This window comes from Amycolatopsis japonica (genome assembly GCF_000732925.1).
GTDB lineage: Bacteria > Actinomycetota > Actinomycetes > Mycobacteriales > Pseudonocardiaceae > Amycolatopsis > Amycolatopsis japonica.
This window is the reverse complement of sequence record NZ_CP008953.1, coordinates 7,413,211-7,467,957: the sequence shown is the minus strand read 5'-3', so window position 1 is coordinate 7,467,957 and position 54,747 is coordinate 7,413,211. Positions and strand designations below refer to the sequence as shown.

Below are 54,747 nucleotides of genomic sequence, written 5' to 3'. Positions count from 1 at the left end.
GTAGAGGCCGTGGCCGACGGTTTCGCCCTTGCGGGCCGGGCGGTCGTAGTCCTCTTCCGCGCTGAACACGATGATCCGGACTTCGCCGCGCCGCAGTTCCGAATGCAGGATCAACCCCTTGTCGTCGGCATACTCCGTGGTGGTCTCGAAGCCGAAGGCGCGTTCGAGCCAGCGAAGCGCCTTCGGGGCATCGCTGTATGCGAGGTAGGAGTGAAGGGAAGCCGGGCGTTGCTGGGTTTCGGTCATGGGCACAGCCTCGCAAGCGATGAGGACACCTACAGTCCTCGATTCGTCACCAAAGAAGGCGAAGGCCGAGCACGGTGATGAGCGCGCTGGACGCCAGCGTGGTCGCCAGCCGTCCACGACGTCCGGTCAGTGCCTTGCCGAGCACGGCGCCGCCGCCCGCGAGGAACAACTGCCAGCTGGCCGAGGCCGCGAACGCCGCGAGCACGAAGACGACGTGTTCCGCCCCGCTCGCCGCGGCCATGTCCTTGCTGCCGAGTACGAGCGCCGCGAAGTAGACCACTGTCATCGGGTTCAGCAGGGTGATTCCGAGGAGGCTCACGTAGACCTTGACCGGCCCGATCGCGACCGGTTCGGTCAGCTCGGCCTTCGCTGAGTCACGGTAGTTCCGGACCCCGGTGAATCCGATGTGGACGGCCAGCCCGAGCAGGACCACGACCGAAATCCAGCGCAGTGGCACCGCGATCGGCTCGATGACCGGAATCAGCTTGCCCCCGCCGAGGACCGCCACCAGGGCGTAAAGCCCGTCCGCGGTGGCGACCCCGAGCGCGGCGTACGCGCCGATCCTGAGCCCCGACCTGGCCGTCAACACCACGAGATAGGTCCCGACCGCGCCCACCGGGATGGCGATGCCATACCCGGCGAGCAGACCGGCGACGAACGCGGCGCTCACGGTCGGACTGGTGTCGGCCTCCACCCGGACCCGGCCTGCTGCTGCTTCCGCACCCGTCGGACGACGGTGGACGGCGGCAGGAAGGTGAGGGTCGATGTCATGGGTGAAGGATGCGAGCGGGGTGTCGCTCGCGCAACACAATTACCGCGCGGTTCGCGATAGGGCTCGTGAGTGGCGTTTCAGGTTCGTGGGCGGGTTCGGTGGTGGGGTGAAGGCTCCCTTCGCCGCGTCCGATGCGGCGAAGGGCCCCTTCGCCCCTGCCAAGCACGCGAGATCCGCCTTTAATCACGCGAGATCCGTGTCTGAGCACGCGAATGCGGTGCCGCATCCCCCAGTCGTGCCCGAAATGCGCCAACTTTGCCTTACACCTCGATAACCGTCCTGCCACTCACGAGAGGGACGGCTGCAGAACGGCGTCCAGATCGGCCAGCAGCCGCGCCTTCGGCCGGGCGCCGACGGTCGTCCACACAGGACTCCCGTCGCGGAAGAGGATCAAAGTCGGCAGGGACATGACCTGATAATTCCTTGCCGTGAGCGGGTTTTCGTCGGAATTGAGCTTGCGGATGATCAGCGATCCGGCACGTTCTTCGGCGATCTGTTCGAGCACCGGCGCGATCATGTGGCAAGGCGGGCACCATTGCGCCCAGAAGTCCACCAGGACGGGCTTGTCCTGGTCCAGGACGAGCGCTGGGAAGGTTTCGTCGGTGACGACGGAAAGGGACACTCAGGCCTCCTCGGTTCGCGGCACGACGACGCACGGTCCCGGCGGCGTTTTCAGCGCGCCGGCGAGTTTGGTCAGGAGGCTGTCCCGCACGTCGTTGAGCCTGGCCAGACAGGCGTCCACCTCGGCGAGTTTGCGTTGGTAGACCTCGATCGAATCGGCGCACGAATCGCCGGTCTCGTGCCCGGCGCGCAGGCACTCGACGAACGGCCTGGTGTCCTCCAGACTGAGCCCCACCGCTTGCAGGGTCAGGATCTCGTTCACCAGACGGAAATCGTCCTCGTCGTACTCCCGGTACCCGTTCGACGCGCGCCGTGCGTCGAGAAGCCCTTGTGACTCATAGAAACGCAGCGCGCGGGTGGTGGTTCCGGTACGCGCGGCGAGTTCGCCGATCCGCATGGTCCCGAGCGTAAACCTTGCCCTTGGCGTCAAGGCAAACGTTCATTCGTCGAGATCGACCCGGATCGTGAGGAGGTTCGTGCCGATCGCGCGTACGGCGGCGCTGTTGAGCCTGGGGAGCGCCCTGAGCCGCGCGCGGGGGTCGTCGCCGGGGAGCAGATGCGCCGTGCCGGTGTGCCAGCGGCCACGGAGCCGGACGCGGACCCGCGGATCGGCCTGGATGTTGCGGACGTACTGCGATTTCTCGCCGAACTCCGAGACGATCCAGAACTCACGGCCCACCCGGCGGCCCCCGATCGGCGTCCGCCGGGCCTCGCCGGATTTGCGGCCGGTGGTCTCGAGGATCGGCTGGTTCGGCAGCCGGACGAGGATCGGGTTGCCGACGTGGCGCTGGAACGTCGTGGCCACCCGGTGCTTGATCTCGTGATAGCGGGACATGGCTCCAGGGTGCCCTACGCTCGGGTCATGGTGAACGAGTCGGACGTGGACCTGGGGGACGGGGCCACACTGCACACGTACGACACGGGCGGGGACGGTCCGGTGGTCTTCTGGCACCACGGGACCCCGAACATCGGCGCACCGCCCGCCCCGCTGTTCCCGGCCGCCGAGCGGCTCGGACTGAGATGGGTCTCCTACGACCGGCCCGGTTACGGCGGTTCGTCGCCGCGGCCCGGCCGGGATGTCGCGTCGGCGGCGTCGGACGTCGAGAAGATCGCCGACGCCCTGGGCATCGAGCGGTTCGCCGTCTTCGGGCATTCCGGTGGTGGGCCGCACGCGTTCGCCTGCGCTGCTCTGCTGCCCGATCGGGTGTCGGCGATGGTCTGTGCCGCGAGCCTGGCCCCGTACGGCGCCGCCGGTCTGGACTGGTTCGCCGGGATGGGCGCGGCGGGCGTCGGATCCCTGACGGCCGCCGTTGCGGGGCGGGACGAAAAAGAGCGGTACGAGGCGACGGCCGAATACGACGCGGAGATGTTCACCCCGGCGGACCATGCCGCCTTGTCGGGTGACTGGAAGTGGATCCTCGACGTCGTCGGCCCCGCGGTCGAGGGTGGACCCGCCGCGCTGATCGACGATGACCTCGCGTACGTCGCGCCGTGGGGTTTCCAGCCGTCCGATCTCCGGGCGCCGGCCCTGTTCCTGCACGGCGGCGAGGACCGGATCGTGCCGCTCGCGCACGGCGAATGGCTGGCCCGGCAGTGCGCCACGGCCGAGTCGCGCGTGTTCCTCGAGGACGGGCACGTCTCTGTCCTGCGCCACGGGGAAGACGCGCTCGAGTGGTTGGCCGCTCATTCGTGAGCTGCGAGATCGTCCTCGTCCGGCATGCCGAGTCCGTTCCGCCTTCGCCGGGGAAGCCCGACGACCGGGAGCGGCCGCTGACCGCGGCGGGCGTGGCGGCCGCGGAACTGCTCGCGCACGAACTCGCCGGGATGAACCCGACGGCGGTCGTGTCGAGCCCGTACCGGCGAGCCGTCGCGACGGTCGCACCCGCGGCCAGGGCGGCGGGGCTCGAAGTCACGACGCGCTGGGAGCTGCGCGAGTGGGACTCGGGCCTGGAGCCGACACCGGATTACGCCGCTCACTACGAGCGCAGCTGGGCCGATCCGGATTTCGCGCGTCCGGGTGGCGAGAGCCTGCGGCAGCTGACCGCACGGGCGATGGCCGCGGTCGATCGGCTCGCGGAGGAGTATGACGGTGGCGTCGTGCTGGTGGGCAGTCACGGAACCTTCGTGTCCCGCCTGCTGGCCGGAATCGGGCCGGGAATCGACTGGCCGTTCTCCCGGGACATGCCGATGCCCGCAGTTCATCGGCTGCGTGAAACTGGAGGCGTCATGGGTGGCGTGTCACGGAACCTGAACTACGACCTGCCGTGGCCGGTCCCGGAGTTCGTGGGGCTTTCGGTCGCTCAGGCTCTCGCCCTGGCCGCGGAAGCCGAGATCGTGCTGTACGAGGCAGACGCGACGACGCCGTTGACGGGGCGCTCGGAGGGGCGAGTCGTGCGTCAGTCGTCGCCGGGTTCGCGGCGTCATCGGCCTACCCGGGTGACGGTCTGGATCACGCCGTGAGGCCGTGTCGCGAAAGCCACTTTCGCGACATCAGACGTCGCGAAAGTGGCTTTCGCGACACCGGCTCCGGCTGGATCCGTCGGATGGCCGAAAGTTCAGCTGCCAAAAGCGGCGCGAAGCGCCCTCTCGTACTGCCGGCGCGAGAACGTCAGAACGCCCATCGCGTCGTAGTTCCAGTCCCGGTACGTGTTGCGGAGATCCGACCACGTCACCGAGTCTTCGTCGGCCGCGATCTTCGCCACCAGCGCCCAGCACTCCTCGATACCGCACGCGCACCCCAGCAACAGGTACTCGTCGTCTTCCGCGCCATGCGGAACGCGATCCGGCGCTTCGCCGAGCAGGTGCCCGGCGGAAAGGCGCGTCGAATTCGCGTAATCCCCGGCGAGCAAGGGTGCGGGCTCCGTCGGGAATTCCTCGCTGCGCTCCTTCTGTTCCGCGAGCGCGTCGGGAAGTTCGGCCTCGCGCACCAGGTCCAGGAAAGAAACGCCGTCGATCAGGAACTGGAGCCACGTTTCTCGCTCGTCCGGTCGCCTTGGTTCCGTGGAGAACCTGCGGAACTCGATCTCACGCATGACCACACGGTAGGCATCGGCGACGGGCGCCGTCGCCGGTTGGCAGGTTGAGGTCAGGCCGCGGGCCGTCCGGCACCCGTGTAATCGTCGCCCTTCGAGTGATACGTGTGGATCTGGATCGCCTGGCCCTGGGTGGGCGCGTTGATCATCAGCCCGTTCCCGAGGTACAGCCCCACGTGGTGGATCCGCGTCGACGGGTTCCCGTAGAAGACGAGGTCGCCGAGCTTCGGCTCGCCGGGCACCTGCGGCAGCGCGCGGAACTGGCTGTCGGCGGTCCGCGGGAGCGCGACACCGGCTTCGTCGTAGGACGCCTTGGTCAGCCCGGAGCAGTCGAAGCCCGCCGCGCCCGCTTCGGGGCCGTTGCCGCCCCACACGTACGGGAGGCCCAGCTGACCGAGGGCGAAACGGGTCGCCTTCACGGCGGGGCTGGCGGAGCGCGCCGGGTCGAGGGACAGGGTCGCGTACAGCTGCGCGTTGCCCAGGACGCGCTGGCGGAACAGTTCGGCCTCGTTGCCCTTGCCGCCCTGATAACCGGCGATGGCCTTCCACCAGCCGTTGCCGCCGCCGAGGTCGGCTCCGGAAGCGCACAGGGCGCGGCCCGCGGCGACCGAAGCGGAGTCCGGGTCGGCGAGCGCGGGTTTCGCGATGCCGGGGATCGACGCGCCGTGCTTCTTCCACTGCTGCGCCGACAGGCCGAGGGGGTTGTCCCCGCCGCGTCCGTGGTTCGAGCTCGCCGCGCCGATCCCGGCCAGGGTGACCCAGGACAGGTGGCAGTTCGGCTGCTCGCCGCGCAGCGCCAGTTCGCCGTTCGCGTAGCCCATGAGCGATTTCGCCGGGATGTCCAGCGGCCCGGCCAGCTTCCCCGCCCACTCTTCGAGCGGCCGGGCGCCCTTCGGCGTCTCCTGCGCCTTGACCGGCGCGCTGACCTCCAGGACCGACGGACCCGCGCCGCCGCCGACGGTGGCCGGGTCCTGCTTCGCGGCGGGAACGGGCACGGGCTGACGTCCGTCGACCGGGGCGGGATCGTTCCCGCCCGCGAGCAGCCAGCCCGCCGTCGCGAGCCCCGCGACCAGCGGGAGCGCGACCAGGCCGCGCATCGCCACGCCGTGCGCCCACGACTTCTTCGGGCTGGGTTCGGACGCGCTCGGGGCGGGCTCGGGCTCGGTCACGCCGTCCAGATTATTGGAGACCACCTCTGCGTAACGAGCGAACGCCTTGCACGTTAGGGGGACTCTCATATTCTGGACGAATGAGTGAGACGGGAGCGCTCGACGCCGGGCGTCTGAGTGCCGCGCTGTCCGGCCGGTACGCCGCGATCCAGGTCGTGGCGAGCACCGGGTCCACCAACGCCGACCTGCGAGAAGCCGCCGCGAAGGGGGCTGAAGACCGCACTGTGCTGATCGCCGAGGAGCAGACGGCCGGGGTCGGCCGCCGCGCCCGGCACTGGTCTTCGCCGAAGGGATCGGGCCTCTACGTCAGTGTGCTGCTGCGCCCGGGCGGCGTCCCGTTCGCCAATTTGGGTTCACTTTCCGTGGTCGCGGGCCTCGCGGTCCGGGAGGTCGCCGAGGGGCTGGGCGTCGACGCCGTCCTGAAGTGGCCGAACGACGTGCTCGCCGGCCCGGACCGTGCCAAATGCGCGGGCATCCTGGCGGAGGCCGTCGCCGGTGACGACACCACCGTGATCCTCGGCGTCGGCGTGAACGTGCTGCCGCTCGGCGAGAGCGTCCCGGCCGGGCCCGGTGGCCTGCCCGCGACCTCGCTGGCCGAGCAGGGGGCGACGGAGACCGACCGCGCCGAGATCGCCGTCCGGCTGCTCACCGCGTTCGACGAGCTCGAACGCCGTTGGCGGCTCGCGGGCGGATCCCTGGCCGAGGCCGGCCTGCTCGGGGATTACCGGCGGTACTGCGCCACGCTGGGCCAGGACGTCGAGGTCCAGCTGCCCGACGGCTCGGCGCTCACCGGCCGCGCCGCCGACATCGATCCCGCCGGCCAGCTCCAGGTCGACGTTCCCGGTGGTGAGCGGTACACGGTGTTCGCCGGAGACGTCGTCCACGTGCGGCCCGCCAAGGCCTGATCCGTGCGTCTCGATTTCCGGCGTCTCCTCTTCCGCCGGGACCGTTCGCCGGTACGGTGAGCTCACCAGCGCCGAACACACTTTGGGAGCGTCCGTCGTGGCCTATCCGGACGATTTGCTCAGCGAGAACGAGCACGTCGTGGTGCACAGTCACCCGCATTTCAAGATGCTGATCTTCCCGTTCCTCGCGCTGATCGTCACGCTCGGCGTGGGGATTTGGCTGGCCGTCATCGCGAAGGACGCGACGGCCCCGTGGGACCTGATCTCCGAGATCGCGATCGCCGCGGTCGGGCTCGGTCTCGTCGTATGGCTGTTCCTGGCGCCGTTCGTCCGGTGGCGCACGACGCATTTCATCGTCACCACGGACCGGTTGATCGCCCGCGAGGGTGTGCTCAAGCGGACCGGCATCGACATCCCGCTGTCGCGGATCAACAGCGTCCAGTTCGAGCACGGGCTGCTGGACCGCGTGTTCGGCTGCGGCACGCTGGTGATCGAGTCCGCTTCGGACGAACCGCTGAAGTTCGACGACATCCCCAAGGTCGAGCGCGTGCACACGGTCATCTACCGCGAAGTCAACGACAACCCGTACGACGACTTCGCGCCGGGACCGCAGCAGACCGAGCCGCTGCCGCCGCAGGGGCATCCGCCGCGCGGAAACCGGCGCCGCTGATGGGCACGCGAGAGCTGGGGCTGCCCGAGAAGGTCCCGTCCGTCTACTCCCTGCCGGAGCGGGTGACGATCTGGGAGGTCGGCCCGCGTGACGGTCTCCAGAACGAGAAGTCGATCGTCCCGGTCGAGGTCAAACTCGAATTCCTGGCCAGGCTCGCCGATTCCGGGCTGACCACGCTCGAGGCGACCAGCTTCGTGAGCCCGAAATGGGTGCCGCAGCTGGCCGACGCCGAGCAGCTCCTGGCCGGGCTCGACCAGCGCGAGGGCGTCCGGTACCCGGTGCTCGTGCCGAACGAGCGCGGGCTGGACAGGGCGCTGGAGGCCGGTGTCTCGCATATCGCGATCTTCGCCAGCGCCACCGAGACCTTCGCCAAGAAGAACCTCAACTCGACGGTCGACGAGCAGTTCGCGATGTTCGAGCCGGTCGTCACCAGGGCGCGGGCCGCGGGGCTCGACGTCCGCGGGTACGTGTCGATGTGCTTCGGCGACCCGTGGGAGGGCGCCGTCCCGGCCGCGCAGGTCGCCGGAGTGGGTAAGCGGCTGCTGGACCTGGGCTGCTCGCAGCTCTCGCTCGGCGACACGATCGGCGTCGCCACCGCGGGTCAGGTCGAGACGCTGATCGGGGAGTTCGCCGGCGTCGACGCCCTGGCCGTCCATTTCCACGACACCTACGGCCAGGCGCTCGCGAACACGTTGGCCGCCCTCCGCTGCGGCGTGTCCACTGTGGACTCTTCGGCCGGCGGTCTCGGCGGCTGCCCGTATGCCGAATCGGCCACCGGGAACCTCGCGACCGAGGATCTCGTGTGGATGCTCGACGGTCTCGGCGTCGAAACCGGTGTCGATCTCGACGCGCTGGTGGCGACGAGCAAGTGGATGGCGGGGAAGCTGGGCAGGCCGAGTCCGTCCCGGGTGGTCAACGCGCTGGCCGGTTGAGGTTCGCCGCGCTTTCGGGTATCCGCCGACGAGAACGCCGTCCGGCGCTAAGGTCGTAGCGCGTCCTGTCCGCTGCCTCCCCCGTTCATCGGTGGGAACCGATTCCTGGGGGAGGTGCGGTGACCGATCCGAGCGAGGCCGGAACGGGCCCGATCCGGCTGCCCGTCGAGTACGACGCCCCGACACCACCGCACGGGGCTCGCGCTCCGTACGCGCCTTCGCCGTGGCCGCCTTCGGTGGCGCCTTTGCGGGTGCCTTTCCCGCCGAAGCCCGCCGCCCCGCCGCCCATGGGGGCGTTACGGACGGAACGCGAGAGCGTGATCGCGCTGTTCCTCGTGCACATGTTCCCCATCGGGCATCTCCCGGTCGCGATGGGCAAACCCGCGCGTCAGTTGCCGCTGCCCGACGGCGGTTCCGGCCCGCAGGACCATCCCGAGGCGGACGTGCTCGACGACCTGGACGCGTTGTCCCACGTCAGCAGCGGTTTCCGTCGTTCGCCGACGACTCCGGCCGCCGTTCCGCCACCGGAGTTGACCAGGGGACACCATCCGTGGGGCGAAATGTCCGAAGAGGACTGGAAAGAGCGCTTCATGACCGGAACGGGCTATCTGTGGCCGTCCGACGGCGATCCGGCGACGCCGACGATGCTCGAGGCCGGTACTCATGTCGACCGTTTCGGGGATCAGCACGGCCGGGTGTTCGCGGAGGACGCGACCCTGTTCCCCATGCGCTCGCTGCCGCCGGACCAGGCCGGTGCCTACCGGCGTTACCGCGTCGTCCGGCCGCTGCCGGTCTGGCGTTCGGTGACCGCCGGATGGTTCGGGCAGCCGGGCGGCGGAGTGCGCTTTCGCACGGTGCTCGGCGCCGATGAACTCGTCACGCTGGGCTTCCTGGCGGACGTCACGGGGGAGGTTCGGTGAACACGGGGACGATCCTGCGGTGGCTGGCCGCGCTGGGCGTGCCGCCCGAAGTGGTTTCGGTCGGCGCCGAGGTGGACAACGCCTGGTGCCTCATGCGCACCGAGGAAGAGGGGGCCGAGCCCGCCTGGGAGGTCTTCTGGCGGGAGCAGGGCAACCGGTACGACTGGGCGCGGTTCACCAGCGAACAGGTCGCCTGCCACTACCTCTTCGGACGTCTCGCCTGGTCGCAGGTCGCGCGCGGTGCCGTCGGGCTGCTGCCCGGCGCGCAGTGAGCGCGTTCAGCGCTTCAGGATCGCCAAGACCTCGTCGTGGAGCAGCCCGTTCGTCGAAAGCGCCGACCCGTTGTCGTAGCGCGCCTCGCCGTTCAGGTCGCTGAAGCGGCCACCGGCCTCGGTGACCAGCACCTGGGCCGCGGCGACGTCCCACGGGTTCACGATGCATTCCGCGGTGACGTCGATCGCGCCCTCGGCGACCAGGCAGTGGTGCCAGAAATCGCCGAAGGCGCGGCTTTCCCAGCACGCGTCGACGAGGTCGATGTACTTCTCGCGTGAGTGGTACTCCACCCACGAGTTCAGGTCCGTTGTGGACAGATACGCGTCTTCGAGCGACGCGACCTTCGACACCGAGATGCGGCGTTCCCCGGCGGAGTCGCTCATCCAGGCGCCGTCGCCGGTCGCGGCCCACCAGCGGCGGCCGAGCAGCGGTGCGCTGATCATGCCCACCACGGGGTCGCCGTCTTCGACCAGCGCGATCAGCGTCGCCCACACCGGGACGCCGCGCAGGAAGTTCTTGGTCCCGTCGATCGGGTCGAGCACCCAGGCGCGTCCGGTCGCGGCGGTGCCACCCCGTTCCTCGCCGAGCACGGCGTCGTCCGGCCGGTCCGTGGCGAGGATCGCGCGGATGGCGTCCTCGACGGCGGTGTCCGCGTCGGTGACCGGCGTCCGGTCGGGTTTGCGTTCCACGGCCAGGTCGAGCGCGCGGAACCGGGCGGTGGTGATGGCGTCGGCGGCGTCGGCCAGCCGAGTGGCGAGTTCAAGATCATTCTCGTAGCCGGGCACGGTCACGATGGTTTCACGCCCGGCAGTCGTAGAGTTGACCAGGTGAGCATGGTGCTACTCGCCGAGGACGACCCGGCCATCGCCGATCCGCTTTCCCGCGCACTCCAGCGGGAGGGGTACGAGGTGCGGGTCGTCGGCGACGGGCCCGCCGCCCTCGACGCGACCGAGAGCGACCGCGTGGACCTCCTGGTGCTCGATCTCGGCCTCCCGGGGATGGACGGCCTGGAGGTGTGCCGCCGCCTGCGCGCCAGCGGCACCGAAGTGCCCGTGCTGATGCTCACCGCGCGCACGGACGAGGTCGACTTCGTCGTCGGGCTCGACGCCGGCGCCGACGATTACGTCGCCAAGCCGTTCCGGCTGGCCGAACTGCTGGCCCGCATCCGGGCGCTGCTCCGCCGCCGGGCGCCCGACGTGCTCGAAGCCGGGGGAGTGCGGATGGACCTCGGTGCCCGGATGGTCACCGTCGACCTGCACGAGGTGCAGCTGGCGAACAAGGAGTTCGAGCTGCTCCGGGTGCTGATGAGCCGCGCCGGGCAGGTGGTCAGCCGCGACGAGATCCTCGCCGAGGTGTGGAACGACCTCGAATCCAAGACCTCGAAGACACTCGACATGCACATGTCGTGGCTCCGGCGGAAGCTCGCCATCGCGGCCGACGAGGCGGCGGGCCGCGCGGGCAAACCCGGCGGGAACGGCGACGGCGAACGGCGGATAGCCACGGTCCGCGGCGTCGGCTTCCGCTTCAACGCGGAATAGCATGCGCCGCCGCATCCTCTTGGCGATCCTGCTCGCCGTCGCGGTCACCGCGGCCGTGCTGGGCATCCCGCTGGGGATCACCGCGTGGCAGCTGGTCGAGAACCTCAACCGCGAGAACCTCGCGTCCTCTGCCCGTGGGATAGCGGCGACGCTGGACAGCGAGATCGCCGTCGGCCAGCCGATCAACCTCGACCTGGTCCGGGTCGCCGTGCCGCAGGGCGGTTTGCTGACCGTCCGCGCGCAAGGGCAGATCGAGAAGCGCTACGGCTCCGACCCCGGCTCGGACGTGGTGTCCGAGCGGGCGCCGATCGCGTTGCACGGCGAGGTCGAGCTGTCCGTGCCCGCCGGGCCGATGCGCACCCGCCAGACGCAGGTGACGCTGCTGGTGCTGCTGCTGGTCGTGCTGTCGGTGGGCACCGGCACGGTGGTCGCGACGGTGACCGCGCGAAGGCTGGCGAAACCGCTGAGACACGTCGCGGATCGCGCGGTCAAACTCGGCGGCGGTGATTTCCGGCCGGATCCGAAGCGCTACGGCGTCGGCGAGCTCGACATGGTCGCCGAAGCGCTCGACGCGTCCGGCTCGGCGCTCGCGCAGCTCGTCCAGCGGGAACGCCAGCTCGTCGGCGACGTCTCCCATCAGCTGCGGAGCCGGTTGACCGCGTTGCAGCTGCGGCTCGAACCGCTGACCGTCCACTCCGATCAGGACGTCGTCGACGAGGCGAAGGCCGCGCAGGAACAGGCGGACCGGCTCGCCGAAGCGCTCGACGAACTGCTGGCCGCCGCGCGGGCGGCGCGCGAGGTCGGCGCGGAACCGGTGAACCTGCCGGAAGTGCTCCCCGAGGTTTCCGAAGAGTGGCGGCAGCTGCTTCGCGCCGAGGGCAGGCATCTGCGGATCCGCGTCACCGACGGGCTGCGGGCGAGGGCGACGCCCGGCCGTTTGCGCGAGGTCGTCGGCGTCCTGCTCGACAACGCGCTGCGCCACGGCGCGGGAACGGTCACGCTCGCCGCCCGGCGCGGCGACGCGGACGGCACCGTCGTCATCGAGGTCGCCGACACCGGCTCCGGGGTGCCCGACGAGCTGGCGCCGCATATCTTCGAACGCGGGTTCTCCGGCGGCGGGTCGACCGGTGTCGGGCTCGCGCTCGCCCGCGCGCTCATCGAGGCCGACGGCGGCAGGCTGGAGCTGTCGAGCAAGCAGCCGGCGGTGTTCAGCCTCTTCCTGAAGGTGCCCCGGCCGGGAGACGTGGCCGAGGTGCGGTGGCCCGCCGAGCGGGTCCCTCGCTAACCGCCGCCCCAAGGACGTCCCGATCGGGCAAGGCCGTGTCAGCGCGGCGACTTACCGTCGGGGGGTGCATGCGACGGCGTTCCGGTACCGCCCACCGGTGAGTCCGGTGGCCGCGGCGACCCTGGAGATCGGCAAGGTGGCGGTCACCGTGCGGTTGTCCTTCGACGGCGCGCTGTACGCGTGCCGACGTCCTCCCGGCGTGGTGGAGCGGATGGAGGCCGAGGCGCTCGACCTGCTCTCCAAAGGCCTGTTCGTGAGCGGGATCGACACGCCGGTCGCGACCGTCACGGGGGCGGCGGGCCATCGGTTCGTCCAGCGGAGCGCCGAATTCGAGCCGCCGGACGGCAGGCTCTACCGCGGCATGTGCGGGGTCGGCGCCAGCCGGAACGGCCTGACCCTGACCGGCATCCTCGGCTACCGGCTCGAAGTCCGCGCGGAGTGGGCGAGACGGGCGGGTGACTGCGGCCCGCCGGGGAGCGCCGCCGAATGGTGTGAGCTCTTCGGCGGCGAGCTGGCGTCCATCGGCGGGGTGGTCCTGCGGCGGGCCTCGGTGCTCAGTCTCGGTACTCCGCCGTGACCGTGACGACGAACGCCGCACGGGCCGGGAGGCCAAGGCTGACCCACAGCCCGGTCGGATCGGTCTCCTCCAGTGTGATCGGCAACGGCTGCTCGTCGACCACGAGGAACTCCGTCCCGATCAGGACGCCCAGCGAGCGGTCGAGCAGCGTGTGTTCGTCGCGGACCTTGTCCGCCCGCGCGGTGACCAAATAGGACAGTCGGCACCGCTTCGCCCGCACGGCGCCGGTTCCCGGGCCGGCGCCGTGCAGGGCGAAGAGGAACAGATCGACGCTCGACACCCGCGTCTCGGTCTGCCAGGTGGGTTTCGGCGGATCGAGCCGGACCACCGTCCCCTCCGGCAGATGGGGTGCGATGAGCCGGCACAACGCCTCGTCGACCTGGCTGATCACGGGGTCAGATCAATCCCTCACGCAGTGCGTAAGCCACCGCGTGCGAGCGGTTCCGGAGCTGGAACCGGTTGGTCACGTCGTGCAGGATGCTCTTCACCGTGCGCTGCGAGTAGCAGAGCTGGTCGGCGATCTCCTGCGTCGAGAACCCCGACGCGACCAGCTTGAGCACCTCGGTCTCCCGGTTGCTCATGCCACCGAGGTGCAGGCCGCGCGGCTGCAGCACCTGACGCTGCAGCCGTGAGACCCGGTGCAGCAGCCTGCCGAGCAGGTCGGGCGGCAGCGCGCCCTCCCCGGCCGCGGCCGCCTTGATCAGCCGGACCAGGACGTCGGCGCCCGCCTCGGAGCGGCGGGCGACGGCGCAGACGCCGTGTTCGATGGCGCTGAGGATCTCGTTGTCGTCGACTTCGCCCGCGATGAGCACGATGCGGGTGAAGCCCTGGTGGTGCAAGGCGGACAGCAGTTGCGTCATCGCCTCGTCGAGGCGATCGGTGACCAGGAGGGCCACCATGGTCGGGTCGGCGGTCTCCCCGTCCACCAGCCAGACGTCGTCACGGGAGCGGAGCGTCATGCAGACGCCGTTGTGCAGGATCGGATCGGTCGCGCGGACGACCACCGGTGTCCGGTTCGGTTCGAACATGTGATTCCCATTCCCCTCGAACGGTGCGAGGGCCCCACCCCTCGCCCTACTCACCCTGCCGGGTGAGGTGTCCCGAGCGCATGGGACTCCGGTCCCGGAATTGCCCGAAAAGCCGCCCTTATCGGGGTCGCTTTTTCAGCGACCCAGCCCCGCTTCACGGGCGCGCACGATCGCTTCGGCGCGATCCGCGACGTGAAGCTTGCTGAAGACGTTCGAAATATGGTTCCGCACGGTCTTCGGGCTGAGACACAGTGTGCTGGCGATGGCGGTGTTGCTGTGCCCGCCCGCGATGAGCGAGAGGACCTCTCGTTCGCGGACGGTGAGTTCCGGGAACACCGTGTCCGTGGTCGGCTGAGTGTGGTTGAAGAAGCCGAGAACCCGCGTCGCGATGTCGGGCCCGAAGATCGCTTCGCGCCTCGCGACGGCGTGCACGGCACGAATGATTTCGTCGGGTTCCGCGTCTTTCAGCAGATATCCGCGGGCTCCGGCCCGCATCGCGGAGAAAACGGATTCGCTTTCGTCGGCCATCGTCAGCATGAGCACGCCGACGCCGGGCCGTTCGGCGACGATGTGCCGGGTCGCCTCGGCACCGCTGATATCGGGTAAATGCAGGTCCATGACCACGACGTCGGGCGCGAGCGCGCTCGCCGCGCTGATCGCGTGCGCGCCGCTCGCGGCCTCGCCGACCACGTCGATCAGCGGTTCGTTGTCGAGCAGTGTGCAGACCCCGAACCGGAACAGCGGATGGTCGTCGACCACGAGCACGCGAAGGCGTTCGTTCATACGGTTCCCCCTGTCTCCCCGACGCGGCACGTTAAGCGAGAGGGCCGGTCACGAACAACGCGAGGTCCGGACAGCGGACCGGCGAGAATTAAACGCCTGATGAGTATCGCGTATCGCGGGGGCCAGCCCAACCCATTAACCCTTTCGGCCCACGTTCGGGTCTCAAGTCCGTGAAGGCCTCCTTGAGGGACTCTGGGTCCCTCAAGGAGGCCTTCACGGACAGCGCCTCAGCCGGGTGGTAGCAAAGGTCCCTTGCTCCCTTTCCGCAGGTCAGGCGAAGGAAGCGGCGTGCTCGCGAGCCCAGTCCGCGAACGTCAGCGGCGCCCGGCCGAGGAGTTCGCGGACGGTGTCGAACACGATCTCCTCCTTCCCGGCGGACTGCCGTTTGAGCTCGAAGATCCCGTCGACCGCCGAAGCGGGCCAGCCGAACCCGAGCATCCGGGCGCGCGAAGCGGCTTCGGGCTCCTCGACGTAGGTCAACCGCCGCCCGAGCGCGTCGCCCAGGATCTCGACCTGCTGCCGCGTCGTGAGCGCTTCGCCGCCGGTGAGCGGATAGGTCTTGCCCGCGTGTCCGTCGCCGGTCAGCACCGTCGCGGCGACCTCGGCGATGTCGCGGACGTGCACCAGCGCGGACGCCGGATCGCCTTCGGGGACGCGGATGACGCCGTCGCCGCGAACGGCGTGCAACCAGGCGAACCGATTGTCCATGAACGTGCCGGGGCGCAGGATCGTCCAGTCCGGCCCGGCCTCGCGCACGGCCCGCTCGGCCTCGGCGTGCACGAGGGAGATCGGGTCTGTCTGTCCGAAGTGGACGCCGGTGGTGGAGAGCTTGACGACGTGCGAGACGCCGGTGGCGGCCTTGAGCACGGCTTGTTCCTGGGCGAGCGGGTCCGAGCCGTGGCCGGAGGTCAGCACGAACACGCGCTCGACGCCGTCGAGCAGCGCCGGTTCGAAGGCGTCGAGGTCACCGACGGCGACTTCGGCACGCGGATCGATCCGGGCACGGGAGGGATCGCGCGTCAGGGCACGGACTCGAGCGCCCCTGTCCAGCAGCGCGGGAACGAGTTCGCGGCCGATTTTGCCGGTGGAACCGAGAACGAGGATCATCGGAAGACTCCTTAGTGGTTGCGCCGCAAGGAAACGCGCGGCAGGAAGAGGGAAGCGACGAGGCCGACGGCGAGGGCGGGGACCATTACCCAGAACACGCCGCCGAGCGCGGACGAGTAGCCGGCGGGACTGTCATCGGTGAAGGCGTTCGTGAACACGGCGCCGAAAACGGTCAGCCCGGCAGTGGTGCCGAGGGAGCGAAGGAAGCCGACGGTCGCCGAAACGGCGCCGAGGTCGGTCCTGGCGACGTTCTGCTGTGCCGCCATGGAAAGCACCTGCATGTTGAGCCCGGCGGCCGCGCCGAACACGACGAGATAGGCGACGACGAGCGGCAACGGCGTTGTTTCGTCCATTGTGGACATCGCGAGCGCGGCGGCGAGGCCGAGGGTCATGCTGAGGATCGGCGCCCAGCGGTAAGCGCCGGTCTTGGCGATGACGCGGCCCGCGACCATCGACGACGCGGCGACCGCGAGCGTCATCGGCAGCAGCAGGAGCCCGGCTTCGGACGGCCCGGCGCCACCCGCGGTCTGCAGGAACAGCGCGAGGTAGTTGACCGAACCGAGGAAGACGAACCCGGCCGCGGCACTGGCCAGCACGCTCAGGCTGAACATCCTGGAGCGGAACAGCCGGAGCGGGACGACCGGTTCGGCCGCGCGGCGCTCGATGAGCAGGAAGGCGACGAGCAGCACCGCGCCGATCGACGCCGACAGCGGAGTCGCCAGGGTCAGGCCGACGATCGCGCCGGACAGGACGACGATGCCCGCGAAGTCGAACGGTGCGGCGGTCCGGCGTCGTTCGAGCCGCAGGAAGCGTGCGACGACACCGAACGCGACCAGGCCGATCGGCACGTTGAGGCCGAAGATCGACCGCCAGCCCGCGAGGTCGGTCAGGACGCCGCCGACGACAGGGCCCGCCAGCGAGGACCCGGCGAAGCAGATCGAGAACCAGGCGAAGTAGCGAGCGCCTTCGCGACCGGGGAACAGTTCGCCGATGATCGCGGCGACCGCGACGAACAGGCCGCCGGAGCCGATGCCCTGCAGGACGCGGGCGGCGATCAGCAGCGGCATCGTCGGCGCGAGGGTGCAGGCGAGGGAGCCGAGGACGAACAGCGCGATCGCGACGAGGACGACGCGCTTGCGGCCGAAGAGATCGCCGAGCTTCCCGTAGACGGGCGCGCTGACGCTGCCGGCCAGCAGGTAGGACGTGGTGACCCAGGCGAACGACGTGGCTCCGCCGAGCTCGCCGACCATGCGGGGCAGGGCGGTCGCGACGACCTGGGCGTCGAGCATCGCCAGGAACACGGCGGCGAAGAGCCCGACGAGGGCAAGGGTGTTTCGGGCGCGCGGAGGCGCGCCGAGAGTGGTGCTCAAGAAAGAGATCCGTTCACTGGAAGAAAGAGGGAACGCGAGGGACGCGGAGCAGTGCTCGAAAGCAGCCCCGGATCCCCGCCAAGACGGGAAAAGGCTCAACCGTCATCCGAACCGGATGCGGTCCTCTTCGCGCTTGGCGATCACCTCGAATTCGTCCCGCTCGACCGTACGAACCCGGTCGGCGTCATCAGTGAAGGAAACGTTGACATGGATGACCCTAGACAATCACATGTCTTTTGACAAGTGTTTCAGTGGAGCGGAACGACGTCGTCGTCCGGCTCGTCGCTGTCCCGGCGGCGTTTGCCCAGCTCATCGGGGAAGACCCACTTCTTGAAACCCCAGAAGCGGAAGAACATCGCCAGCAGCATGCCGATGATCGACCCGCTCGTGAAGTCCGCGAACTCCTGGACGAACCGCGTCACGTGCGGCACTTCGAGATCGAAGATGTAGCGCGACGTGTAGAGCGGGATCAGGTTGACCACCACGGCGATCCCGCTGATCACGAAGAAGAGCGCCGCCTCGTGATGCCGCTCGCGGCCGCCGCGGGTGCGGAAGGACCATTCGCGGTTGAGGATGTACGACACGATCGTCGCGACGATGATCGCGATCGCCTTCGCCGTGGTCGGCTTCGACTCCAGCACGCTGAGTTTCAGCAGGTACCAGACGCCGTTGTCGACCAGGAACGTCGTGCCGCCCACGATCGCGAACTTCAACAGCTCACGGTGCTTGATCAGCACGGATCGGAGCGGCTCGGGCGTCCTGGAAAGGACGGATTCGACCACGGTCACCAGATCAGTCTAATTCGCGTCGCCCGCCGAACGGGTCGGCAGGGGATGGACAGCGCGATATATGACGCTTTGAGTGTTTCGGCGCGCGGGTCGTGAGTGGCGATTCGGGTTAGAACACGAAACGCCACTCACGACCCACGGGACCGGGGGAGCAAGGGACCTTTGCTACCACGTGGTGGTCAGGCGGCCGGATCGTCGGGAATGCCGGAAATCTCCCGTCCGCCGCCCCGCACCAGCCGCGGCCGCGCGCCGGCCTGCGGGAAGACCCACTTCTTGAACGACCACCACCGGAACGCCGTACCGAGCAGGGTCCCGACGAGCACTCCGCTGACGAAGTCGGCGACCTCCTGGGTCAGCAGCGAGACATGCGGCTCCTCCAGCTTGAACACGTATCGCGAAATCAGCTGCGGAAGCGCGTTGAGCCCGAGCGCGATCGCGCTGAGCAGGAAGAAGAGTGCCGCTTCGTGCGCGCGCTCGCGGCCGCCACGGGAGCGAAAGGACCATTCACGGTTCGCGACGTACGAGAAAACGGTCGCCACCAGGACGCCGATGACCAGCGCGGTCACCGGTTTGTCGGTCAGCACGGTGAACTTCAGCCCGTAGGTGATCGTCATCGTGATGACGAAACTCGCGCCCCCGACCAGGACGAACCGCAGCAGCTCGCGATGCTTCCCCAGCATGCGGGCGACGCTACTGGAAAATGCGGTCGACCACTCCGTTGGGCTGGGTGGACGGATTGGACTTTCCAGGCCGCGGCGGCGCGCTCGTGGTCGTGCTCGTCTCCGGCTGGGCCGGCTCTTGCTGCGCGGGCTCCGAAGACGTCACAGCCGGCGAAGGCTTCTTCGTCGGGACAGGCCATCCAGGGCGCCCAGGCTTCGTCGTGTCCGGAGGGCCCGAAGGCTTCGAAGTGACCGAAGGCAGCGAAGGCACCGTAGTCGGCGGAAGCAGCGCGTTGTCGTCACACCCGTGGCGCCAGCAGTCGAAGTAGACCGCGACCGGCTTCGCCTGGGCGGTGCCGAGCGTGGCGTTCACCGTCACCGGCATCCCGTTCGCCGGACGGCCCTTCAGCGTCACCGACAGGTTCGCCCCGCGCCCCGGAGCCAGCGAACCACGTGAAGTGCACGACGTACCTTCACCGGTCGGCGTGCATCGGATGCCGGAGAAGCTCGACCAGTGGAGAATCCGGTGGTCGAGAGTGATCGTCACCGGTTTCGTCGACTCGCCGGTGTTCTTGACGTAGATGTTCACCCGCGGATTGCGGAACCAGGGGAACGAGGACAGCCAGTCGGTGTTGGCACTGAGGGTGAGGTCGTCCACGGGCGCGGGCGGCGCCGGCACCTTGACCTTCACCTCGATCGACACCTTGATCTGCGCGCCCGCCGTCACCGAACCGGTGACCACGCTGCCGTCCTCGGCCGTCCCGTCGGCGCGCAGCCGGAACTTCAGCACCGCCGACTGGCCCGGTTCGAGACCGGTACCGGTCCGGCAGGTCACCGTGCCGGTGCCGCCGGGGCAGCTCACCGTGATCGGGCCGGGTGCCTGCTGCCGGAAGCCGTTGGCGCCCATCGCCCCACCGCCGCCGGCGGCGGGAATGGCCCGCACCCCCTTCGGCAGATTCAGCGAGACGGCCACGGGCTCGGACTTCGTTCCGCCGTCGTTGCGCACGGTGATCGGCAGGTCGGCCGGTTCGCCCGGCCTCAGCTGGACACCGCCGGGCGGGGTCGACGCCGTCATCACCGGAGGCGCCGGGATCACCGGCGTGGGTGCGGGCGGCTCGGCGGGGGTGGGCGTCGGGGCAGGTGCCGGGGCCTGGGCCGGAGGTGGCTCCTGCTGGGCGGGCGGCACGGGCTGCTGCGCCGGCGGGACGGCGGGCGGAGCCGGGGGCGGGGCGGCAGGCGGCGCCGGAGGCGCGACGGCGGGCGGAGGGACCGCGGCGGCGGCCGGGATCTCCTGGGTGCCGCCACCGGCGGCGAGCGCCACCGCGACGGCGGCGACGATGGCCGCACTCGATCCGGCCACACCGGCGAATTGGCGCGGTCCGGCCGCGGCGGCACCGGCGGCGCCGCCCGAAGTCGAACCCGCGGCGGCGGCCGTCGCGGCCGCGGTGACCGCGCCCGCCTTGCCCGCCCCGGTCGTCGCCAGGTATCCGAGAGCCGCGCCACCGAGCACGATCGGCGCGATGATCCCGCGCAGACCGGTGTTGACGTCGGCCAGTTCCGCGGCCAGCGCGCGGCATTTCTCGCATTCGTCCAGGTGGCTCTCCACCTGGGCGCGTTCGCGTTTGGACAACCCGTCGCGGGTCCACGCACCGAGCTTGTCCGCGCTCGCGCGGCAGCGTTCGGCGGAGTTCTCGGCCAGGTGGACCTGCAGATACGCCTGCCGCAGGCCTTCACGCGCCCGGTAGGCGAGCGCGGAGACACCGTTCGCGGTCAACCCCAGCAGCGGCGCGACCTCGGCGGGCGTCTGCCCTTCGATCTCGGTGTGCCACAGCACCGCCTGCCACCGCTCGGGCAGCCGGGCGAACGCCTTCGCGGCGAGCGTGCGCTCGAGCCCGGCGACGGCCGTGTCGGAGAAGGGGACGGTCAGCGCTTCGCCGACGGCACCGCCGACGTCGGACATGTCCTCGTTCAGGTCGACGCGCTTGTCCTTGCGCGTCTTGTCGTAGGCGGTGTGCCGGAGCGCGGTCAGCAGGTACGCGCGGAACGCGGCGTCGGGGCCTTTGCCGCCGCGCAGCGTGTCCAGCACCTTCGCGAAGGCTTCCGAAACGAGGTCGTCGGCTTCGGAACTCGAGCGGGCGAGCTGGCGGGCGAGATTGTGCGCCGCGCCGGCGTGACGCTCGTAAAGGGTTCCGTAAGACGCGATCTTCCCGTCACGCACCTCGGCGATCAGCTCGGCGTCACTCTTACCGGAGAGATCGGCGGGAACGGTGGACACGGGGCTCCTTCATCTGCGGGTTAGGCGGGTCTACTCTTCCTAACGCCCGAACACGCTCAGTGTGACGGAACGGGCGACGCACGTCACCTCGCGGTCCCTTCGATGACCCGGAGGGCGCAACGCCATCACCCAGGATGGGTTACCGAAGAGTTCGGAAAGATCCTTGAAAAACGCCGTCACGCGCGGCGTCGACGGGCGTCCCCACCGTGAAGCGATCGCAAGATCGAAAAGATCGGAACGGAAAGGGGCGGTGGGCAGTGGACGTACCGGCCACCGGTGCGCCGTCCGGGGGATCCGACGGGCAAGCCGCCTGGAACCGGTTCGAACGAGATCGCACGCTCCGCGCACTGCGGGCCCGCTGGCGGACGGCCAGCCTGGCCGCGGGCTGGCGTTTCCCCAGCGACTGGGGCCTGCCCGAGGTCGACGCCGTCTGCGCGGCGGTGATCAAGAACGGCCGGGTCGCTCCCGCGGAAGTGGCGGAGACCGCCCTCGCGGGGCTGGGCCGGGCACGGGCCGCCGCGGGCGCGGGACTGGCCGAGACGCTCGCGGACCTCGCGGCGCTGCACGCCGTGCTCGCCGACCCGGACGCGGTGGACGGTTTCCTCGCTCCGGATGTCGACTCCACGCCCTCCCGGCTACTCCGGGTGACGGCGCTGGCGTGGGCGGACGTCGCGACCGACCAGCTGGTGAACACCGAGGTCACCGAACCCCTCACCGGTCTGCCCACCGCCGCGTACCTGAGGACCCGGCTGAGTGAGCTGTACCGCCAAGCCCGCCGCGACGAGCGGCCGGTCGCGGAGGCGCACACGCTGCTCGTGGTCTCCATGGACTTCAGTTCGGTCGCGGGCTGGCCCCGGCTGACCGGGATGATCCTGGTCGCGGACGCGTTGAAGCAGGTTTTCGACGGCGGGGAGAGCGTCGCCTCGATCGGGCCGTCCGTCGCGGGCGCCCTCGTGCCGAAGGACGTGAGGCTCGCCTCGTCCGGCGTCGCGCTGCGAAGGGCGCTCAACGAGCGGCTTTCGGTGGACGCGCAGTTGCGCGACACCGGCCGTCCGCAGATTTCGGCGGTCCGGCTCCCGGCGACCTACGACCTGGCGTGCGATCTGCTCGGCTCCCTCGCCCGCTCCTGACGCTGGGTTAGCGTAAGAGGTTCTCCAGGTCACGGGCGACCCTGTCGACCAGGCACAACCCGGTTCATGATTTCCTGTTTGCGTGACCCGGACTGTTGACGCCGACGCCAACGGCGACGTTTCGGCGAGCCGACCGCAGCATCGTCTGTCGCTGCGGAAGTCGCTCGCCCGCTTGTCCGTCCGGCCGAGGTCGATCCTGATCCTGTCGGTGATCCCGCTGGTCGCGATCGGTTTCGGCATCTGGGGATGGCAGCACGAATGGGTGCTGGGCGTGGACAGCGCGGTGTACCGCGCCGGTGCCGAGACCTTGCTCAACGGTGACCCGCTGTACGACGCGAACACCCTTCCGGTGGAGCCGTGGTGGGCGCTGTTGCCGTTCACCTACCCGCCGACGGCCGCGCTGCTGTTCATCCCGCTCGCGATGGTCCCGACGCAGGTCGCCTGGGGGCTCCTGACCGCGGTTTCGCTGCTCGCGCTGGCACTGTGCGTCCGGATCGCCATCGGCGCGCTGCCGAAGCCCTCGACCGACGGTCCCCGCTGGTGGGCATCGCCCGCCCGGTCGACGATCGCGTTCTTCCTGGTCTTCCTCGGCCTCGAACCGGTGTGGCGCACGATCTTCCTCGGCCAGATCAACATCATCCTGATGGCGCTGGTGATGCTCGACATCCTGGTCATCGGGGCGCGGGGCAGCCGCTGGGGCGGCGTGCTCGTCGGCGTCGCGGCCGCGGTGAAGCTCACCCCGATCGTCTTCCTGGGTCATCTGTTCATCACCGGCCGCCGGATGGACGCCGTCCGCGGGCTCATCACGTTCGTCGTGATGCAGGGCCTGATGTTCCTGATCATCCCGCACGACGCGGCCCGCTACTGGACCTACACGCTGCCCGACACCGGCCGCATCGGCCCGGTGCACTGGGCGGGCAACCAGTCGCTGAACGCGCTGATGAACCGCTTCACCGAACTCGCGCCCTGGGCGTCGAAGGCGGCGATGGGGATCGGCGCGCTGCTCGCGATCCCGGCGATCTGGTTGGTGCTGCGCTTCCACCGCAAGGGCCAGGCGCTCGCGGCGATGCTGGTGACGGCGTTCTGGATCCTGCTGATCTCGCCGATCTCCTGGACCCATCACTGGGTGTGGGTGGCGCCGCTGGTCGTCCTGCTGGTCTCGCGCCTGCCGAAGACCACGCCCGCCACCGCGTGGAAACGCTGGCTCGGCACCTTCGCGGTGTTCTTCGTCTTCATCAGCTGTGTGCTGCTCATCCTGCCGAACGGCCGCAACGTCGAGCTGCACTGGAAGGTGTGGCAGAACATCCTCGGCAGCGCGTACATCTTCATGCCGTTGGTGCTGGCGGTCGCGCTCGCCGGACGCTGGTGGTACCTGCGGCGGAAGCAGGGCACGGGGGACACCGGAAAGCATGCTGAAGTCACGTCCGGCGGCTGAGGCCCGGCTCGTCGGGATCACGCTGGCGGGTGTGCTCACGCTGGCGATGCTCACGCTGGGCGTCGTCGCGTGGCTCGGCGAATGGCACCTCGGCGCGGACAGCGCCGTCTACCGGGCCGGCGCTCTCACGCTGCTGAAGGGCGAACCGCTCTACACCCGCGAGGCGCTGACGACGCTGCCGCCGTGGGTGCTGCTGCCGTTCACCTACACCCCGGCCGCGGCGCCGCTGTTCCTGCCGCTCGCGATCGTGCCCGCCGGGCTGACCTGGGGCGTCGTCGGCGCTCTGTCGCTGGTCTGCCTCAGCGTCGTGATCTCCGTGGTCGCCCGCGCCTGCGGTGCCCCGCTCACCCGATGGTGGGTGCTGCCGCTGGCCACGGCGGGCGCGCTGGCGCTGGAGCCGGTCTGGAAGACGATCTTCCTCGGGCAGATCAACCTCATCCTGATGGCGTTGATCGTCGTCGACGTCCTGGTGCTTTCGGCGCGCGGTTCGCGCTGGGCCGGGGTGCTGATCGGGATCTCGGCCGCGATCAAGCTGACGCCGCTGATCTTCGTGCCGCATCTGCTCTTCACCGGACGCTGGAAGGACGCGCTGCGGGCGCTGGGCACGTTCGTCGCGCTCGAAGCGGTGATGTTCGCGGTGATCCCCGGTGACGCCGTCCGGTTCTGGACCGAGTCGGCGACGGATCCCAGCCGGGTCGGCTCCGTGCACTGGATCTTCAACCAGTCACTCAACGGGCTGGTGAACCGCGCTTCGGAACTCGCGTCGTGGTCACTGGCGGTGGCCATCGCCGTCGCCGCCGTCCTGGCCGTTCCCGCCGTCTGGCTGGTCGTGCGCCTGCACCGCCGCGGCGACCCGGTCGGCGCGCTGCTGGTGACCGCGTTCTACGGGCTGTTGCTCTCGCCGGTGTCGTGGTCACACCACTGGGTGTGGACGGTGCCGCTGCTCGTCCTGCTCGTCGTCCGCCGATCGTGGGTTCCGGCCGCGGGCGTCGCGGTGCTGTTCGCGAGCGGCGTGATCATGTTCGTGCCCAACGGCGGCGACACCGAGTTCGGCTGGGGGCTGGGCTGGTCGCTGCTCGGCAACGTCTACGTCCTCACCGCTGCGATCGCCATCACAGGCCTGGCCGTGCGGGAGCTGCGACGCGGGTCCGCCCAGGTCGCGGCGGTGGCGGCCAAGTAATCTGCACGACGTTATGGACAAACGAACCGGTCTTCCGATCGTGGGCATGGTGGGCGGCGGACAGCTGGCCAGGATGACCCACCAGGCGGCGATCTCCCTCGGCCAGTCCCTGCGCGTGCTGGCCGCCGGGGAGAACGAATCCGCCGGCCTCGTCGCGGGCGAGGTCGTGCACGGCCACCACACCGATCTCGAAGCGCTGCGCTCGTTCGCCGCCGGGGTCGACGTGCTGACCTTCGACCACGAGCACGTTCCCGGCGAGCACCTGCTGACGCTTGCGATGGAAGGCGTCACCATCCGGCCGGATCCGGCCGCGTTGTCGATGGCGCAGAACAAGCTCGTCATGCGCGAGATGATGGCCGGGCTCGAGATCCCCGGCCCCGCCTTCGCCGAAGTGTCCTCTGTGGACGATGTGCTCACCTTCGGGGACAAGCACTCGTGGCCGGTGGTGCTCAAGGCGGCGCAGGGCGGCTACGACGGCCGCGGTGTCTGGATGCTCGACACCGCGCAGCACGCCCGCGAGACCGTCCCCGAACTGCTCGACGCCGGAACCCCCTTGCTGGTCGAGGAAAAGGTCGTCATGCGGCGCGAACTGTCCGCGCTCGTGGCCCGGTCCCCGTTCGGGCAGGGCGCGGCGTGGCCGGTGGTGGAGACCGTGCAGTCCGGCGGGATCAACACCGAGGTGCTCGCCCCCGCCCCGGGGCTGAGCCTCGAACGCACGCAGGAGGCCCAGGACCTGGCGCTGCGGATCGCCGCGACGCTGAACGTGACCGGCCTGCTCGCCGTCGAGCTGTTCGAGACCGACGAAGGCCTGCTGGTCAACGAACTCGCGATGCGCCCGCACAACTCGGGCCACTGGACCCAGGACGGTTCGAAGACTTCGCAGTTCGAGCAGCACCTGCGGGCCGTGCTCGACTACCCGCTCGGGGTGACCGACCTGATCGCCCCCGCCTGTGTGATGGCGAACGTCCTCGGCGCGCCCGAGGCACCGGAGATGGGCCCGGACGAGCGGCTGCACCATCTGTTCGCGCGCTATCCGGACATCCGCGTTCACTTGTACGGCAAGGGAGAACGCCCCGGCCGCAAACTCGGCCACGTCAACCTCGTCGGCGAACGCATGGAGGAGCTGCGCGACCGCGCGCTGCTCGCCGCGCATTGGCTTTCCCACGCCGTCTGGCTCGACGGCTACGAGATCCACTAGGAGTAACTGAGTATGTCGCCGCAGGTTGGCCTGATCATGGGCAGCGATTCGGACTGGCCGACGATGGAAGCGGCCGGGCAGGCGCTGGCCGAGTTCGGCATCGAATACGAAGTCGGCGTCTACTCGGCGCACCGCACTCCGCAGCGGATGCTCGACTACGCGACTTCGGCCGCTTCGCGCGGTGTGCGCGTGATCATCGCGGGCGCCGGCGGTGCCGCGCACCTGCCGGGCATGGTCGCTTCGGCGACCGTGCTGCCGGTGATCGGGGTGCCGGTGCCGCTGAAGTACCTCGACGGCATGGACTCACTGCTCTCGATCGTGCAGATGCCCGCCGGTGTCCCGGTCGCGACGGTCTCCGTCGGCGGGGCGCGGAACGCGGGCCTGCTCGCGGTGCGCATCCTCGCCGCGTCCGATGAGGAGCTTCAAGCGAAAATGGCGCGATTCCAGGCGGATCTGGAGCAGCTGGTGCTCGACAAGGACTCCGCGCTGCGGAAACGCGTCGAAGGCTGACCCCGCATTTCGTCCTCTGAATGCGGTGGTTCGATGGCGAACTATCGCATTCAGAGGACGAAACGCGTGGGGTTCAGTCGGCGAGCTGTTTCCGCAGTTCCCGTTTGAGCACTTTCCCGGCCGCCGAAACGGGGATCTGGTCGACGAAGTGGATCGCCCGCAGTCGTTTGTACGGCAGGACGCGTGCGCCGACGGCTTCCAGGAGTTGTTCGGCCGTGACGTTCTCGTCGCTGCGCACCACGAACGCGACCGGTAGTTCGCCGACCTCGGTGTCCGGTTTGCCGACGACGGCCGCCGCCGAGACGCCGGGCAGGGTGATCAGCAGCTCTTCGAGTTCGCGCGGGAAGACGTTGTATCCCTTGTACAGCAGCATGTCCTTCTTGCGATCCACAATGGACAGATAGCCGTCCTCGTCGAGGATGCCGATGTCGCCGGTGTGCAGCCAGCCGTCGACGAGCGCGGCCGAGGTCTCCTCGGGGCGGTCGCGATAGCCGATCATCACCTGCGGGCCGCGTAGGCAGACCTCGCCGCTTTCCCCGGCGGGCAAAGGATCTTCGCCGCCTTCGGCCGGGACGATCTTGATCTCGGTGTCGGGGAGCGGCAGGCCGACCGAGCCCACCTTCCGGACCGCGGAGCGGTAGGCCGGCGCGATGACGGCTCCCATGGTGACCTCGGTGAGGCCGTAACCCTCGATGACGAGCACACCGGGGAAGCGTTTCTGCAGGGCGCGGATCATCTCGTGGTTCATCGGCGCCGCGCCGGAACCGATGGTCAGTACCGAAGACAGGTCGGCTGTGTGAAACTCGGGGCAGGCGAGCAACGCGGCGAACAGCGCGGGCGCGCCGCCGATCGTGGTGACCCGCAGCAGTTCGGCGTCGGCCACGTACGCGGCCGGGTCGAAGCGGTCGTGCAGGACGATGGTGCCGCCGTCGAGCAGCGGGACGTTGAGCGCGGCGATGGTGCCCATGGCGTGGAACCACGGCGTCAGGTTGAGGGCGATCCCGGTGCCGATCCGCGACGGCCACTCGTCCGGGCCGCCGAGCTGCTCGACGATCACCTCTCCCGAATCGTCGACGGCGGGGACCGCGCCCAGTCGCCAGCAGGAGCTCTGCAGGCTGTTGACCACGACGTTCCGATGCGGCAGGCGGACACCTTTCGATCGTCCGGTGGTGCCCCCGGTGTACGCCAGATGGGCGAGATCGCGGTAGATGTCGATCTCGACGTCCGGCCGCTCGTCGGAGTGACCGGAATGGAACTCCGTGAACTCGACCTCTCCCTGCCCGAGTGCCTCCGGCGGGTGAACGACGATGGTCAGCCGGACCGACGTCCGATCACGCACCGAAGCGAGCACGCGCGCGAACGGGCCGACGGTGACGGCGGCGACCGCCCCGGCATCGGCCAGTTGGACGGCGAGGTCCTCGGGCGGGAGCAGGGGGTTCGCCGGGCTGAAGGTCGCCCCGGCGAGCAGCGTTCCGTAGTAGGCGACCGGGTACGCCAGGCAGTTCGGCAGGTGGAGCGCGACGACGTCGCCCCGGCCGACGCCCTCGGCGCGCAGGGCGTTCGCGAACCGGCAGGCCGCGCTGTACGTCTCGGCGAAGGTGAGGCTCTGGTCTCCGTGGGCGAAGGCCGTGCGGGAGCCCCAGCGAGCAGCGGCGCCGGCGAGCACCGAGCCGACCGGGACCTCGGGATAATCGAGCGACCGGGGGAACGGGGTGAGCTCCATCACTCGAACGTACGGACTTTGCGGTCAAAGACACAAGCGCTCGCGATGTCGCACCATGTGAACGAGCGCTAACATCGGTCAAACTCCCAAACGCGGTTAGAAGAGGTGACGAAGGTGTCTGACGGCCCGGGTCTGTACCAGCTTGCCGAAGAGCACGAGGAGCTGCGGGCCGCGGTGCGTGCCCTCGCGGAGAAGGAGATCGAGCCGTACGCGGCCGAGGTCGACGAGAACGAGCGCTACCCGATCGAGGCGTACAACGCGCTGGTCAAGTCGGGTTTCAACGCCGTGCACATCGACGAGGCCTACGACGGCCAGGGCGCGGACGCCATCGCCGCCTGCATCGTCATCGAAGAGGTCGCGCGGGTCGACGCGTCGGCGTCGCTCATCCCGGCGGTCAACAAGCTGGGCACGGTGCCGATCATCCTTTCGGCGTCGGAAGACCTCAAGAAGCTCGTGCTGCCTTCCATCGCCTCCGGCGAGGCCTCGGCGTCCTACGCGCTTTCGGAGCGCGAAGCCGGCTCGGACACCGCCTCGATGCGCACCCGCGCGAAGCTCGACGGCGACCACTGGGTGCTGAACGGCACCAAGTGCTGGATCACCAACGCGGGTGAATCGTCCTGGTACACCGTGATGGCGGTGACCGACCCCGAGGCCGAGAAGAAGGCCAACGGCATCTCCGCGTTCGTCGTACACAAGGACGACCCCGGCTTCACCGTCGGCTCGAAGGAGCGGAAGCTCGGCATCAAGGGCTCGCCGACCCGCGAGATCCACTTCGAGAACGCCACCATCCCGGCCGACCGCATCATCGGCGAGCCCGGCACCGGCCTGAAGACCGCGCTGCGCACCCTCGACCACACCCGCCCGACCATCGGCGCGCAGGCGCTGGGCATCGCGCAGGGCGCGCTCGACGCCTCCATCGCGTACGTCAAGGAGCGCAAGCAGTTCGGCAAGTCGATCTCGGAGTTCCAGGGCGTCCAGTTCATGCTGGCCGACATGGGCATCAAGATCGAGGCCGCGCGGAACCTCGTCTACGCCTCCGCCGCGGCGACCGAGCGTGGCGACAAGCGCGGCGGCTACATGGCCGCGGCCGCGAAGGCGTACGCGTCGGACATCGCGATGCAGGTGACCACGGACGCGGTGCAGCTCTTCGGTGGCGCGGGCTACACGCGCGACTTCCCGGTGGAGCGCATGATGCGCGACGCGAAGATTACGCAGATTTACGAAGGCACCAACCAGATCCAGCGCATGGTCATGGCGCGCGCCCTGCTCAAGGGCTGAGCCCTCGAAGTACATGAAGGCCCCCTTCCTTGCGCTAGACGCAAGGAAGGGGGCCTTCATGTACTTGGGAGCGTCAGCCGAATGAGCCGTCGCCGAGTCGGCCGTGCAAGGCGACCCAAAAGACGCAACCGCCGCATTGCTCGCCGAGGTGAGATGGCCCTCGATTGAATCGTTCGCGCCAGCGCGCGTGGCAGGCGCGGTTGAACTTCTCGTCGTCGCCCGACCAGGGCTGGTTCGTGGCGGGCACGGTGTGAGGTTAGAGGCACCCGTTCGCGCGGGCGATCGGTTTGACCCTCGGTGAGATGCTTCACGGAAGTACGGCGATCATGGCCCGCCGGTGTCACTCTCGAAGGATGTTCTGGTTCGCTCCGGTGTCGTGGACACCGCACGACGAGGCCGAGCTGATCGCCGGCTGGCGGTTGTGGCTCGAACTCGGGGATCGCACGTGGCCGTCGGCCGCGTGGGACGGGACGGCGGCCGACGTCGTCAGGCCGCTGCGGGAGCTGGTCGCGGCCTGCGACGAGATCGAGACGGGGTACCGCGGCGCCGTCGACGAGCCGTCCGAGGAGTTCATCCGGATCATCCAGTTCCTCGTGTGGACCGTCAGCACGGTCATCGAGCTGTGGGCCGACGACGAGGTCCCGCTCGACGCCGAGCGGATAGCGTTGCTGCACGCCGATCTGGCCGGGTTCGCCGAGCAGGCGGAGCGGGTGCTCGAGTTGCTGGCCGTCAGTGGCGGCTGGACGGGTCTGGCCGCGGAGCATCGGCGGACGGGTCGCTGAGCGATTCCGGTTTCTCGACCCAGGCGAACCGTGATCCCGCCAGGTGCTCGTCCAACGCGCGGTCCAGCGAGAGCAGGGTCACCGGATTGCCGAACGGATCCTCGCCGGGCGCGATTTCGTAGCCGAGCCGGATGACGGACTCTTCTTTCTCGTCGGACTCGACTTCGTGACGGGTGACACCGTCTTCGATCGACCACGTGCCGCCGAGAGCGCGATGGAACTTCAAGACCAGTTCGCCGGGCGTCGACCAAATGAAACGGGACACCGCGAATTCGGTGCTCCAGCTCGACCAATAGAGCCATCCGGAGCCGTCGTCCCGGAAAGCCAGGTCGACGGACTCGACGCTGCCCGGATGCACCATCTCGTCCGACCAGAGGCCGGCCAGCCGTTCGTCCGTCACGAAGGGGGATTCTGCCGTATGGGAGTTCCTGTCGGGTACCTGTCGATCACGCTCCGGAGGTGCCCTCGGAGGCGCTCGGTGCCCTACCGTGATCCGGGTAAGTTGAATATTCACCGACCAGAAAGCTGATACCCGATGTTCGCTCGTTTCAAGGATGTCGCCCTCCTGCTGGGCCGGATCGGTGTCGGTGTGGTCTTCCTCGCACACGGCCTGCAGAAGTGGGAAAACGGGATCGACGGCACCGCGAAGTTCTTCGAGCAGACCGGAATCCCGCTCCCGACGCTCGCGGCGATCTTCGCGATCGCGGTGGAGATCGTGGGAGCCATCTTGTTCATCGTCGGTTTCCTGACGCCGCTGGTGGGCCTCGGCTTCGTCGTGGTCTCCGTCGGCGCCCTGCTCTCGGTGCACCTCGACAACGGCCTCACCGGTCAGGGCGGTTACGAACTCGTCCTGGTCCTGGCGGTCGCCGGGCTCGCGCTCGGTTTCAACCCCGGCAAACTGTCGCTCGACCACGCGCTCTTCGGACGCAAGCGTGAGGCGAAGCAGCTCCAGGACGCCTGACCTCGTATGTCATGAAAGGGTCGTTCCTGACGAAATATGTCAGGAACGACCCTTTCATGACATTTCAGGAGGGGAGATCCGCGGTAGTCCGCTCCGCTTCGCGTCGAGAAGCGAGTTTGGCCGGATCCGCGTCGGTGACCTGGACCAGATGGGCACCGGCCGCCAGCGGCGTCAGGAAGCCTGCCAGGATCCCTTCCACACCGACCCATTCCACAGTGGACAGAACGCGATCGTCGGCGGACAGCCCCAGCCCGGAAGCGCGAGAGCGCGCCTCGGCGAGCACTTCGTCCACAGTAGACGAGCCCAGTGCGGGAGTGTCGCCGGGCACCGGGAACAGCGGGCTGAACTGGTCACCCGAAAGCCGGGCCTCGGTCAGGTAGTCCATCGCCCCGTCGGGTACGGAGCCGGCGGGCAGCCCGAGACCCATGGGGTGCAGCGAGACGACGGCGGTCGCGGCCGCGTCGGAAGCGCCGCCCGGCGCGACGAACGCCACCCGGGCGCCCGCGGTCTCGGTCACCACCCTGGCGCCGCACCACCACGCGCCCAGCAGCACACCGGCGGTCTGCCAATGCGACGGCAGCACCACGGCGACCTCGTCGCCCGGTTCGACGTCGAATTCGTCGACCAGCCAGTTCGCCGTCTTGGCGGCCCAGTTCACCGTGGTCGCCACGGACAGTTCGACCCGGCTGCCCTGCTTGTCGTCGTAGTGCGTGATCAGCGGTTTCGCGGGCGACCCGAGCACGGGCCGCAGCAGCAGTTCGGTGAGGCTCACGCCCCCAACGCTAGTTCACGCAGGGAACGCTCGACGCGGCGAGCAGCGGAGCCGCCCCAAGTGCCCCACCGCCACCACCCCGGCCCACCAGTCCGGAGACGAACGACCGTACGGCGGCGGGGTCGATCTCGACGATGCTCTGGCCGTCGGCGCTGCGGCCGTTGATGTTCACCACCGGGATCGTCGTGAACGTCAGATCGCCCGACGCGATCCCCTTCGCCTGCTGCGCGAACTCCAGCAGGTCCAGTCCTTCGTCGAGGACGATCGACCGGCGCACGACGTCCATCAGGCCCGCCATCGTCGACGGGCTGGTCAGCGTCCCCGCCGAGAGCACCTGGTTCAGCGCCGACGACAGGAACGTCTGCTGCCGCACGATGCGGTCGAGGTCGCCACGCGGCAGGTTCTTGCGCTGCCGGACGAACGAAAGCGCCTCCCCGCCCGACACGGTCTGCTCGCCGCGCCGGAAGTTCGCGCCGGAGTCCTTGTCCTCGGTCGAGTGGTTCAGGCAGACCTTGACGCCGCCCAACGCCTCGGTCAGCAGATAGAACCCGAGCAGATTGACCTCGGCGTAGTGGTCGATCCGGATCTGCGTCAGGTCCTGAACGGTCTGGACCAGTGCCTTGCGGCCTTCCTGATCGGAATCGCGTTCGAGTTTCGCCTGATCGGATTCACCGCGATGCGCGTTGGTGTAGTTGGCCTTCGCGACGCCGTAAGCCGAATTGATCTTGTTCGGACCGCGGCCGGGGATGTCGGTCCAGGTGTCCCGCGGGATCGAGACGCCGGACGGTTTCCCGCCGTTCTTCGGGATCCGCAGGATGATGATGGTGTCGGTGTTGACGCCCGGCTTCTCCTCGGTGCGCAGTTCCTTGAGCACCCGTAGCGGCAGCGGATTGCCCTGCGCGTCGGTGCGCGCGTCGCTGCCGACCAGGAGGATGTCGGTCGCGCCGTCGTCGGCGGGCGGGGCGGCGGGATCGTCGGGCTTGCTCAGGGCGTTCGTCGTGGGGACGTTGTTCTGCAGCTGGTCCTTGGTGACGTACGCGTAGCCCGTCGTGCCGAGGGCGAGCAAGGACACGAGGCCGACCGCGATCCGGCGGGTGATCCGGCCGGCGCGGCGCAGCGGGCGTTCGGGAACGACGAGCGTGCCCGAGACGGCTTCGTCTTCGTCCTCGGCCGGCGTGGAGGGCTGGGGGAGCGGCGGATTCCGCGGGTGCGGCGTCGGGACGAACTGGGGCTCTTCGTCACTCTCGGTGTCCGATTTGGTGTCCTCTTCGGACTTCGGCTCCTCGTCGTCCAACTGCTCAGAACGCGCGTTGACGCTCTTTTCCTCGTCGCTCATCCCTGATCACCTCCCCTGGCGTTGTCGCTGGTCCGATCGTAAGAGAAGGCTATGCCACCGTGAGGTCGGCCACGCTGAGTACCCGGGATTAATTGACGCAGGGCACATTGCCCGCGACGATCGGCGTCGTGCTGGGCGCCGCGGGAGCGCTGGAGGGCGGCTGAGCGGGCTTCGAGGGGATCGAAGTCTTCGACGGGGCCGTGGTCGCGTTCGCGCCCTTGAAGTCCTTGCCGAGCAGCACCCGCACCTTGCCGGGGGCGACGTCACGGTCCGCCTCGGCCTGCACCGCGGTGCCGAAGACCTGCTTGATCAGGGCCAGCGCGTCGTCGTCGCCCGGCGCGTACCGGATGACCGTCGAGTTGCGGGTGCTGAGCTTGGTGTCGGCAGCGAGTTTGAAACCCTTGCCCTGCAACAGGTTCCGGGTCTCGGTGGCCACCGTGGGCGAACCGGATCCGTCGAAGAGTTCGACGGTCACCGCTTCCGCGCCCGGCAGGGTGGCCGGGGTCTCCGTCGGTGCCGTCTCGCCGTCGGCGGTGAGGCGGGTGACCTCGGCCTGCACCTGCGCCGGGTCCACCCGGAGCACGGCGGCGCCGCCGATATTCGCGTCGCCCTGGGTCGGGATGGTGTGGAACTCGACGTTCCCGCTGGTCAGCCCGCGCATCTGGGCGGCGAACTCGGGCAGGTCCCAGCCTGCCGACAGCACGACCGACTTCTTCACCGCGTCGATCAGGTCGGAGATCTTCGCCGGGTTCATCAGGACGTCGGAGGAGAGCACCTTGTTCGCCAGCCCCGACAGGAAGGCCTGCTGCCGCGCGATCCGGTCGAGGTCGCCGTTCTGCAGGTCGTAGCGCTGCCGGACGAACGCGAGCGCCTGCACGCCCTCGACGGTGGACTTGCCCGCGGGCAGGTCCACGCCGGACTTCTTCTCCTTGACCGCGTTGTTGAGGCAGACCTCGACGCCGCCGATCGCCTTGGTGATCTCGTAGAAGCTCGACAGGTTCACCTCGGCGTACCGGTCGATCATCTTCGGCTTGCCGATGAACTTCTCCAGCGTCGCGATCAGGTTCTTGCGGCCGGCGTCCTTGGCCTTGGCGTCGACGTCCTTGAGATCGGAGTTGCCCTGCTGCTGCAGCGTCTTCGACGTGTCGTTGTAGGCGTACACGTACGCGCTGTTGAGCTTGTGCTTGCCGAAACCGCCGGTGATCTCGACCCACGAGTCACGGGGGAAGGAGATCGCGACCGCCTTCTTACCGTTCTGGGGGATGTGCACCAGGATCATCGTGTCGGTCTGGCGCTCGCCGTCCGAAACACCGGCGTGCAGCATGTCGAGGACCTCGCGCGGCAGCGGGTTGCCCTGCGCGTCGGTGCGGCTGTCCTGGCCGACGAGCAGGATGTCGATCGCGCCGTCCAGCGGTTTCGCCGGTGGATGGCCGTTGTCCTCGAAGATGTTCGTGGTCGCGAAGCCCTGCGACGGGTCACCGATGAACTGCCAGCCCCACCAGGTCAGCGCCAGGATCGTGATCGAGACCAGGCTGAACACGACCTTCACGCCGCGGCGGGCGAACACCACGACGCCGCCGCCACGGCGCGCCGGAATGGGTGGCCCGGGCCACTCGGTCACGTGCGGTCCTCCACGAATCTCCCCAGGGCACACGCGTGCCTCGCCCATAACTCTACTGATCCTCGTGTTAGACGTCCGTAGGCTGGTGAAAGGTTGCCCCGGTCGTGACACACTCGGCCGGTCGGTGAAGTCGTAGAGGGAGGATCGCGGGATGCGAGTGCTGGTCACCGGGGGTGCCGGGTTCATCGGTTCGCATTACGTCCGGCAGGTGCTGACGGGCGCGTACCCGAGCTTGGCCGACGCCGAGCTGATCGTGCTCGACAAGCTGACCTACGCGGGCAACGAGGCGAACCTGGAGCCGGTGCGCAAGAACCCGCGCTACCGGTTCGAAAAGGGCGACATCTGTGACGGCGCCCTGGTCAGCGAGCTCATGCGGGGCGTCGACCTGGTCGTGCACTTCGCCGCCGAGTCCCATGTGGACCGTTCGATCGCCGGTGCGGCCGACTTCGTGCTGACCAACGTGCTGGGCACGCAGACCCTGTTGCAGGCCGCGCTCGAGGCCGAGGTCGGGAAGTTCGTCCACGTGTCCACCGACGAGGTCTACGGCTCGATCGACGAGGGTTCCTGGGCCGAAGACCACGCGCTGGAGCCGAATTCGCCGTACTCGGCGTCGAAGGCGTCCTCGGATCTGTTGGCCCGTTCGTTCTTCCGCACGCACGGACTGCCCGTCTGTGTCACGAGGTGCTCGAACAACTACGGTCCGTACCAATTCCCGGAGAAGGTCATCCCGCTCTTCGTGACCAATCTGCTCGACGGCAAGAAGGTCCCGCTCTACGGCGACGGGCTCAACGTGCGTGACTGGCTGCACGTGGACGATCACTGTCACGGCATCCAGCTCGTCGCCGACGGCGGCAGGCCGGGCGAGGTCTACAACATCGGCGGCGGCACGGAACTCACCAACCGCGAGCTGACCGAGCGGCTGCTGACCGCCGTCGGCGCGGACTGGGAGAGCGTCGAGCCGGTCGAGGACCGCAAGGGGCACGACCGCCGGTACTCGGTCGACATCACCAAGATCTCGACGGAGCTCGGTTACGCGCCGCGTCAGTCCTTTGAGGACGGACTGGCCGACACGGTCGCCTGGTACAGCGGAAACCGGTCGTGGTGGGAGCCGCTGAAGAAGCGTGCGGGGGCGTGAGCGGGTGCTGAGCATTCTCGTACCGGGCGGATCCGGTCAGCTCGGGCAGGACCTCGCGGCGCTGGCCCCGGAGGCCGCGACCCCGTCGTCTTCGGAGCTGAACGTGCGCGACACCGGCCAGGTCGTCGCCGCGGTGACCGAACTGGCGGACCGCGCGCGGGCGACGGGGACGTCGCCGGTGGTGATCAACGCGGCGGCCTACACCGCGGTGGACGCGGCGGAAACCGACGAGGAGCGGGCGTTCGCGGTGAACGCCGACGGCCCCCGGGTGCTCGCCGCCGCGTGCTCGTCGCGCGGGGTGCCGCTCATCCATGTGTCCACGGACTACGTGTTCGCCGGTGACGCGACTTCGCCGTACGAGCCCGGCGACCTGCTGGGCCCACTGAACGCCTACGGCCGGACGAAGGCGGCCGGTGAGGACGCGCTGCTCGGGTCCGGAGCGCGGTCCTGGATCGTGCGGACGTCCTGGGTGTACGGCAAAACCGGGGCGAACTTCGTGAAGACCATGGCGCGACTGGAAAAGGAGCGCGAGGAACTGTCCGTAGTGGACGATCAGACCGGTTCGCCGACCTGGTCGCGAGATCTCGCCGCCGGGCTGTTGGAGCTGGCCGGTCGGATCGCCGCGGGTGAAGGGCCTTCGCAGCGCGTGCTGCATTGCACGGGTGGCGGGTCGACGACGTGGTTTGGGTTCGCGAAGGCGATCTTCGCGGAACTCGGCGCGGATCCGGCTCGGGTGAAGCCGTGTACGACGGCGGAATTCCCGCGTCCGGCGGCACGTCCGGCGTATGGGGTGCTGTCGAACGCTTCGTGGCGCGAGGCGGGTCTCACGCCGCTTCGGGACTGGTCCGATGCCCTGAAGGCCTACTTCGCTTCCTGACCCCGCCCCGCATTTCGTCCTCTGAATGCGATCGCATTCAGAGGACGAAATGCGGGAGGTCAGTGCTTCGTGCTCGCCTGGCGGTACGCGGCGACGGTGAGTTCGGCGCACGCGCGCCAGGTGAAGTTCGCGACGTGGGCGCGGCGCGCGGCCGAGGTGGCGACGGCGTGCGGGTCGCTGACGGCCATCCGCAGCGCCTCCACGAGCCCGTCGACGTCCTCGTAGGGCACCAGGCTCGCGCAGTTCCCCGCGACCTCGCGCAGTGCCGGGATGTCCGTGCACACCACGGGAACGTCCGACGCCAGCGCTTCCAGCACCGGAAGCCCGAAGCCTTCGTCGCGTGACGGCAGCACCAGCGCACTCGCCCCGGCGACGACCCGCCGGAGGTTCACGTCCGACAGGTAGCCGACGTGCCGCGAGCGTGAGCCCACCGAGAACGAACCGGGGCCGACGAACACCAGATCCGGCAGATCCGGCGCGGCCTCGTGGGCCTGCTGGAGCCAGTGCAGGCCTTTCCGGGGGCCGGGGGCGCCGGCGAAGAGCAGGTATTTGTCCGGGAGATCGAGTTCCTTGCGGCGCTCGGGATCCGGCGGGCGCGCGGTGAACCACGCCGGGTTCACGCCGAGCGGGGTGACGATGATCTTGCCGCGGTCCACGTCGAGCCGTTCGGCGACCTGGTCGGCGACGGCGTTGGTGGGCGTGCAGATCGCGTCGGCGAGCCGGGCGCCGCGCCGGACCAGCCGCGGTAGCTCGTGATCGCTCGGCGCGAGCTCCTCGGGAGCGTCCAAAAAGGCCAGATCGTGGATGGTCACCACACCCGCCGCGCGGAACCGGCCGGGCAGCACGAAGTTGGTGCCGTGCACGACGTCCGTCGGCCCGGCGAACAGCTCGACCGGCGGCAGTTGCGAACGCAGCCACGCCTTCCGCAGCAGCCGTGCGGCCACCGGCATCCCGCGGGCCCGGACGCCGTGCGGGAGCACGTGCCGCAGCCGTCGCCAGCCGCGCAAGGTGAACGCGACCGCGCGGGTGTCCACTTCGGACATGGAGGCGAGCTCTTCGGACAGCGCGACGGTGTACCGGCCGATACCCGTCCTGGCACCGAGCAGCGGGGTCCCGTCGAGCAGAACGCGCAAGGGGCGGTCAGCCACGGCCGAGCCTCTGCTTGGCGACCTTGACCACTCGGCCGCCGACGCGCCGCGCGAGTTCCTTCGGTCCGCCGTCGGCGAGGTACTCGCGGATCAGGTCGACGTCGCGGCGCAGCATTTCCTTGCCCCGCACCGGTACGCTGACCACGAGGTCCTCCGAACCGGGCAGCCGGTCCGCGGCGGGCCGCGGGTTCCGGCAGAACTCCACCAGCGGTTTCAGCGCCTCGGGCCAGGCGTAGCGCTGGGCGACGGCGGCCATCCGCTCGACACAGCCGGCGGCGAACTCCTCGTCGTACAACGCCTTTTCCAGCGCGTCGGCCAGCGCGTCCACGTCCTCGGCCGGGACGACGACGCCGAGCTTCTCCTCGCGGACCAGGTCGGCGAACGAGTCCCCGTCGGTGGTGACGATCGGCAGCCCGGCCCACAGGTAGTCCAGCACCCGCGTGCGGAACGCGAACGTCGTCTCGACGTGCTCGTAATGCGTGGTGACACCGCAGTTCGCGTCGAGCAGCCAGTTCTGGCGCTCCTCGTACGGCACCCACTGCTGGTTGAAGAACACGTGCTTGCCGGTGAGCCCGAGCGTGTCCGAGAGCAGCATCGTGCGCGCGCCGATGTCCATCTCGGTGACCTCGGGGTTGGGATGTTTCATCCCGAGGAACACCAGCCGGACGTCGCCGCGGCGCTGCCGCAGCCGTTCGATCGCCCGGACCAGGGTCAACGGGTCGAACCAGCTGTAGACCCCGCCCGCCCACAGCACGACGTGATCGGTCTCGCCGATGCCGTCCAAAGTGGACCGAAGGCCGGGTCCGGTGCGGACCGGTGCCTGCGGGGACAGGCCGAACGGGACGATCGACAGCAGCGACTGGGTGGTCGGGTCGGCGTCGTACAGCCGCGGCGAGAGCCTGCCCATAGCGGCGAGGTGGCCCAGCCAGAAGTGGCGCTGACGCTCCGACGCGCACAGGAAGAAGTCGCCGCGCTCCAACTGCGCGTCGAGGACCTTGGTGACCCCGATGAGGTCCAGTGCCCGTTTGTCGTCGGGTACGCCCTTGCCCTGTTCGAGCAGTTCCAGATGCATCGGGTCGTACAGGTCCGCGACGACGATCTTGTGCGCGTACTGCTCCTTGAGCGACGGTGCGAGCTCCAGCACGTGCCCCTGCAGGACGATGATGTCGGCCCACGCGATCGGCGTCTCCAGATCGCGCCTGGTCGCCGCGCTGACCCGGAACGCCGCGGGCGGCGGGTCGGCGAGGGGGTTGATCGTCACCAGGTGGACGTCGTGCTCCGTGGCCAGGGTCGCGGCCATGTTCCACGCGCGGATCGCCGGGCCCGCCATCCGCTCGGTGATCGAGTCACCGGTGATCACCAGTACCTTGCGGCGCTGCCCGAAGAGCGCGTCGATGCCGAACGTCTCGACCAGCACGTCGTGCGCGGCGAGATAGCGCGGCAGCGGGTATGCGGGCTCCAAGGCCTTGCGCAGCAAGGGAAGCAGATCGGCGTCGGTGCGGACGCGGGCGGCCTGTTCGGCGGCACGGGACTCGGTGAGCGACGGCAGGAGTTCGACGAACTGGTCGATCGCCAGTACTCCGGCCAACGTCGTCCTCGGCACCTCGACCGGGCCGGTTTCGGCCGGGCCGACACCCTGGGCGAGATCGAACCGGGTGGCGTCGAGGTCCCCGCGCGCGGTCGCCCGGCGGACGGCCAGCGCCAGCGCGGCGGGGAGCGCGCGCGAGAGGGTCTCGTCGGAGAGGTTCTTGTACAGCGCAGCCAAGGCGTTGCGCTCCAGCAAGAACGTCTCGCGCCCGGAGTCCGGAGCGTCCACTGTGGACATCGTGGCGTGATGCTTGTGATAGGTCAGCGACTCGGGCACGTAGCGCACGCGCCAGCCGCGCAGGTTCAGCCGCCAGCCGAGGTCGACGTCCTCGTAGAACATGAAGAACCGCTCGTCGAACCCGCCGAGTTCGGCGAACACCCCGGCACGGACGAACATCGCCGAACCGGTCGCGAACAGGACGTCCTTGGCGATCTCGTGTTCGGCGGCGGGGACGTCGGCCAGCGGGCTGCCGGCGTGGCGTTTGTAGCCCATGCCGAACCAGGTCAGGCCCGCGTCGACGAAGTCGGTGCCGGTGCCGTCCCAGTCGAGGACCTTGCTGGCCACCGCGGCGACCGTCGGCTGGGCGCGCAGCTCGGCGACGGCCGCGCCGACCCAGCCGGGGGCCGGGCGGGCGTCGTTGTTGAGGAAGGCGAGGACGGTGCCGGTGGCGTGCCGCGCGCCGAGGTTGCAGCCGCCCGCGAAGCCGGAGTTCACCGGCGATTCGACGAGCTTGACGCCCGGTGCGGCGGCCTTGATCTCGGCGACGTCGCTGCCGCCGGAGGCGTTGTCGACGCAGATGACCTCGAGGTTCGGGTAATCGTGTTCAGCGAGTGCGCGCAGGCAGGTGACGGTGTCGGCGGCCCCCCGGTAGTTCACGACGATCACCGAGACGACCGGTTGCGTTTCCCCCTGCGCCAAAGCCGTACTCCCTGCTCTCGATTGGGGCAAGCTTAATTGCCCGCCCACGCCTCCCAGACCGCGCCTCGGCCCAGTGTCGCCCGTCGCCCTACAGACCGCCGCTCGACCAGCGTGCGCGGCAGGCGCGCGGCGACGGCGCCCAGGACGCGGCACCGGAGACTCAGACGGAAGTTCGGTGCCGCTGGTTTCCCCCGGAGGGGTAGTACCAGGGTGAGTACGGCGAACTTCACCAGCTGGCGGATCGCCACCGCGCGCGGGGCGCAGCGCAGGAGGGTCAGGAGGCGGTTGCGTTCATTCCACAGGTGGAACCGGGCCGAACCCGGCAGAGTGCTCGCGCCATGCTCATGGGTGACGTCGGCTTCGGCGCTGACGACGTCCCAGCCCGCCAGCCGCAGCCGCCACGCGGTGTCGGTGTCCTCGTAGTAGCAGAAATAGGAGGCGGGGACGCCGCCGACGGAACGGAGTGCCTCGACGTCGAGGACGGCCGCGCCCCCGCAGAAGCCGAAGACCTCTTCGACGGGTTCCGGCAGGTCGGCGCCGTGACCGTCGGCCGTCAGGCGGACGCCGGTGGACTGGACGGTCCCGTCGGGGAGCGTCAGCCGGGCGCTCACGGCGGCGGCGAGTGGCGCCTTCGTGAGCGTGTCTTCGCAGGTCGCCAGCCAATCCGGGGTCGGCGCGGCGTCGTCGTTGAGCCAGGCCATCAGCGGAGTGTCCACTTTGTCCAGTGCGGCGGCCATGGCGCCCGCGTAGCCGGTGTTGCGCCGCAGCCGGAGCACTTCGGGCTTCGACGGATGGGCGGCGAGCAGGGCGGCCGTTCCGTCGTCGGAGGCGTTGTCGACGACCAGGGTCCGGTGCGCGCGGGTCTGCGCGGCGAGGGCGTCGAGGCAGGCGGTGATGTGCGCGGCGCCGCGCCAGGTGACCACGACGACGGTGGTGCTGGTCATGGTGGAGAGAATAGTGACCATGCCCGAACTGGTCGTGCTCGCCGAGCAGCTGCTGGCGCCGGTCCCCGGCGGGACCGGCCGCTACACCGGTGAGCTGCTGCGCGCGCTCGCCGAGACGGCGCCGCCGGGCTGGACGGTGTCGAGCGTCGTCGCGCGGCACGCCGACATCGAAGCCGCGGTCGTCGAGGGGGTCGAGGGGCCGCGCGTGCTGCCGATCCCACCCCGGGGGCTGATCGCCGCTTGGCAGCTGGGCCTGCCGTGGTGGCCGGGCGGCGATGCGGTCCACGCGCCGACGCCGCTCGCGCCCGCCAAGGTGCCGAAGGGGCGGACGCTGTCGGTCGCGGTGCACGACACCGTGCCGTGGACGCATCCCGAGACGCTGACCCCGCGCGGCGTCGCGTGGCACAAGGCGGTGATCGCGCGGGCCGCGTCGCGGGCGACCGCGCTGACCGTGCCCACGCAAGCGATTGCGGACGAGCTCGCCGGGCTCGTCCCGGTTTCGGTACCGGTGCGCGTGATCCCGCACGGGGTGCGGCCGCCCGCCGGGTTCGCCGAGGTCGCGCTGCCGGAGAAGTACGTGCTCGCGATCGGGACGATCGAACCGCGCAAGGGCATCGACGTGCTGATCGACGCCGCCGGCCGGATCGGGGTGCCGCTGGTGCTGGCCGGTCAGCCGGGGTGGGGCGGCATCGACCCGTCGGCGCTGGCGCGCGAGCACGGCGCCGACGTCCGGGTGCTGGGGAAGGTGAGCGACGCGGAGCTGGCGTTCGCGCTGCGGGGCGCTTCGGTGCTGGCGATGCCGAGCCGGGCGGAGGGGTTCGGGCTGCCGCTGATCGAGGCGATGGCGGCCGGGGTGCCGGTGGTGCATTCGGACGCTCCCGCCCTGGTCGAGGTGGCCGGGGGAGCGGGCGTCACCGTCCCCGTCGGCGATGCGCAAGCGCTTGCGGATGCCCTTCGCGACGTCCTCGACCATCCGGAACGTGCGGCAGCCCTGCGTGACAGTGGTCTCAGTCGTTCGAGTGAGTTCACCTGGCAACGAGCCGCTTCCGCCGTCTGGGGGCTGCACCTGCGCTAGCAGTTTGTCGGTTCCCCACCGCGGGCCTGGTGCACGGCCGTACCCTCCTAGGGTGACCGATGACCCTCGCGTGCTTATCGACGCGACCGCCGTCCCCGCGGACCGGGGTGGCGTCGGTCGCTACGTGGATTCGCTGGTCGCGGCGCTGGACGAGGACGGCGCGCGGATCACCGTCGTCTGCCAGCCGCGGGACGCGGTGCTGTACGACCGGCTCGCGCCCGGCGCGCGGATCGTGCCCACCTCCCCGTCGACATCGACCAGGACGGCCAGGCTGACCTGGGAGCAGGCGACCCTGCCCCGGCTGGTCCGCCGGCTCGCCGCCGATGTCGTCCATTCGCCGCACTACACGATGCCGCTGGCGAGCCCGGCCGCTTCGGTGGTGACGCTGCACGACGCGACCTTCTTCACCGACGCGGTCCTGCACTCTTCGGTGAAGGCGCGCTTCTTCCGCGCCTGGACCGCGACGGCGCTTCGCCGGGCGACGCTGTGCGTCGTGCCGAGCATCGCGACGGCGGCCGAACTGGAGCGCGTCGGCCAGGTGCGCACGGCGGAACTGGAGATCATCCATCACGGTGTCGAACCGGACCGGTTTCATCCGCCGTCGCCCGCGGAGATCGAGGCCGCGCGCAAGGCCGTCGGACTCGGGAAGACGCCGTACGTCGCCTTCCTCGGCGCGCTGGAACCGCGCAAGAACGTGCCCGCGCTGATCCGTGGCTTCGCCCACGCCGTGATCGGCAGGCCGAACCCGCCTGCGCTGGTGCTGGCCGGGCAGCCGGGCTGGGACTCGCAGGTCGAACGCGCGCTGGACGCCGTTCCGCACCGGCTGCGGGTGATCCGGGCGGGATATCTGCCGTTCGACACGCTCGCCGGTTTCCTCGGCGGCTCCGAACTGGTCGCCTATCCGAGTCTCGGCGAGGGATTCGGGCTGCCGGTGCTGGAGGCGATGGCGTGCGGCGCGAGCGTGCTCACGACGCGACGGCTTTCGCTGCCGGAGGTCGGCGGGGACGCGGTCGCCTACTGCGGTGTCGGCGCCGGAGACGTCGCCGCGGCCATCTCCGAGCTGCTCGACGCCCCGGCTCGTCGGGCCGAGCTGGCCGAAGCCGCGCTTCGGCGGGCGAAGGAGTTCTCGTGGGCGACGACCGCGGAGCGGCATCGTGAGGCTTACGCGAAGGCTTGGCACCGGCATGCGCAGCGGCGGGCGAGCTGAGTCCTGCTTCTGCCAGGGGAGCTGTTCGGTATGTGGGGTATGCTTGAGGTGCGAGGCCCCGGTGGGGCCGAGTATGAAGGCCCGTGACGCGTCCGGACGGTCGTCTCGCGGGCTTTTCGCTGTTCAGAGTTCGATGATCGCATCGACGAGCCGGTCTGCTTTTCGGCGCCAGTGACCGCCCGCGCCGAAACACCATCCCACCGCGTCGGAAATCCACAACAGCGGTTCGGCGGTCGAGTTCAGGTGCTCGTAGGTGAGCTCGGTCTTGGAGGGCCGATGACCCAGAGCTCGCTGCAACGTCCTGCGGTCGTGGACATCGCGATGGTCGCGCGAGTCGAGAACCAACCGGTGTGCGTTCTTGGCGAGTAGATCGGCGACGGCATGGTCAAGGCATTTCTGCCTGGTCTCTTCCTCTGCTTTCCGCGTACACGAGCCCAGATACAGGATCGTCGTGACTTCCAAGGCGGCGATGCGGTCGATCAGTTGCCTGCGCCGGGGTTCCTTTTCCTTCTTGAAGTGCAGTTCCCGTGCGCCAGGAAGAAGCAGTGCGGTCAGCTCTCGTCGCGCCGGTGCCAGCTGTGCCGGGGGGACCAGCGTCATGCACAGGAGGTACCGCTGGTCTCGCACCGATTCGTCGATGAAGGCGTGCACGGGCATCGGTCCATTCTGCCTGGCGCTGATTGCGGAAAGCAGTCGGGTGTGCACGCTCCGTTGCGGTCGCGCAACCGGCGTGGCCGAAGTGGGTGGGCCGAAGTCGCGTTCGGTGACGGGTGGACAATGGCCGCGTGACTGAGCACCCCAGCTACGGCGACGGGATCGCCGTCGTGACCGTGACGTACTTCCCCGGCGAGACCCTGGAGAAGTTCCTCGACACCCTCGAGAAGGCGACGGACCGGGACATCCAGGTCGTCGTCGCCGACAACGACTCCACGGACGACGCGCTGGACAAGGCCGCCCGCCGGGACAACGTCAAGCTGCTCAGGATCGGCGAGAACGTCGGTTACGGCACCGCCGCCAACCGGGGCGTCGCGGAACTCGACGACAGCTACGGCTGGGTCGCCGTGGTGAACCCGGACGTGGAATGGGAGCCCGGTTCGCTCGACGCGTTGCTCGAGGTGGCCGAGCGCTGGCCGCGCGGTGGCGCCTTCGGCCCGCTCATCCACGATCTCGACGGCACGGTGTACCCGTCGGCCCGGCTGCTGCCGTCGTTCGGCCGCGGGATCGGGCACGCGGCGTTCGGCAAGATCTGGCCGGGCAATCCGTGGACGCGGCAGTACCGGCAGGAGACCGGCACCCCGGTCGAGCGCACGGCCGGCTGGCTTTCCGGGTCCTGCCAGCTGTTCCGTCGCGAGGCCTTTGACTCGGTCGACGGGTTCGACACGCGCTATTTCATGTACTTCGAGGACGTCGACCTCGGCGACAGGATGACCCGCGCCGGCTGGCTGAACGTGTACGCGCCTTCGTCCAGTGTCATGCACATCGGCGGTCACTCGACGTCGCAGGCTTCGGCGAAGATGCTGCGCGCGCACCACGACAGTGCGTACCGCTACCTCGCGGACCGTCACCGCGGTCTCCTGTGGAAGCCGGTCATGCTCGCGGTGAAGGCCGGGCTCGCGCTGCGCCTCAAGCTCGAAACGCGCCGGAAGTAGCCGTTCCGGCCACCGGAATTCACGCGACCGGGTTCCTCGTCGTCGTTACCGTCGGTGCATGGACTTCGCCGCACTGGACACCTGGCTGACGGAACGCGCCGGGGAGGACCGCTTCTCCGGAGTCGTGCTGATCCGGCGCGGCGACGAGACGCTGTTCGAACGCGGCTACGGCCTGGCCAGCCGCCGCTGGTCGGTGCCGAACGCGCCGGACGTCCGGTACGACACCGCGTCGATCACCAAGGTCGTCACCGCGATCGCCGCATTGCGGCTGGTGGACGATGGCCGCTTGGACCTCGACCGCCCGATCGGCGGGATCATCGACCTCGCAGGCACCGTGATCGCAACCGGGGTGACGACGCGACAGCTGCTCACGCACACGTCCGGGATCGCCGACGACGCCGACGAGGAAGCCGGCGAGAGCTACGAAGCGCTGTGGGTCGACAAGCCGGTGTACTCGGTCGTCGAGACGCGTGACCATCTGCCCAATTTCGCTTACCGGGCACCGAATTTCGCGCCCGGCGATGGCTGCCGGTACTGCAATTCGGGCTACGTCCTCGCGGGGCTGGTGATCGAGGAGATCACCGGAAGGCCGTATCGCGACCACGTCCGGGAAGCCGTGCTCGACCGCGCGGGCATGACCGATTCGGGGTTCTTCGACCGGCGTGATCCGCAGCCGAGGGTCGCCGAAGGCTGGGACCCGATCCTCGACGGCGACCGGATCACCGGCTGGAAGCAGAACATCTTCAGTTATCCGCCGATCGGTTCACCCGACGGAGGGGCGTACTGCACCGTCGGTGACCTCGTGCGGCTTCTGCGGGCGATCCGCGAAGAACGGCTCTTGAGCCCTGAACGCACGAAGGACTTCCTCACGCCTCAGGTGCTCCACAGCAGCGGCGTTCGGTACGGCTTCGGCCTCGAATTCGTGCTGGCACCGGACGGTTCGGTGCGGCACTACTACAAGGACGGCGGGAACGTCGGCGTCTGCTCGCTCATGCGGCATTACCCGGCCGAAGGGCTGGATGTCGCGATGCTGTCCAACGCCACGTACGGCGGGGGAGCGGCGATCAAGGAGATCGATCGCGTGATCCGGATGCTATGAAAGGTCCTTTCCTTGCAAAATTTGCAAGGAAAGGACCTTTCATAGCGCGCGCGTGGGGGCTAGATGCCGTCCAGCCGGCGCGAAAGGTTCGAACGCCCCGAAGGATTCTGCTTCACCGTCGGCACCAGGCCGCCGACCTCGTTCTCGACGGTCTCCGGCTCCGGCTGCTCGATCAGCGGGCTCTGCACCGGAGTGGCGGGCGGCCGCCGGGTGAGCGGGGTCGTCGCCTGCGGGAGCGGTCTGGTCGGCTGCGGGGTGCCGGGACGCCGGGGATACGGCTGCGGCTGAGTCGAGCCTTCGCCCCGCGCCGGCGGCAGGTCCAGCCGTGTCGTCGGTTCGGGTCCCGCGAGCGGGTGGTCGTTCTCCGCGATCAGCGAAGCCGGTAGCTGAGTGGTCGTGTCCGGGTCCGACGAACGATCGATCTCGGCGACCACCGACCGGGGGATCTGCTGAGTGTTCGCGGAGTCCATCGGAGACGTCGCGTTGTCCGGTGTCACGACGAAGGCTCCACGCGCGCTAGCGCGTGCGAGCAAGGCGTCCGCCCGAGCACGGGGGTCCATTCCCCTAGGCCTCCCGACTGACCTGGGGCCCTCTGGGTTCAGGGCCGACTGTGTGTTGTCTAGGGTAGGCCCTAGGAGCGGCCGCCGTCAGCAGACCCGCGAACGTCGTCCGACAAATATCGGTGTCAGGCTTCCATGTCCGAAAGGATCCGGGTGCTGGAGTCGGCCTTGTCCGTGCCGCCGATGCCGTAGATCATCGAGATGTCGTTCCGGGCCCCGGCCTCGACCTCGTCGGCGGGCAGCTCGTCGACGTTGCGCCGATCCCCGCCGTTGCAGAACTCGAGCTCCGTGTCCGGGTACGCCGCGCGGATCAGGTCGAACGACTCGTTGATGCCCGGCCCCTGCTCGACGGCGATGTACACGTCGTCGACGATGCGCAGCGCGCGGACGATCCGGGCCCGGACGTCCTCGACCTGGATCACCCTGCCCTTCTTGAGGACCTGCTGGTGATCGTTGTTGACGATGACGATCAGGTAGCCCGACCGTGCCTGAGCGGCTTCGAACAGGTCGAGATGGCCCTGGTGGAGCGGGTTGAAGTACCCGCTGACGATCGAGGCCTTCGCCGGTCGCTCGGTCATCGTCGCTGTCCTCCATAGGCTTACGGGTTCGGGTGGCCCGCTCACCCTAGCCGAGTGCCGGGTAGTTTCCGTGTGTGCGATTCCGTCCTGCCTTCGAGCTGGACCTGGACACGGTTCTGGGCCCGCTGAGCCGTGGGTCGCGTTCGCCCAACGTCGTCCGGACCGAGGCCGGGGTCACCTGGCTGGCCGTGAACACCGCGGACGGCGCGGGCACGCTCGCGCTGCTGCGGCGCGCGGACGGCGAGATCGAGGCGGAGGCCTGGGGGCCCGGCGCGGAAAGGCTGCTCGAAGGAGTCCCGGCGATGCTCGGCGCGCACGACGACGACTCCGGATTCGTCGCGCACCACGACGTCGTCGCGTCGGCTCGGCGCCGGAACCCGGGACTGCGCCTCGGCTCGACCGGCCGGGTGTGGGACGCGCTGGTGCTCGCCGTGCTGGAACAGAAGGTGACCAGTACGGAGGCCCTGCGGTCGTGGGGCGAACTGTGCCGCTGGTTCGGCGAACCGGCGCCAGGACCGGGGCCGTCACGGTTGCGCGTGCCGCCGACGCCCGTCGCCATCCGATCCATTGTGGACTGGAAATGGCATCGCGCCGGGGTGGATCTGAAACGGCGGACGACGCTGATCGCGGCGGCCCGTGTCGCGCCGCGCCTGGAGAAGGCCGTCGAACTGAAGGGTGTCGAAGGCCGGGCCTGGCTGCGGAAGGTGCCCGGCATCGGCGTGTGGACCGCGGCGGAGATCGCGCAGCGCGCCTGGGGAGACCCGGACGCGGTCAGCTTCGGCGACTACAACATCCCGTCGATGGTCGGGCACGCGCTCGTCGGCACGAAACTCGACGACGCCGGGATGTCGGAAGTGCTGGCGCCGTATTCGCCGCAGCGGCAGCGCGTGGTGCGCTACCTCTCGACGGCCGGTTTCCGGCGGCCGAGGTTCGGGCCGAAGATCGAACTCCGCGACTACCGCGCGATGTGACTCAGTTGCCCCAGCCCTGCGGCGGGTAGGGCTGCTGCTGGCTCGGGTACTGCGGCTGCTGCTGCGGGTACTGCTGGTACGGGTACACCGGGGGCTTCGGCTTGTTGAGGGCCTTCACCAGGAAGAAGATCCCGACGCCGACCCCGGCGAGGAACAGGATGAGGACCAGCAGCATCAACACGGAGACTCCCATTCCGCGAGGCTAGCCCAGCGCGGCGTCGACGATCGCCTTGGCCTCGTCGCGGCCGAGCCCCAGCTTCCTGGTCAGCGCGGCGTAGTCGGCGGCGGCCTGCCGCGCCCGCTCCCGGCTCTCGTCACCGACCGCGCTCACGAACGTCCCCGCCCGGCCACGGGTTTCGATGAGGCCGGCTTCTTCGAGTTCGCGGTAGGCCTTGGCGACCGTGTTCGGGGCGATGCCGAGGTCTTCGGCGAGTTTCCGCACGGTCGGCAGCTTCGCCCCGACGGGCAGCGTGCCGTCGTTGATCCGCTCCGCGTATGCGGTGCGGACCTGCTCGAACGGCGGGACCGAAGAGTTCGGGTCGACCCTGACCATGCGGTTTTCTCCCTGCTGGGGTTACTGGCTGGGCGGGACCACCTGGGTCCGGTCGCCGCCGCCACCGGGAACGACCTGGGTGGCGTCACCGGACACCACCTGCGTCCGGTCGGCGTTCACGGGGGAGACCACCTGCGTCCGGTCGGCGGCCGCCTGCTGCTGCGGGGACACGACCTGTGTGCGGTCCGCGTTCGGGTCGATCGGCGGCCCGGCCTGCGGAGGAGGCGGCGGGAAACCGGGCTGAGGCATACCGGGCGCGCCGAACGGGCTGGGCGCCGGGGCGCCGGGCGGCGGCGCGAAACCCGCCGGGGCCGGGGCCGGAGGCGGCGGGAAGCCGGGCGCCTGGCCGAAGCCGGGCTGAGGGGGAGGCGGGAAACCGGGCTGCTGCTGCCAGTTGCCCTGCGGGGCGGGACCACCGGCGGGCGGAGGCGGCGGCGGGAAGCCCGGAGCCGGGCCGCCACCGCCGAAGTTCGGGTTCTGCGGGAAGGTCATCGGCGGCTTCTTCGCCTGGTTGACCTTCACGATGATCACCACGATCACGATGATGACGACGATGATCGCCAGCACCAGCAGAAACCAGCCGAAGCCTTCACCGTCACCGCTGCTGTGGACCCGGACCCGGTCCAGGTATGGCGTCAGCGTCGTCAGCATCATTCCCCCTTAAGAACGTCAGCCGACACCCTAACGGCCGGACGCCGCGGGCACGGCGGCTTCCATCAGTTCGGCGAGATCTTCCGACCCTTTCGGGAGGGAATTCACCGGCCACCAACGAAGATCGTCCGATTCGTCGCTTTGGACCGGTTGCGCCCCGCGGGGTGCGCGCACCACGAAACGCACGTCGAAATGCCGGGTCGGCACGCCGAGCGAGCACGTGATCGGGTGGACGTCGAGATGCACCGGAGCCGGGTCGATCACGAGGTCTTCGATGCCGGATTCTTCGCGTGCCTCACGAAGAGCGGCGTCCGCGAGCGTCGCGTCGCCGGGTTCGCAATGCCCGCCGAGCTGCAGCCAGCGTCCGACCCGCGGATGCAGGGTGAGGAGCACGTTCTCCGCGTCGGCGTCGAGAAGGACGGCCGAGGCGGTGATGTGCCCGGCCGCGCATTCGCGACGGCAGACGTCGTCTCGCGCGGCGAGGAAGCCGAGATAGGCCTGGCGCAAGGATTCCTGGGCCGCGTCCACCGGTCGCCAACCGGACAATGTGGACACGACGTCGTCGTGCAGGGTCACAGCTCGAGAAGTCCTTCACCGGGTTCGACGGGGCCGCGCGCGGGCGGGAGGGCGGCGGGATGGCCGATTGCGACCGCGCCGAGCGGTTCCCAGCGCTCGTCGAGGCCGAGGACGTCGCGCACGATGGCGGACGCGAAGATCGTCGACCCGATCCAGCACGAGCCGAGGTCTTCGGCGGCGAGCGCGACCAGCAGGCCCTGCACGGCCGCTCCACCGGCGACGGTGAACATCGTGTGTTCGCAAGCGTTCCGGCGGTCGTCGCGGTAGGTGTGCGCGCCCTCGGCGACGAGGAACGGCACCACGACCTCGGGCGCGTTGTACAAGATGTCGCCGCGGCTGAGCCGTTTCGCGACCTGCTCGGCGGTGAAGTCGTCGCCTTCGAGATCGGCCTGCCACGACGCCTTCATCGCGTCGAGAAGCTTGCGGCGCAAGCCTTCCTCGCGCAGCCACACGAACCGGACCGGCTTCGTGTGATGCGGCGCGGGCGCCGTCAGCGCCGTCCCGACCGCGCGGCGCAACACTTCGGGATCGACCGGCTCGTCGGTGAACGACCGGATCGAACGCCGCGCGAGCACGGCTTCCCGTCGGCCCTGCGCGATGGATTCGTTGGTACCGAGGCGGAACAGGTCCTCCTCGACCGGCCGGAGCAGGTTCCGGGCGGTCGAGCCGTCGTCGGTGAGCCGAAGGCCGCGCACGACGGCGACCGGCGTCCCGCCGAGCTTGCCCTTCACCAGATCCGCCGCGGCGGCCAATTCGTCGGCGATCGCCACCTCGGTGACGGCGAGTTCGTTGCCCTGGCCGTCGACCTCGCCCGCGTACGAATGCAGCACCCGCAGGCCGGACGCGCCGATCGCGGCGTCGGTCTGCCCGACCCGCCACGCGCGGCCCATCGTGTCGGTGACCACGACCGCGATCTCGACGCCGAGCCGCTCGCGCAGCCCGTTCCGCAGCGCGAGCGCGGACGCGTCCGGATCCGACGGCAGCAGCGCGACCTCACCGGAGGCCACGTTCGACGCGTCCACACCGGACGCCGCCTGCACGATGCCGAGTTTGTTCTCGGTGATCACCGTCCGGTTGATCCGCGCGATCACGCGGACGGACTCCTCCTCGACGAGCTTGCGCCGGGCGGCGTCACGCTCCTCGGGATCGGACGGGACGCGGATCAGCATGCCTTCGGCCTTGGAGACGATCTTGCTCGTCACGACCAGGACGTCGCCCGAACGCAGCCACGGGGCCGCCTCGACGATCGCGCCGGTCAGGTCGTCGCCGGGCCGGAACTCCGGCAGGCCCTCGACCGGGAGGATCTCGATCTTCGCCGAAGCGTGGTCACTCAACGGGAACTCCAGCCAGATCGAAGGCCGCGCGCACCATGGCGGCCGTAGCGTCCACATCGGACATCAGCAGGGGTACGTCGCGGACCGCGACCCCCGGCACGTCGACGGTTTCGCCCTCGGCGACCAGCCAGCCGTCGAGCACACCGTCGGTGGATTCCTTGCGGGAACCGTAATGCCGCCCGACGGCTTCGGCGGAGGTCTCCACGCCGATCGCGCTCAGGCACGCGTCGGCCATACCGCGCAACGCCTTCCCGCCGATGATCGGCGAGACACCGACGACCTTGGCGCGCGTTTTCCGCAGCGCGTCGCGGATTCCCGGGACACCGAGCGTCGTGCCCACGGAGACCACCGGGTTCGACGGCGCGAACAGCACGACGTCGGCGGCCGCGATCGCGTCGAGCACACCCGGCGCCGGCTTGGCCTCGTCGGCGCCGACGGCGATGATCGAATGCGCCTTCGGCTCGGAGCGGTACCGCACCCACCACTCCTGGAAGTGGATCGCCTTGCGCTGGTCCGGATCCTCCGGATCGTCGATCACGACATGCGTTTCGACGCGGTCGTCCGACATCGGCAGCAGGCGCACGCCCGGCTGCCAGCGATCGCACAACGCCTCGGTGACCTGGGACAGCGGATAGCCCGCGCGCAGCATCCGCGAACGGATGAGATGCGTCGCGATGTCCTTGTCACCCAAGCCGAACCAGGTCGGCTCGGCGCCATAGGCGGCGAGCTCCTCCTTGACCGTCCAGGTCTCACCGGCGTGGCCCCAGCCGCGTTCGGTGTCGATCCCCCCGCCGAGGGTGTACATGCAGGTGTCCAGGTCCGGGCAGATGCGCAGACCGTGCATCCACACGTCGTCCCCGGTGTTCACCAGCGCGGTCACCTCGTGCGGCGATTCCGGCGCGGAGCCGGTCGCGGGCAGACCCAGTGCTTGCTTGACCCCCAGCAGGAAGCGGGCCCCGCCCACTCCGCCGACCAAAATGACGACCTTCACGACGGGCGATCCTCGCACGCGCCGGGTCCCGGGGCCCAGTAGCGGTATCTGTGGTGCTCCGTACAGCCCAGGCTTTCGTACAGCTTCAGCGCGCCGGAGTTCGCCATCGCGACCTGCAGGAGCATCCCGGTCGCGCCCTGACCGGCGCCCCAGGCGCCCACGGCGTTCATCAGCCCGCGGGCCAGCCCCCGCCGCCGGAACTCCGGCCGTACCTCCAAACGGGCGATGTGCAGCCACTCGCCGACGACCGCCCCGCGCACCGCGCCGGCCGTGACACCGTCCAGCTCCACGATCCCGAAGCCGACCTTGCCGGTGCCGAGGACGTGGCGCGGCGCCTCCGGCGGGTCGGCGCTGCCCGCCGTCATCTCCCACCATCCGGACGTCGGCTCGTCGAGGATCACCGCTTCCGCCGAGGTCCCGAGTGAGAGCGGCCCGGTGAGCAGGCGAACCTCGTGCGCGGGCTTGTGTTCCACATGGTGGACCCAGCCGGAGGCGGCGAGGTCGTCTTCGAGAGACGTGTTCTGGATCACCTGAACGACCGCGGGGATGGCATGATCGTGGGCGAAGTCACAGACCGCCCGCAGGGCGTCTGGCAGCGGTTTTCCCGGGTCACCGATCGCCAGGGCACTGTTGGCCCGGGCGGTGAACCCGTCCGCCCAGCGGAGCCTCCAGTCGCCGATCCGGCTCTCCAGCAGGGGAGTCCAAGCGCGGCTACAGGTGAGCTCGAGCATTTCCGCACTGTTCACGGTTAGATTGTGCCAAGGAAGGCAGTGGAGGGACCCCGATGAGCATCGCGCGCAAGGACGACAGGCACAACGAAGACCTGGTTCGCGAGATCTCCGACGGCTTCAACCGGGCGTTGGGCGCGGAAAAGGCCGTCGAGCAGGACGAGAAGGACTCAGCAGTGGCGAAGCCCGCCGCGCCGCAGTTCCGCATCACCGGGGACAGCAGGGCCACTCCGCCGCCGCGCCGGAAGGACCGCTGAAAGCCCATACCCGGGGTAGGCGATAAGGGTGGCCTAAGCGGGCCGGTAGCGCCCGTGGGCGCGTAATGTCCGTTGCAGACTGGTGAAGCAGAGATAAAGCAGGAGTACGCAGTGACCTACGTGATCGCCGAGCCCTGCGTCGACGTGCTCGACAAGGCGTGTATCGACGAGTGCCCCGTGGATTGCATCTACGAGGGTGACCGCATGCTGTACATCCACCCGGACGAATGTGTCGACTGCGGTGCCTGCGAGCCGGTCTGCCCCGTCGAGGCGATCTACTACGAGGACGACGTCCCCGACGAGTGGAACGACTACACCAAGGCCAACGTCGACTTCTTCGACGAACTCGGCTCGCCCGGTGGCGCCTCCAAGGTCGGCAAGACCAGTCACGACCCCGCCTTCATCAAGGCTCTTCCCCCGCAGGGCGAATGAGCCGGGTCGCTCTTCCCGATTTCCCCTGGGATTCCCTCGCCGAAGCCAAGGCGAAGGCCCAGGCACATCCCGGCGGCATCGTCGACCTGTCGATCGGCACGCCGGTGGACCCGGTCCCCGAGAGCATCCGCGCGGCGCTCGCGTCCGTGTCGGAGATCCCGGGGTACCCGACCACGCACGGGATCCCCGAGCTCAGGGCCGCCGCGATCGAAGCGCTTTCGCGGCGGCACGGCATCTCGGGTGTTCCCGAGGCCGCCGTGCTGCCGACGATCGGCTCGAAGGAGCTGGTCGCTTCGCTGCCGCGGCAACTGGGCTTCGGCCCCGGTGATCTCGTCGTCATCCCCGAGGTGGCGTACCCGACCTACGAGGTCGGCGTGCTGCTGGCGGGTGCTTCGCTGCTGCGCGCGGACAGCACGTTCGCGCTCGGCCCGCAGCGGCCGTCGATGCTGTGGCTGAACTCGCCGTCCAACCCGACCGGGCGTGTGCTCGGTGTCGACCACCTGCGCAAGGTCGTCGACTGGGCGCGGGAACGCGGCGTCGTCGTGGTGTCCGACGAGTGTTATCTGGCGCTGGGCTGGGAAAGCGAGCCCGTGTCGATCC

General features: G+C 69.5%; 62 protein-coding genes (2 of these 62 cut by a window edge). 28 read left to right on the top strand and 34 right to left on the bottom strand.

Annotated elements, in window-relative coordinates; translation table 11 throughout:
* From AJAP_RS34340 to AJAP_RS34320, 5 genes are all read right to left on the bottom strand, one after another.
* On the bottom strand, positions 1 to 246 hold the 5' portion of the coding sequence (locus AJAP_RS34340) for a VOC family protein (RefSeq protein WP_038519267.1). The gene continues 180 nt to the left of window position 1, outside the view; 246 of the gene's 426 nt are visible here — the first part of the coding sequence; it begins with the start codon at positions 244 to 246; the stop codon falls past the left edge of the window.
* Positions 247 to 292: 46 nt separating this feature from the next.
* The gene (locus AJAP_RS34335; protein ID WP_038524419.1) at positions 293 to 916 is read right to left on the bottom strand and encodes a LysE/ArgO family amino acid transporter; all 624 of its coding nucleotides are present in this window, start codon (positions 914 to 916) and stop codon (positions 293 to 295) included.
* Positions 917 to 1,304: 388 nt separating this feature from the next.
* A complete protein-coding gene (gene trxA / locus AJAP_RS34330) occupies positions 1,305 to 1,640 on the bottom strand; it encodes a thioredoxin (protein WP_038519264.1) in 336 nt (111 codons plus the stop codon).
* A complete protein-coding gene (locus AJAP_RS34325) occupies positions 1,641 to 2,036 on the bottom strand; it encodes a MerR family transcriptional regulator (protein WP_016331353.1) in 396 nt (131 codons plus the stop codon). It lies immediately after the preceding gene.
* Between the two features lie 42 nt (positions 2,037 to 2,078).
* The gene (locus AJAP_RS34320; protein WP_038519260.1) at positions 2,079 to 2,474 is read right to left on the bottom strand and encodes a nitroreductase/quinone reductase family protein; all 396 of its coding nucleotides are present in this window, start codon (positions 2,472 to 2,474) and stop codon (positions 2,079 to 2,081) included.
* 27 nt (positions 2,475 to 2,501) lie between these two features.
* On the opposite strand from AJAP_RS34320, the gene AJAP_RS34315 reads away from it, so the two are divergent.
* A complete protein-coding gene (locus AJAP_RS34315; RefSeq protein WP_038519257.1) occupies positions 2,502 to 3,332 on the top strand; it encodes an alpha/beta fold hydrolase in 831 nt (276 codons plus the stop codon).
* Positions 3,329 to 4,099: a histidine phosphatase family protein gene (locus AJAP_RS34310; protein WP_228694716.1), complete on the top strand. Its 771-nt coding sequence runs from the start codon at positions 3,329 to 3,331 to the stop codon at positions 4,097 to 4,099. Before AJAP_RS34315 ends, AJAP_RS34310 begins: the two co-directional genes overlap by 4 nt.
* 95 nt (positions 4,100 to 4,194) lie before the next feature.
* Here the strand turns inward: AJAP_RS34310 and AJAP_RS42625 are convergent, their stop codons facing one another.
* Positions 4,195 to 4,671 carry a hypothetical protein gene (locus AJAP_RS42625; protein WP_148311613.1) on the bottom strand — a complete coding sequence of 159 codons (477 nt, stop codon included), beginning with the start codon at positions 4,669 to 4,671 and terminating at the stop codon, positions 4,195 to 4,197.
* A gap of 53 nt (positions 4,672 to 4,724) precedes the next feature.
* Positions 4,725 to 5,840: a C40 family peptidase gene (locus AJAP_RS34300; protein WP_174492066.1), complete on the bottom strand. Its 1,116-nt coding sequence runs from the start codon at positions 5,838 to 5,840 to the stop codon at positions 4,725 to 4,727.
* Positions 5,841 to 5,920: 80 nt separating this feature from the next.
* Between AJAP_RS34300 and AJAP_RS34295 the strand changes: the two genes are divergently transcribed.
* The 5 genes from AJAP_RS34295 (at position 5,921) to AJAP_RS34275 (ending at position 9,539) form a co-directional block, all read left to right on the top strand.
* On the top strand, positions 5,921 to 6,745 hold the full coding sequence (locus tag AJAP_RS34295; RefSeq protein ID WP_038519255.1) for a biotin--[acetyl-CoA-carboxylase] ligase: 825 nt from the start codon (positions 5,921 to 5,923) through the stop codon (positions 6,743 to 6,745).
* Between the two features lie 97 nt (positions 6,746 to 6,842).
* The gene (locus AJAP_RS34290; RefSeq protein WP_037335809.1) at positions 6,843 to 7,415 is read left to right on the top strand and encodes a PH domain-containing protein; all 573 of its coding nucleotides are present in this window, start codon (positions 6,843 to 6,845) and stop codon (positions 7,413 to 7,415) included.
* A complete protein-coding gene (locus AJAP_RS34285; RefSeq protein ID WP_038519253.1) occupies positions 7,415 to 8,347 on the top strand; it encodes a hydroxymethylglutaryl-CoA lyase in 933 nt (310 codons plus the stop codon). The genes AJAP_RS34290 and AJAP_RS34285 overlap by 1 nt, the downstream gene beginning before the upstream one ends.
* A gap of 119 nt (positions 8,348 to 8,466) precedes the next feature.
* Positions 8,467 to 9,267 (top strand): TNT domain-containing protein, encoded by an 801-nt coding sequence (locus AJAP_RS34280; protein WP_038519250.1) that lies wholly within the window; start codon positions 8,467 to 8,469, stop codon positions 9,265 to 9,267.
* Complete coding sequence (locus AJAP_RS34275) at positions 9,264 to 9,539, top strand: hypothetical protein (RefSeq protein ID WP_007031910.1); 276 nt, start codon at positions 9,264 to 9,266, stop codon at positions 9,537 to 9,539. Before AJAP_RS34280 ends, AJAP_RS34275 begins: the two co-directional genes overlap by 4 nt.
* Before the next feature lie 6 nt (positions 9,540 to 9,545).
* Here the strand turns inward: AJAP_RS34275 and hisN are convergent, their stop codons facing one another.
* Positions 9,546 to 10,331 carry a histidinol-phosphatase gene (gene hisN / locus AJAP_RS34270; RefSeq protein ID WP_038519246.1) on the bottom strand — a complete coding sequence of 262 codons (786 nt, stop codon included), beginning with the start codon at positions 10,329 to 10,331 and terminating at the stop codon, positions 9,546 to 9,548.
* Between the two features lie 42 nt (positions 10,332 to 10,373).
* Here hisN and AJAP_RS34265 point away from each other — a divergent pair, with 42 nt between their 5' ends.
* From AJAP_RS34265 to AJAP_RS34255, 3 genes are all read left to right on the top strand, one after another.
* Positions 10,374 to 11,078, top strand: a complete 705-nt coding sequence (locus tag AJAP_RS34265) for a response regulator transcription factor (protein ID WP_038519243.1) — start codon at positions 10,374 to 10,376, stop codon at positions 11,076 to 11,078.
* A gap of 1 nt (position 11,079) precedes the next feature.
* Positions 11,080 to 12,363, top strand: coding sequence for an ATP-binding protein (locus tag AJAP_RS34260; RefSeq protein ID WP_037332277.1), 1,284 nt, complete (start codon positions 11,080 to 11,082; stop codon positions 12,361 to 12,363).
* A 64-nt stretch (positions 12,364 to 12,427) separates the two neighbouring features.
* Positions 12,428 to 12,940, top strand: a complete 513-nt coding sequence (locus AJAP_RS34255; RefSeq protein ID WP_228694714.1) for a hypothetical protein — start codon at positions 12,428 to 12,430, stop codon at positions 12,938 to 12,940.
* Here AJAP_RS34255 and AJAP_RS34250 read toward each other — a convergent pair.
* The 8 genes from AJAP_RS34250 to AJAP_RS34215 all read right to left on the bottom strand — a co-directional run bounded on the left by AJAP_RS34250 (position 12,918) and on the right by AJAP_RS34215 (position 20,950).
* Positions 12,918 to 13,331 (bottom strand): hypothetical protein, encoded by a 414-nt coding sequence (locus AJAP_RS34250; protein WP_037332271.1) that lies wholly within the window; start codon positions 13,329 to 13,331, stop codon positions 12,918 to 12,920. The two genes, AJAP_RS34255 and AJAP_RS34250, sit on opposite strands and share 23 nt — an antisense overlap.
* A 4-nt stretch (positions 13,332 to 13,335) precedes the next feature.
* Positions 13,336 to 13,968 (bottom strand): helix-turn-helix transcriptional regulator, encoded by a 633-nt coding sequence (locus AJAP_RS34245; RefSeq protein WP_016331368.1) that lies wholly within the window; start codon positions 13,966 to 13,968, stop codon positions 13,336 to 13,338.
* Positions 13,969 to 14,103: 135 nt separating this feature from the next.
* Positions 14,104 to 14,751, bottom strand: coding sequence for a response regulator (locus AJAP_RS34240; RefSeq protein WP_037332268.1), 648 nt, complete (start codon positions 14,749 to 14,751; stop codon positions 14,104 to 14,106).
* Between the two features lie 270 nt (positions 14,752 to 15,021).
* Positions 15,022 to 15,858: an NAD(P)H-binding protein gene (locus AJAP_RS34235; RefSeq protein ID WP_038519236.1), complete on the bottom strand. Its 837-nt coding sequence runs from the start codon at positions 15,856 to 15,858 to the stop codon at positions 15,022 to 15,024.
* Positions 15,859 to 15,869: 11 nt separating this feature from the next.
* Positions 15,870 to 17,228, bottom strand: coding sequence for an MDR family MFS transporter (locus AJAP_RS34230; protein ID WP_038519233.1), 1,359 nt, complete (start codon positions 17,226 to 17,228; stop codon positions 15,870 to 15,872).
* Positions 17,229 to 17,476: 248 nt separating this feature from the next.
* The gene (locus AJAP_RS34225) at positions 17,477 to 18,016 is read right to left on the bottom strand and encodes a GtrA family protein (RefSeq protein WP_016331373.1); all 540 of its coding nucleotides are present in this window, start codon (positions 18,014 to 18,016) and stop codon (positions 17,477 to 17,479) included.
* 179 nt (positions 18,017 to 18,195) lie between these two features.
* Complete coding sequence (locus AJAP_RS34220) at positions 18,196 to 18,696, bottom strand: GtrA family protein (protein WP_038519230.1); 501 nt, start codon at positions 18,694 to 18,696, stop codon at positions 18,196 to 18,198.
* Between the two features lie 10 nt (positions 18,697 to 18,706).
* Positions 18,707 to 20,950, bottom strand: coding sequence for a sigma-70 family RNA polymerase sigma factor (locus AJAP_RS34215; RefSeq protein WP_038519228.1), 2,244 nt, complete (start codon positions 20,948 to 20,950; stop codon positions 18,707 to 18,709).
* A gap of 257 nt (positions 20,951 to 21,207) precedes the next feature.
* On the opposite strand from AJAP_RS34215, the gene AJAP_RS34210 reads away from it, so the two are divergent.
* From AJAP_RS34210 to purE, 5 genes are all read left to right on the top strand, one after another.
* Positions 21,208 to 22,080 (top strand): nucleotidyl cyclase domain-containing protein, encoded by an 873-nt coding sequence (locus AJAP_RS34210; protein WP_037332256.1) that lies wholly within the window; start codon positions 21,208 to 21,210, stop codon positions 22,078 to 22,080.
* Between the two features lie 82 nt (positions 22,081 to 22,162).
* On the top strand, positions 22,163 to 23,515 hold the full coding sequence (locus AJAP_RS34205; protein WP_038519224.1) for a glycosyltransferase 87 family protein: 1,353 nt from the start codon (positions 22,163 to 22,165) through the stop codon (positions 23,513 to 23,515).
* Positions 23,490 to 24,695 carry a glycosyltransferase 87 family protein gene (locus AJAP_RS34200; RefSeq protein ID WP_038519221.1) on the top strand — a complete coding sequence of 402 codons (1,206 nt, stop codon included), beginning with the start codon at positions 23,490 to 23,492 and terminating at the stop codon, positions 24,693 to 24,695. The genes AJAP_RS34205 and AJAP_RS34200 overlap by 26 nt, the downstream gene beginning before the upstream one ends.
* A 13-nt stretch (positions 24,696 to 24,708) precedes the next feature.
* A complete protein-coding gene (locus AJAP_RS34195; RefSeq protein ID WP_038519218.1) occupies positions 24,709 to 25,893 on the top strand; it encodes a 5-(carboxyamino)imidazole ribonucleotide synthase in 1,185 nt (394 codons plus the stop codon).
* A gap of 12 nt (positions 25,894 to 25,905) precedes the next feature.
* Positions 25,906 to 26,403, top strand: a complete 498-nt coding sequence (gene purE / locus AJAP_RS34190) for a 5-(carboxyamino)imidazole ribonucleotide mutase (RefSeq protein WP_038519216.1) — start codon at positions 25,906 to 25,908, stop codon at positions 26,401 to 26,403.
* Between the two features lie 73 nt (positions 26,404 to 26,476).
* Here purE and AJAP_RS34185 read toward each other — a convergent pair whose 3' ends face one another.
* On the bottom strand, positions 26,477 to 28,126 hold the full coding sequence (locus tag AJAP_RS34185) for a class I adenylate-forming enzyme family protein (RefSeq protein ID WP_038519214.1): 1,650 nt from the start codon (positions 28,124 to 28,126) through the stop codon (positions 26,477 to 26,479).
* Positions 28,127 to 28,231: 105 nt separating this feature from the next.
* Here AJAP_RS34185 and AJAP_RS34180 point away from each other — a divergent pair, with 105 nt between their 5' ends.
* Both AJAP_RS34180 and AJAP_RS34175 read left to right on the top strand, forming a co-directional pair.
* Entirely contained in the window at positions 28,232 to 29,404 is a 1,173-nt protein-coding gene (locus AJAP_RS34180) for an acyl-CoA dehydrogenase family protein (RefSeq protein WP_174492065.1), read from the top strand.
* Between the two features lie 353 nt (positions 29,405 to 29,757).
* Positions 29,758 to 30,186, top strand: coding sequence for a hypothetical protein (locus AJAP_RS34175; RefSeq protein ID WP_037332246.1), 429 nt, complete (start codon positions 29,758 to 29,760; stop codon positions 30,184 to 30,186).
* Here AJAP_RS34175 and AJAP_RS34170 read toward each other — a convergent pair.
* Positions 30,134 to 30,586: a hypothetical protein gene (locus AJAP_RS34170; RefSeq protein WP_038519211.1), complete on the bottom strand. Its 453-nt coding sequence runs from the start codon at positions 30,584 to 30,586 to the stop codon at positions 30,134 to 30,136. The genes AJAP_RS34175 and AJAP_RS34170 overlap by 53 nt on opposite strands.
* Positions 30,587 to 30,721: 135 nt before the next feature.
* On the opposite strand from AJAP_RS34170, the gene AJAP_RS34165 reads away from it, so the two are divergent.
* On the top strand, positions 30,722 to 31,147 hold the full coding sequence (locus AJAP_RS34165; RefSeq protein WP_016331387.1) for a DoxX family protein: 426 nt from the start codon (positions 30,722 to 30,724) through the stop codon (positions 31,145 to 31,147).
* Between the two features lie 64 nt (positions 31,148 to 31,211).
* On the opposite strand, the gene AJAP_RS34160 is transcribed toward AJAP_RS34165, so the two are convergent.
* The 3 genes from AJAP_RS34160 to AJAP_RS34150 all read right to left on the bottom strand — a co-directional run bounded on the left by AJAP_RS34160 (position 31,212) and on the right by AJAP_RS34150 (position 34,876).
* Positions 31,212 to 31,919 (bottom strand): TIGR03089 family protein, encoded by a 708-nt coding sequence (locus AJAP_RS34160; RefSeq protein ID WP_038519208.1) that lies wholly within the window; start codon positions 31,917 to 31,919, stop codon positions 31,212 to 31,214.
* Between the two features lie 10 nt (positions 31,920 to 31,929).
* On the bottom strand, positions 31,930 to 33,255 hold the full coding sequence (locus AJAP_RS34155; protein ID WP_038519205.1) for an LCP family protein: 1,326 nt from the start codon (positions 33,253 to 33,255) through the stop codon (positions 31,930 to 31,932).
* Positions 33,256 to 33,343: 88 nt separating this feature from the next.
* Positions 33,344 to 34,876, bottom strand: a complete 1,533-nt coding sequence (locus tag AJAP_RS34150; protein ID WP_038519202.1) for an LCP family protein — start codon at positions 34,874 to 34,876, stop codon at positions 33,344 to 33,346.
* Between the two features lie 151 nt (positions 34,877 to 35,027).
* On the opposite strand from AJAP_RS34150, the gene rfbB reads away from it, so the two are divergent.
* The gene (gene rfbB / locus AJAP_RS34145) at positions 35,028 to 36,011 is read left to right on the top strand and encodes a dTDP-glucose 4,6-dehydratase (protein ID WP_038519200.1); all 984 of its coding nucleotides are present in this window, start codon (positions 35,028 to 35,030) and stop codon (positions 36,009 to 36,011) included.
* A complete protein-coding gene (rfbD, locus tag AJAP_RS34140) occupies positions 35,998 to 36,888 on the top strand; it encodes a dTDP-4-dehydrorhamnose reductase (protein WP_148311612.1) in 891 nt (296 codons plus the stop codon). Before rfbB ends, rfbD begins: the two co-directional genes overlap by 14 nt.
* 59 nt (positions 36,889 to 36,947) lie before the next feature.
* Here rfbD and AJAP_RS34135 read toward each other — a convergent pair whose 3' ends face one another.
* The 3 genes from AJAP_RS34135 to AJAP_RS34125 are packed head-to-tail and all read right to left on the bottom strand — an operon-like array spanning position 36,948 to position 41,486.
* Positions 36,948 to 38,036, bottom strand: coding sequence for a glycosyltransferase family 4 protein (locus AJAP_RS34135; RefSeq protein WP_038519197.1), 1,089 nt, complete (start codon positions 38,034 to 38,036; stop codon positions 36,948 to 36,950).
* Positions 38,029 to 40,542, bottom strand: coding sequence for a glycosyltransferase (locus tag AJAP_RS34130; protein WP_038519195.1), 2,514 nt, complete (start codon positions 40,540 to 40,542; stop codon positions 38,029 to 38,031). Before AJAP_RS34130 ends, AJAP_RS34135 begins: the two co-directional genes overlap by 8 nt.
* 32 nt (positions 40,543 to 40,574) lie before the next feature.
* Positions 40,575 to 41,486: a glycosyltransferase family 2 protein gene (locus AJAP_RS34125; protein ID WP_038519192.1), complete on the bottom strand. Its 912-nt coding sequence runs from the start codon at positions 41,484 to 41,486 to the stop codon at positions 40,575 to 40,577.
* Positions 41,487 to 41,505: 19 nt separating this feature from the next.
* Between AJAP_RS34125 and AJAP_RS34120 the strand changes: the two genes are divergently transcribed.
* Both AJAP_RS34120 and AJAP_RS34115 read left to right on the top strand, forming a co-directional pair.
* Positions 41,506 to 42,561: a glycosyltransferase family 4 protein gene (locus AJAP_RS34120; RefSeq protein WP_038524404.1), complete on the top strand. Its 1,056-nt coding sequence runs from the start codon at positions 41,506 to 41,508 to the stop codon at positions 42,559 to 42,561.
* A gap of 70 nt (positions 42,562 to 42,631) precedes the next feature.
* Entirely contained in the window at positions 42,632 to 43,768 is a 1,137-nt protein-coding gene (locus AJAP_RS34115) for a glycosyltransferase family 4 protein (RefSeq protein ID WP_037332234.1), read from the top strand.
* 123 nt (positions 43,769 to 43,891) lie between these two features.
* On the opposite strand, the gene AJAP_RS34110 is transcribed toward AJAP_RS34115, so the two are convergent.
* Positions 43,892 to 44,425, bottom strand: coding sequence for a hypothetical protein (locus AJAP_RS34110; protein WP_038519190.1), 534 nt, complete (start codon positions 44,423 to 44,425; stop codon positions 43,892 to 43,894).
* 128 nt (positions 44,426 to 44,553) lie between these two features.
* On the opposite strand from AJAP_RS34110, the gene AJAP_RS34105 reads away from it, so the two are divergent.
* Both AJAP_RS34105 and AJAP_RS34100 read left to right on the top strand, forming a co-directional pair.
* Positions 44,554 to 45,417 (top strand): glycosyltransferase family 2 protein, encoded by an 864-nt coding sequence (locus AJAP_RS34105; RefSeq protein WP_174492064.1) that lies wholly within the window; start codon positions 44,554 to 44,556, stop codon positions 45,415 to 45,417.
* 58 nt (positions 45,418 to 45,475) lie between these two features.
* On the top strand, positions 45,476 to 46,516 hold the full coding sequence (locus AJAP_RS34100; protein WP_038519187.1) for a serine hydrolase domain-containing protein: 1,041 nt from the start codon (positions 45,476 to 45,478) through the stop codon (positions 46,514 to 46,516).
* 59 nt (positions 46,517 to 46,575) lie between these two features.
* On the opposite strand, the gene AJAP_RS34095 is transcribed toward AJAP_RS34100, so the two are convergent.
* Together AJAP_RS34095 and AJAP_RS34090 are read right to left on the bottom strand one after the other, a co-directional pair.
* The gene (locus tag AJAP_RS34095) at positions 46,576 to 47,076 is read right to left on the bottom strand and encodes a hypothetical protein (protein ID WP_038519184.1); all 501 of its coding nucleotides are present in this window, start codon (positions 47,074 to 47,076) and stop codon (positions 46,576 to 46,578) included.
* A 125-nt stretch (positions 47,077 to 47,201) separates the two neighbouring features.
* Positions 47,202 to 47,654, bottom strand: a complete 453-nt coding sequence (locus AJAP_RS34090; RefSeq protein ID WP_038519182.1) for an adenylyltransferase/cytidyltransferase family protein — start codon at positions 47,652 to 47,654, stop codon at positions 47,202 to 47,204.
* Between the two features lie 74 nt (positions 47,655 to 47,728).
* Between AJAP_RS34090 and AJAP_RS34085 the strand changes: the two genes are divergently transcribed.
* Positions 47,729 to 48,625, top strand: a complete 897-nt coding sequence (locus AJAP_RS34085; protein ID WP_038519179.1) for a DNA-3-methyladenine glycosylase family protein — start codon at positions 47,729 to 47,731, stop codon at positions 48,623 to 48,625.
* A gap of 1 nt (position 48,626) precedes the next feature.
* Here AJAP_RS34085 and AJAP_RS34080 read toward each other — a convergent pair whose 3' ends face one another.
* From AJAP_RS34080 to AJAP_RS34050, 7 genes are read right to left on the bottom strand one after another with little or no spacing between them, the layout of a single operon-like run.
* Positions 48,627 to 48,818, bottom strand: coding sequence for a hypothetical protein (locus AJAP_RS34080; protein WP_038519177.1), 192 nt, complete (start codon positions 48,816 to 48,818; stop codon positions 48,627 to 48,629).
* 9 nt (positions 48,819 to 48,827) lie between these two features.
* Positions 48,828 to 49,178 (bottom strand): GntR family transcriptional regulator, encoded by a 351-nt coding sequence (locus AJAP_RS34075; protein ID WP_037332219.1) that lies wholly within the window; start codon positions 49,176 to 49,178, stop codon positions 48,828 to 48,830.
* Positions 49,179 to 49,199: 21 nt separating this feature from the next.
* Positions 49,200 to 49,829, bottom strand: a complete 630-nt coding sequence (locus AJAP_RS34070; RefSeq protein ID WP_228694712.1) for a hypothetical protein — start codon at positions 49,827 to 49,829, stop codon at positions 49,200 to 49,202.
* Between the two features lie 30 nt (positions 49,830 to 49,859).
* Positions 49,860 to 50,405, bottom strand: a complete 546-nt coding sequence (locus AJAP_RS34065; RefSeq protein ID WP_038519171.1) for an NUDIX hydrolase — start codon at positions 50,403 to 50,405, stop codon at positions 49,860 to 49,862.
* The gene (locus AJAP_RS34060) at positions 50,402 to 51,739 is read right to left on the bottom strand and encodes a coenzyme F420-0:L-glutamate ligase (RefSeq protein WP_038519168.1); all 1,338 of its coding nucleotides are present in this window, start codon (positions 51,737 to 51,739) and stop codon (positions 50,402 to 50,404) included. The genes AJAP_RS34065 and AJAP_RS34060 overlap by 4 nt, the downstream gene beginning before the upstream one ends.
* On the bottom strand, positions 51,732 to 52,730 hold the full coding sequence (gene cofD, locus AJAP_RS34055) for a 2-phospho-L-lactate transferase (protein WP_038519166.1): 999 nt from the start codon (positions 52,728 to 52,730) through the stop codon (positions 51,732 to 51,734). Before cofD ends, AJAP_RS34060 begins: the two co-directional genes overlap by 8 nt.
* Positions 52,727 to 53,461, bottom strand: coding sequence for a GNAT family N-acetyltransferase (locus AJAP_RS34050; RefSeq protein ID WP_038519163.1), 735 nt, complete (start codon positions 53,459 to 53,461; stop codon positions 52,727 to 52,729). The genes cofD and AJAP_RS34050 overlap by 4 nt, the downstream gene beginning before the upstream one ends.
* A gap of 53 nt (positions 53,462 to 53,514) precedes the next feature.
* Here AJAP_RS34050 and AJAP_RS34045 point away from each other — a divergent pair, with 53 nt between their 5' ends.
* From AJAP_RS34045 to dapC, 3 genes are all read left to right on the top strand, one after another.
* Entirely contained in the window at positions 53,515 to 53,715 is a 201-nt protein-coding gene (locus AJAP_RS34045) for a hypothetical protein (protein ID WP_038519160.1), read from the top strand.
* A gap of 111 nt (positions 53,716 to 53,826) precedes the next feature.
* On the top strand, positions 53,827 to 54,147 hold the full coding sequence (fdxA, locus tag AJAP_RS34040) for a ferredoxin (protein WP_016331413.1): 321 nt from the start codon (positions 53,827 to 53,829) through the stop codon (positions 54,145 to 54,147).
* Positions 54,144 to 54,747: the 5' portion of a succinyldiaminopimelate transaminase gene (gene dapC, locus AJAP_RS34035; RefSeq protein WP_038519157.1), read on the top strand. The gene runs 488 nt beyond the window's last position; only the first 604 of its 1,092 coding nucleotides appear in the window; its start codon is at positions 54,144 to 54,146; the stop codon falls past the right edge of the window. Before fdxA ends, dapC begins: the two co-directional genes overlap by 4 nt.

Excerpts from the sequence above, each read along its gene's own strand:
- AJAP_RS34325 (WP_016331353.1), bottom strand. The coding sequence starts at position 2,036 with ATGCGGATCGGCGAACTCGCCGCGCGTACCGGAACCACCACCCGCGCG.
- AJAP_RS34320 (WP_038519260.1), bottom strand. The coding sequence starts at position 2,474 with ATGTCCCGCTATCACGAGATCAAGCACCGGGTGGCCACGACGTTCCAG.
- AJAP_RS34315 (WP_038519257.1), top strand. The coding sequence starts at position 2,502 with ATGGTGAACGAGTCGGACGTGGACCTGGGGGACGGGGCCACACTGCAC.
- AJAP_RS42625 (WP_148311613.1), bottom strand. The coding sequence starts at position 4,671 with ATGCGTGAGATCGAGTTCCGCAGGTTCTCCACGGAACCAAGGCGACCG.
- AJAP_RS34295 (WP_038519255.1), top strand. The coding sequence starts at position 5,921 with ATGAGTGAGACGGGAGCGCTCGACGCCGGGCGTCTGAGTGCCGCGCTG.
- AJAP_RS34285 (WP_038519253.1), top strand. The coding sequence starts at position 7,415 with ATGGGCACGCGAGAGCTGGGGCTGCCCGAGAAGGTCCCGTCCGTCTAC.
- AJAP_RS34265 (WP_038519243.1), top strand. The coding sequence starts at position 10,374 with ATGGTGCTACTCGCCGAGGACGACCCGGCCATCGCCGATCCGCTTTCC.
- AJAP_RS34260 (WP_037332277.1), top strand. The coding sequence starts at position 11,080 with ATGCGCCGCCGCATCCTCTTGGCGATCCTGCTCGCCGTCGCGGTCACC.
- AJAP_RS34245 (WP_016331368.1), bottom strand. The coding sequence starts at position 13,968 with ATGTTCGAACCGAACCGGACACCGGTGGTCGTCCGCGCGACCGATCCG.
- AJAP_RS34240 (WP_037332268.1), bottom strand. The coding sequence starts at position 14,751 with ATGAACGAACGCCTTCGCGTGCTCGTGGTCGACGACCATCCGCTGTTC.
- AJAP_RS34235 (WP_038519236.1), bottom strand. The coding sequence starts at position 15,858 with ATGATCCTCGTTCTCGGTTCCACCGGCAAAATCGGCCGCGAACTCGTT.
- AJAP_RS34220 (WP_038519230.1), bottom strand. The coding sequence starts at position 18,696 with ATGCTGGGGAAGCATCGCGAGCTGCTGCGGTTCGTCCTGGTCGGGGGC.
- AJAP_RS34200 (WP_038519221.1), top strand. The coding sequence starts at position 23,490 with ATGCTGAAGTCACGTCCGGCGGCTGAGGCCCGGCTCGTCGGGATCACG.
- AJAP_RS34195 (WP_038519218.1), top strand. The coding sequence starts at position 24,709 with ATGGACAAACGAACCGGTCTTCCGATCGTGGGCATGGTGGGCGGCGGA.
- purE (WP_038519216.1), top strand. The coding sequence starts at position 25,906 with ATGTCGCCGCAGGTTGGCCTGATCATGGGCAGCGATTCGGACTGGCCG.
- AJAP_RS34185 (WP_038519214.1), bottom strand. The coding sequence starts at position 28,126 with ATGGAGCTCACCCCGTTCCCCCGGTCGCTCGATTATCCCGAGGTCCCG.
- AJAP_RS34175 (WP_037332246.1), top strand. The coding sequence starts at position 29,758 with ATGTTCTGGTTCGCTCCGGTGTCGTGGACACCGCACGACGAGGCCGAG.
- AJAP_RS34165 (WP_016331387.1), top strand. The coding sequence starts at position 30,722 with ATGTTCGCTCGTTTCAAGGATGTCGCCCTCCTGCTGGGCCGGATCGGT.
- AJAP_RS34155 (WP_038519205.1), bottom strand. The coding sequence starts at position 33,255 with ATGAGCGACGAGGAAAAGAGCGTCAACGCGCGTTCTGAGCAGTTGGAC.
- rfbB (WP_038519200.1), top strand. The coding sequence starts at position 35,028 with ATGCGAGTGCTGGTCACCGGGGGTGCCGGGTTCATCGGTTCGCATTAC.
- AJAP_RS34125 (WP_038519192.1), bottom strand. The coding sequence starts at position 41,486 with ATGACCAGCACCACCGTCGTCGTGGTCACCTGGCGCGGCGCCGCGCAC.
- AJAP_RS34120 (WP_038524404.1), top strand. The coding sequence starts at position 41,506 with ATGCCCGAACTGGTCGTGCTCGCCGAGCAGCTGCTGGCGCCGGTCCCC.
- AJAP_RS34110 (WP_038519190.1), bottom strand. The coding sequence starts at position 44,425 with ATGCCCGTGCACGCCTTCATCGACGAATCGGTGCGAGACCAGCGGTAC.
- AJAP_RS34100 (WP_038519187.1), top strand. The coding sequence starts at position 45,476 with ATGGACTTCGCCGCACTGGACACCTGGCTGACGGAACGCGCCGGGGAG.
- AJAP_RS34095 (WP_038519184.1), bottom strand. The coding sequence starts at position 47,076 with ATGGACCCCCGTGCTCGGGCGGACGCCTTGCTCGCACGCGCTAGCGCG.
- AJAP_RS34090 (WP_038519182.1), bottom strand. The coding sequence starts at position 47,654 with ATGACCGAGCGACCGGCGAAGGCCTCGATCGTCAGCGGGTACTTCAAC.
- AJAP_RS34080 (WP_038519177.1), bottom strand. The coding sequence starts at position 48,818 with ATGGGAGTCTCCGTGTTGATGCTGCTGGTCCTCATCCTGTTCCTCGCC.
- AJAP_RS34075 (WP_037332219.1), bottom strand. The coding sequence starts at position 49,178 with ATGGTCAGGGTCGACCCGAACTCTTCGGTCCCGCCGTTCGAGCAGGTC.
- AJAP_RS34070 (WP_228694712.1), bottom strand. The coding sequence starts at position 49,829 with ATGCTGACGACGCTGACGCCATACCTGGACCGGGTCCGGGTCCACAGC.
- AJAP_RS34050 (WP_038519163.1), bottom strand. The coding sequence starts at position 53,461 with ATGCTCGAGCTCACCTGTAGCCGCGCTTGGACTCCCCTGCTGGAGAGC.
- AJAP_RS34045 (WP_038519160.1), top strand. The coding sequence starts at position 53,515 with ATGAGCATCGCGCGCAAGGACGACAGGCACAACGAAGACCTGGTTCGC.